At 61.2% G+C, this 57,671-nt stretch carries 50 protein-coding genes, 3 tRNA genes and 1 pseudogene (1 of these 54 cut by a window edge); 20 read left to right on the top strand and 34 right to left on the bottom strand.

What is annotated here, in order from left to right; genetic code table 11:
• Positions 1-1,159 precede the first annotated feature (1,159 nt).
• The 8 genes from CQ020_RS07215 to rpmH all read right to left on the bottom strand — a co-directional run bounded on the left by CQ020_RS07215 (position 1,160) and on the right by rpmH (position 6,837).
• Positions 1,160-2,407: a ParB/RepB/Spo0J family partition protein gene (locus CQ020_RS07215; protein ID WP_105691212.1), complete on the bottom strand. Its 1,248-nt coding sequence runs from the start codon at positions 2,405-2,407 to the stop codon at positions 1,160-1,162.
• A 67-nt stretch (positions 2,408-2,474) separates the two neighbouring features.
• Positions 2,475-3,530, bottom strand: a complete 1,056-nt coding sequence (locus CQ020_RS07210; protein ID WP_258141744.1) for a ParA family protein — start codon at positions 3,528-3,530, stop codon at positions 2,475-2,477.
• A gap of 88 nt (positions 3,531-3,618) precedes the next feature.
• Positions 3,619-4,269 carry a 16S rRNA (guanine(527)-N(7))-methyltransferase RsmG gene (gene rsmG / locus CQ020_RS07205; RefSeq protein ID WP_105691210.1) on the bottom strand — a complete coding sequence of 217 codons (651 nt, stop codon included), beginning with the start codon at positions 4,267-4,269 and terminating at the stop codon, positions 3,619-3,621.
• 6 nt (positions 4,270-4,275) lie between these two features.
• Positions 4,276-4,827, bottom strand: coding sequence for a R3H domain-containing nucleic acid-binding protein (locus CQ020_RS07200; protein WP_105691209.1), 552 nt, complete (start codon positions 4,825-4,827; stop codon positions 4,276-4,278).
• A complete protein-coding gene (gene yidC / locus CQ020_RS07195; RefSeq protein ID WP_024818844.1) occupies positions 4,827-5,816 on the bottom strand; it encodes a membrane protein insertase YidC in 990 nt (329 codons plus the stop codon). Before yidC ends, CQ020_RS07200 begins: the two co-directional genes overlap by 1 nt.
• Before the next feature lie 16 nt (positions 5,817-5,832).
• Entirely contained in the window at positions 5,833-6,318 is a 486-nt protein-coding gene (gene yidD, locus CQ020_RS07190) for a membrane protein insertion efficiency factor YidD (protein ID WP_105691208.1), read from the bottom strand.
• Positions 6,248-6,658, bottom strand: a complete 411-nt coding sequence (rnpA, locus tag CQ020_RS07185; protein WP_105691207.1) for a ribonuclease P protein component — start codon at positions 6,656-6,658, stop codon at positions 6,248-6,250. Before rnpA ends, yidD begins: the two co-directional genes overlap by 71 nt.
• Before the next feature lie 41 nt (positions 6,659-6,699).
• A complete protein-coding gene (rpmH, locus tag CQ020_RS07180; protein WP_011776797.1) occupies positions 6,700-6,837 on the bottom strand; it encodes a 50S ribosomal protein L34 in 138 nt (45 codons plus the stop codon).
• Between the two features lie 466 nt (positions 6,838-7,303).
• Between rpmH and dnaA the strand changes: the two genes are divergently transcribed.
• From dnaA to CQ020_RS07130, 11 genes and pseudogenes are all read left to right on the top strand, one after another.
• Positions 7,304-8,722 carry a chromosomal replication initiator protein DnaA gene (gene dnaA, locus CQ020_RS07175; protein ID WP_024818846.1) on the top strand — a complete coding sequence of 473 codons (1,419 nt, stop codon included), beginning with the start codon at positions 7,304-7,306 and terminating at the stop codon, positions 8,720-8,722.
• 574 nt (positions 8,723-9,296) lie between these two features.
• Complete coding sequence (gene dnaN / locus CQ020_RS07170; RefSeq protein ID WP_105691206.1) at positions 9,297-10,421, top strand: DNA polymerase III subunit beta; 1,125 nt, start codon at positions 9,297-9,299, stop codon at positions 10,419-10,421.
• Between the two features lie 35 nt (positions 10,422-10,456).
• Positions 10,457-11,380 (top strand): annotated as a pseudogene (gene gnd, locus CQ020_RS07165) (phosphogluconate dehydrogenase (NAD(+)-dependent, decarboxylating)); the annotation flags it as partial.
• Positions 11,381-11,403: 23 nt separating this feature from the next.
• A complete protein-coding gene (gene recF / locus CQ020_RS07160; protein WP_105691204.1) occupies positions 11,404-12,597 on the top strand; it encodes a DNA replication/repair protein RecF in 1,194 nt (397 codons plus the stop codon).
• Entirely contained in the window at positions 12,584-13,138 is a 555-nt protein-coding gene (locus CQ020_RS07155) for a DUF721 domain-containing protein (RefSeq protein ID WP_105691203.1), read from the top strand. Before recF ends, CQ020_RS07155 begins: the two co-directional genes overlap by 14 nt.
• 337 nt (positions 13,139-13,475) lie before the next feature.
• On the top strand, positions 13,476-15,554 hold the full coding sequence (gene gyrB / locus CQ020_RS07150; RefSeq protein ID WP_024818851.1) for a DNA topoisomerase (ATP-hydrolyzing) subunit B: 2,079 nt from the start codon (positions 13,476-13,478) through the stop codon (positions 15,552-15,554).
• A 62-nt stretch (positions 15,555-15,616) separates the two neighbouring features.
• Positions 15,617-18,286 carry a DNA gyrase subunit A gene (gene gyrA / locus CQ020_RS07145; RefSeq protein WP_105691202.1) on the top strand — a complete coding sequence of 890 codons (2,670 nt, stop codon included), beginning with the start codon at positions 15,617-15,619 and terminating at the stop codon, positions 18,284-18,286.
• Positions 18,283-19,002, top strand: a complete 720-nt coding sequence (locus CQ020_RS07140) for a DUF3566 domain-containing protein (protein ID WP_105691201.1) — start codon at positions 18,283-18,285, stop codon at positions 19,000-19,002. The genes gyrA and CQ020_RS07140 overlap by 4 nt, the downstream gene beginning before the upstream one ends.
• A gap of 113 nt (positions 19,003-19,115) precedes the next feature.
• Positions 19,116-19,189 (top strand) — tRNA-Ile (locus CQ020_RS07135).
• A 48-nt stretch (positions 19,190-19,237) separates the two neighbouring features.
• Positions 19,238-19,357, top strand: a complete 120-nt coding sequence (locus CQ020_RS24315; RefSeq protein WP_217639245.1) for a DLW-39 family protein — start codon at positions 19,238-19,240, stop codon at positions 19,355-19,357.
• 70 nt (positions 19,358-19,427) lie between these two features.
• Positions 19,428-19,503, top strand: a tRNA-Ala gene (locus CQ020_RS07130).
• A 102-nt stretch (positions 19,504-19,605) separates the two neighbouring features.
• Here the strand turns inward: CQ020_RS07130 and CQ020_RS07125 are convergent.
• A complete protein-coding gene (locus CQ020_RS07125; RefSeq protein WP_105568069.1) occupies positions 19,606-21,606 on the bottom strand; it encodes a beta-N-acetylglucosaminidase domain-containing protein in 2,001 nt (666 codons plus the stop codon).
• Between the two features lie 118 nt (positions 21,607-21,724).
• On the opposite strand from CQ020_RS07125, the gene CQ020_RS07120 reads away from it, so the two are divergent.
• Positions 21,725-22,633: a DMT family transporter gene (locus tag CQ020_RS07120; RefSeq protein ID WP_105691200.1), complete on the top strand. Its 909-nt coding sequence runs from the start codon at positions 21,725-21,727 to the stop codon at positions 22,631-22,633.
• Positions 22,634-22,651: 18 nt separating this feature from the next.
• Here CQ020_RS07120 and CQ020_RS07115 read toward each other — a convergent pair whose 3' ends face one another.
• Both CQ020_RS07115 and CQ020_RS07110 read right to left on the bottom strand, forming a co-directional pair.
• The gene (locus CQ020_RS07115; protein WP_024818856.1) at positions 22,652-23,527 is read right to left on the bottom strand and encodes a glycosyltransferase family 2 protein; all 876 of its coding nucleotides are present in this window, start codon (positions 23,525-23,527) and stop codon (positions 22,652-22,654) included.
• A 144-nt stretch (positions 23,528-23,671) separates the two neighbouring features.
• Positions 23,672-24,643 carry a hypothetical protein gene (locus CQ020_RS07110; protein ID WP_105691199.1) on the bottom strand — a complete coding sequence of 324 codons (972 nt, stop codon included), beginning with the start codon at positions 24,641-24,643 and terminating at the stop codon, positions 23,672-23,674.
• Positions 24,644-24,797: 154 nt separating this feature from the next.
• On the opposite strand from CQ020_RS07110, the gene CQ020_RS07105 reads away from it, so the two are divergent.
• Complete coding sequence (locus CQ020_RS07105; protein WP_024818858.1) at positions 24,798-25,340, top strand: peptidylprolyl isomerase; 543 nt, start codon at positions 24,798-24,800, stop codon at positions 25,338-25,340.
• Positions 25,341-25,361: 21 nt separating this feature from the next.
• The gene (locus CQ020_RS07100) at positions 25,362-26,216 is read left to right on the top strand and encodes a rhomboid family intramembrane serine protease (protein ID WP_105691198.1); all 855 of its coding nucleotides are present in this window, start codon (positions 25,362-25,364) and stop codon (positions 26,214-26,216) included.
• Between the two features lie 109 nt (positions 26,217-26,325).
• Here the strand turns inward: CQ020_RS07100 and CQ020_RS07095 are convergent, their stop codons facing one another.
• The 7 genes from CQ020_RS07095 to CQ020_RS07065 all read right to left on the bottom strand — a co-directional run bounded on the left by CQ020_RS07095 (position 26,326) and on the right by CQ020_RS07065 (position 31,201).
• Complete coding sequence (locus tag CQ020_RS07095; protein WP_105568093.1) at positions 26,326-26,946, bottom strand: GyrI-like domain-containing protein; 621 nt, start codon at positions 26,944-26,946, stop codon at positions 26,326-26,328.
• 786 nt (positions 26,947-27,732) lie between these two features.
• Positions 27,733-28,332, bottom strand: coding sequence for a DNA-3-methyladenine glycosylase I (locus tag CQ020_RS07090; RefSeq protein ID WP_105691197.1), 600 nt, complete (start codon positions 28,330-28,332; stop codon positions 27,733-27,735).
• 190 nt (positions 28,333-28,522) lie between these two features.
• Entirely contained in the window at positions 28,523-29,239 is a 717-nt protein-coding gene (locus CQ020_RS07085; RefSeq protein WP_105691196.1) for an alpha-ketoglutarate-dependent dioxygenase AlkB, read from the bottom strand.
• The gene (locus CQ020_RS07080; protein ID WP_105691195.1) at positions 29,236-29,865 is read right to left on the bottom strand and encodes a methylated-DNA--[protein]-cysteine S-methyltransferase; all 630 of its coding nucleotides are present in this window, start codon (positions 29,863-29,865) and stop codon (positions 29,236-29,238) included. Before CQ020_RS07080 ends, CQ020_RS07085 begins: the two co-directional genes overlap by 4 nt.
• Positions 29,862-30,392, bottom strand: a complete 531-nt coding sequence (locus CQ020_RS07075) for an RNA polymerase sigma factor (RefSeq protein WP_105691194.1) — start codon at positions 30,390-30,392, stop codon at positions 29,862-29,864. Before CQ020_RS07075 ends, CQ020_RS07080 begins: the two co-directional genes overlap by 4 nt.
• The gene (locus CQ020_RS07070; protein ID WP_105691193.1) at positions 30,392-30,901 is read right to left on the bottom strand and encodes a methylated-DNA--[protein]-cysteine S-methyltransferase; all 510 of its coding nucleotides are present in this window, start codon (positions 30,899-30,901) and stop codon (positions 30,392-30,394) included. The genes CQ020_RS07075 and CQ020_RS07070 overlap by 1 nt, the downstream gene beginning before the upstream one ends.
• A gap of 45 nt (positions 30,902-30,946) precedes the next feature.
• A complete protein-coding gene (locus CQ020_RS07065) occupies positions 30,947-31,201 on the bottom strand; it encodes a cell division protein CrgA (protein ID WP_024818866.1) in 255 nt (84 codons plus the stop codon).
• Positions 31,202-31,358: 157 nt separating this feature from the next.
• Between CQ020_RS07065 and CQ020_RS07060 the strand changes: the two genes are divergently transcribed.
• Entirely contained in the window at positions 31,359-32,186 is an 828-nt protein-coding gene (locus tag CQ020_RS07060; protein ID WP_105691192.1) for a class E sortase, read from the top strand.
• Positions 32,187-32,356: 170 nt separating this feature from the next.
• Positions 32,357-32,998 carry an aminodeoxychorismate/anthranilate synthase component II gene (locus CQ020_RS07055; protein WP_105691191.1) on the top strand — a complete coding sequence of 214 codons (642 nt, stop codon included), beginning with the start codon at positions 32,357-32,359 and terminating at the stop codon, positions 32,996-32,998.
• A gap of 97 nt (positions 32,999-33,095) precedes the next feature.
• Here the strand turns inward: CQ020_RS07055 and pknB are convergent, their stop codons facing one another.
• Genes pknB through CQ020_RS07020 form a run of 7 tightly spaced genes read right to left on the bottom strand, consistent with a single transcriptional unit; the run spans position 33,096 to position 42,680 of the window.
• Positions 33,096-35,003, bottom strand: coding sequence for a Stk1 family PASTA domain-containing Ser/Thr kinase (gene pknB, locus CQ020_RS07050; protein ID WP_105691190.1), 1,908 nt, complete (start codon positions 35,001-35,003; stop codon positions 33,096-33,098).
• 10 nt (positions 35,004-35,013) lie between these two features.
• Positions 35,014-36,855, bottom strand: a complete 1,842-nt coding sequence (locus CQ020_RS07045; RefSeq protein WP_105691189.1) for a protein kinase — start codon at positions 36,853-36,855, stop codon at positions 35,014-35,016.
• Positions 36,852-38,309 carry a penicillin-binding transpeptidase domain-containing protein gene (locus CQ020_RS07040; protein WP_105691188.1) on the bottom strand — a complete coding sequence of 486 codons (1,458 nt, stop codon included), beginning with the start codon at positions 38,307-38,309 and terminating at the stop codon, positions 36,852-36,854. The genes CQ020_RS07045 and CQ020_RS07040 overlap by 4 nt, the downstream gene beginning before the upstream one ends.
• Positions 38,306-39,736, bottom strand: coding sequence for an FtsW/RodA/SpoVE family cell cycle protein (locus CQ020_RS07035; protein ID WP_105691187.1), 1,431 nt, complete (start codon positions 39,734-39,736; stop codon positions 38,306-38,308). Before CQ020_RS07035 ends, CQ020_RS07040 begins: the two co-directional genes overlap by 4 nt.
• On the bottom strand, positions 39,733-41,442 hold the full coding sequence (locus CQ020_RS07030; protein WP_105691186.1) for a PP2C family serine/threonine-protein phosphatase: 1,710 nt from the start codon (positions 41,440-41,442) through the stop codon (positions 39,733-39,735). The genes CQ020_RS07035 and CQ020_RS07030 overlap by 4 nt, the downstream gene beginning before the upstream one ends.
• A 3-nt stretch (positions 41,443-41,445) precedes the next feature.
• Positions 41,446-41,925, bottom strand: coding sequence for an FHA domain-containing protein (locus CQ020_RS07025; protein ID WP_024818875.1), 480 nt, complete (start codon positions 41,923-41,925; stop codon positions 41,446-41,448).
• 5 nt (positions 41,926-41,930) lie between these two features.
• Positions 41,931-42,680, bottom strand: coding sequence for a DUF3662 and FHA domain-containing protein (locus tag CQ020_RS07020; protein ID WP_105691185.1), 750 nt, complete (start codon positions 42,678-42,680; stop codon positions 41,931-41,933).
• 375 nt (positions 42,681-43,055) lie between these two features.
• Here CQ020_RS07020 and CQ020_RS07015 point away from each other — a divergent pair.
• Positions 43,056-43,138: transfer RNA gene (locus tag CQ020_RS07015), tRNA-Leu, on the top strand.
• A gap of 123 nt (positions 43,139-43,261) precedes the next feature.
• Here the strand turns inward: CQ020_RS07015 and CQ020_RS07010 are convergent.
• From CQ020_RS07010 to CQ020_RS06975, 8 genes are all read right to left on the bottom strand, one after another.
• Positions 43,262-44,461, bottom strand: a complete 1,200-nt coding sequence (locus CQ020_RS07010) for a PLP-dependent aminotransferase family protein (protein ID WP_105691184.1) — start codon at positions 44,459-44,461, stop codon at positions 43,262-43,264.
• Positions 44,458-46,161, bottom strand: a complete 1,704-nt coding sequence (locus CQ020_RS07005; RefSeq protein ID WP_105691183.1) for an ABC transporter ATP-binding protein — start codon at positions 46,159-46,161, stop codon at positions 44,458-44,460. The genes CQ020_RS07010 and CQ020_RS07005 overlap by 4 nt, the downstream gene beginning before the upstream one ends.
• Position 46,162: 1 nt before the next feature.
• Entirely contained in the window at positions 46,163-47,017 is an 855-nt protein-coding gene (locus CQ020_RS07000) for an ABC transporter permease (protein WP_105691182.1), read from the bottom strand.
• Positions 47,014-47,967: an ABC transporter permease gene (locus CQ020_RS06995; protein WP_105691181.1), complete on the bottom strand. Its 954-nt coding sequence runs from the start codon at positions 47,965-47,967 to the stop codon at positions 47,014-47,016. The genes CQ020_RS07000 and CQ020_RS06995 overlap by 4 nt, the downstream gene beginning before the upstream one ends.
• Complete coding sequence (locus tag CQ020_RS06990) at positions 47,964-49,616, bottom strand: ABC transporter substrate-binding protein (RefSeq protein WP_105691180.1); 1,653 nt, start codon at positions 49,614-49,616, stop codon at positions 47,964-47,966. Before CQ020_RS06990 ends, CQ020_RS06995 begins: the two co-directional genes overlap by 4 nt.
• Positions 49,617-49,673: 57 nt before the next feature.
• A complete protein-coding gene (locus CQ020_RS06985; protein ID WP_105691179.1) occupies positions 49,674-51,086 on the bottom strand; it encodes an FAD-binding oxidoreductase in 1,413 nt (470 codons plus the stop codon).
• 348 nt (positions 51,087-51,434) lie between these two features.
• The gene (locus CQ020_RS06980; RefSeq protein ID WP_105568161.1) at positions 51,435-52,133 is read right to left on the bottom strand and encodes a FadR/GntR family transcriptional regulator; all 699 of its coding nucleotides are present in this window, start codon (positions 52,131-52,133) and stop codon (positions 51,435-51,437) included.
• A 10-nt stretch (positions 52,134-52,143) separates the two neighbouring features.
• A complete protein-coding gene (locus CQ020_RS06975) occupies positions 52,144-53,271 on the bottom strand; it encodes a mandelate racemase/muconate lactonizing enzyme family protein (RefSeq protein WP_105691178.1) in 1,128 nt (375 codons plus the stop codon).
• Between the two features lie 344 nt (positions 53,272-53,615).
• Between CQ020_RS06975 and CQ020_RS06970 the strand changes: the two genes are divergently transcribed.
• On the top strand, positions 53,616-54,110 hold the full coding sequence (locus tag CQ020_RS06970; protein ID WP_146116612.1) for a hypothetical protein: 495 nt from the start codon (positions 53,616-53,618) through the stop codon (positions 54,108-54,110).
• A 334-nt stretch (positions 54,111-54,444) separates the two neighbouring features.
• On the opposite strand, the gene CQ020_RS06965 is transcribed toward CQ020_RS06970, so the two are convergent.
• Positions 54,445-55,176, bottom strand: a complete 732-nt coding sequence (locus tag CQ020_RS06965; RefSeq protein WP_105691176.1) for a TetR/AcrR family transcriptional regulator — start codon at positions 55,174-55,176, stop codon at positions 54,445-54,447.
• A gap of 64 nt (positions 55,177-55,240) precedes the next feature.
• Between CQ020_RS06965 and CQ020_RS06960 the strand changes: the two genes are divergently transcribed.
• Both CQ020_RS06960 and CQ020_RS06955 read left to right on the top strand, forming a co-directional pair.
• Positions 55,241-56,659 (top strand): NAD(P)/FAD-dependent oxidoreductase, encoded by a 1,419-nt coding sequence (locus CQ020_RS06960; RefSeq protein WP_258141765.1) that lies wholly within the window; start codon positions 55,241-55,243, stop codon positions 56,657-56,659.
• Positions 56,660-56,750: 91 nt separating this feature from the next.
• On the top strand, positions 56,751-57,671 hold the 5' portion of the coding sequence (locus tag CQ020_RS06955; RefSeq protein WP_105691174.1) for a universal stress protein. The gene runs 12 nt beyond the window's last position; only the first 921 of its 933 coding nucleotides appear in the window; its start codon is at positions 56,751-56,753; the stop codon falls past the right edge of the window.

Here is a 57,671-nt window from a genome sequence, read left to right as displayed (position 1 = left end):
GCTCTCAGGCAATAGCTGTTGGTGAACCGGTTCATCGACTATGTTTCACGTGAAACACCACCCGCATCCTTCGGCCAACTCCTTCACCCTCGAGGACGTGGGCAATAGCAGCATTGTGATGGACTTCCAGGCCATAAGTAGGTTCCTTGCTGGGCCCTACTACTTTGGAAGCGTCGTACTCGAGCAGCACACCTACAGCACCAGTACCTGGCTGGGGTTATCAACCGTCCCACCACGACCAGCGGGCTGAAACTGACGTCTTTCCGCAGCGTACTATGACAGCCAGTTCTCGTGTTTCGAACTAAAGGGCCCGTTTCTACGGGTCCCACAGACCTCATAGCGAATGAATGTCCGGGAGTCCATCACCTCCACACCGCCCCATGGTAGTCGAGCGCAATTTGCAGGAACCTACCGACGCTGAACTCCAGTCCACCAGTCGCAGGTTCCTTACTCGTCTCACAACAGGATTCCACTAGCCCACAAATCACGTCAGAAAAGGGGCGCACTCCGTATGTTTCACGTGAATCACACCGCCAGATAGGCGAACTTGGTCCCGTGCCGCAGTCAGCCGTTCACTTTCACGACTGTGCCTTTCTGTACAGAGCTGGCAAGTATTGACCGTGGGACTCTATCCACGGCCTCTATACAACGCGGGAAATTGCAAGAGGCAGGGGGTTCGAATGGCCTTTGATCTCCAAGAGATGTTGATGTGAACCGTCCTGGGTCCATCGGATGCTCACCACGAGAGGATACTGTGCACATGGCGGGATGTGAGTCTCCCTTGGCGCATAGGTTCGTGTCGCGGGCGCTTGCTCCCTTGCGTGGCCCACGGGGCCAGGAACCTCATGAAACGGCTTTAGACCGTCAATCCAAGGTCGTAGGCGGCACATGGGATCTCTACCCAACTGCCTCAGCACCATATAGCGGCGAACTGCCTTAGATCACGGAGTCACAGGAACCGAAGAGCCCAAACACTTCAGTGCGCCGAAGCGAGTTCCGCTGCCGCCCAAGAAGACGCCGTCCACGGTTTCACGTGAAACTTGATACCCGCTGCCGCGGTCAGCAGTAGAAGGAGGGGATGGGCCGGTATCGCAGAAGTGAAGTTAACAAGAGGAGGGCCCACACTGTGTGTGAGCCCCCTTTCAACTGCTAAGTGAATCTAGTCCTCGGCGCCGGGACCAAGAACATCCATAATTCGGTTGAGATCCTCAACGCTGGCAAACTCGATGCTCACACGGCCCTTACGTGCACCCAACGTAATCTTCACATTGGTGTCCAGACGGTCCGATAGCGATGACGCCAGGTAATCCAGGCGTTCGTGCCGGGCATTCGGTTTCGGAATGCTGCTCTTAGCGGGCGTGGTGGGATCCTGATAAAGTGCAACCGATTCTTCGGTGGCCCGTACTGACATACCCTCGGCCACGATCTTCTGCGCCATCCGTTCCATAGCGGCAGCATCTGGGAGTGCGAGCAAAGCGCGCGCATGCCCTGCAGACAAGACACCTGCGGCAACACGGCGCTGGACCAACGGCGGAAGCTTGAGTAGACGCAGGGTGTTGGACACCTGAGGACGTGAGCGACCAATACGGTCGGCCAGCTGCTCATGCGTGGTTCCGAAGTCCTCCAGAAGTTGCTGGTAGGCAGCTGCTTCTTCCAGGGGATTCAGTTGACTACGGTGAAGGTTCTCCAGCAAAGCATCGCGGAGAAGGTCATCATCAGTCGTATCACGAACAATTGCGGGGATCGTCTCAAGGCCCGCAGCTTGGACCGCACGCCACCGACGTTCGCCCATAACCAGCTCGTACGGTTCTCCACCCTTTTCGGTTGAAGTACGCACAACAATTGGCTGGAGGACGCCGATTTCGCGCACAGAGTGCACGAGCTCCGCCATGTCGTCCTCATCAAAGACCGAACGAGGCTGTTTGCGGTTCGGATGGATGTCGCCGACGGGGATCTCGGCAAACCGAGCACCGGGGACCTCCACCAGCTCTACCTCGGGAGCTGATTGAGTCGCCGGAACGGAAGGAGCGGCAGACGCCGTCGAGCCTGCCTCGTTGACAGCTGTCTTCGTGGCAGCCGATCGCGAATCGGACGCTTTGGCCGCAGTTTTTGACGGTGCAGCAGTTTTAGCAGGGGAAGACTTACTCGCTGCGGATTTGGACGCTGACTTCGCAGCACGGGCACCACCCGCTTGGGATGCGGCTGAAGGCTCTTCGGCAGCCGGCTTGGAGTCAGCAGCATTCGACTCATCGAGTAAAGTCTCGACGGTTGTCTCCGCTGTCTTCCTCGCCTCTGGAAAGAACAGATCCACAGGACGGGACGGTGCAGCACCATTTCCCTGGGCCGAGGCCGAGCTAGGAATGAGAGCCCCAAGACCCCTGCCGAGGCCCCTTCGCTTTTCGCTCATTGATTCATCCCTCCGATGGAATTGCCGAGCACGGATCGGCCCAAGCTGTTGCAGTGTTTCAAGAATTCTAGCGTTCAGCTATTTCGGCTGCGGCTTCCATGTAGGAAAGCGCGCCGCTCGATGAAGGATCGTATGTCATGACTGTCTGCTGGTAGCTGGGAGCTTCAGAAATACGCACCGAGCGGGGAACTACAGCACCCAGGACCTGATCGGGGAAGTGTTGACGGACCTCAGATGCAACCTGTGCAGCCAAGTTGGTGCGGCCGTCGTACATGGTCAGGAGAATGGTGGAGACCTCCAGATCAGCATTGAGGTGTTTCTGGATCATCTCAATATTCTTCAGGAGTTGACTCAGACCCTCCAGCGCGTAGTACTCGCACTGGATAGGGATAAGTACTTCACTGGCGGCACAGAACGCGTTGACCGTTAGCAGCCCAAGGCTTGGCGGGCAGTCGATGAAGATGTAGTCCAGGCGATCCTCGCCGTCGTTCGCGCGTTCCTTGGCATAAACGTCAATGGCACGGCGGAGCCGCTGCTCGCGGGCAACGAGGGAAACGAGCTCAATCTCGGCCCCGGCCAGGTGAATGGTGGCGGGTGCACAGATGAGATTTGGAATGTCGGGGCACGGAGCCACGACTTCCTTGAGGGGAAGATCGTTGATCAGAACGTCGTAAATACTGTCGACGTCGGCGTGGTGTTCAATACCCAATGCCGTGGAGGCGTTGCCTTGGGGGTCAATGTCGATCACCAAGACGTTGAGGCCGGCGGACGCCAGGGCCGCAGCAATGTTTACCGTAGTGGTGGTCTTGCCAACGCCGCCCTTTTGATTGGACACCGTGAAGATCCGGGTTTTCTCGGGCTTGGGCAGTTCCCTACCGATCAACCGTTCACGCCTGCGGGTCTCGTTAGCGAGTTGGCGGGCAATGGGGCTGGAATCATCGATGGAATCCATGACGTTGCGCACTCCATCTGAGACGGTTTCACGTGAAACAGCAGCATTATCAACCGAATCAGTACGCACGATCGCAGACTGAAGAGATGCGGAGGGTGTAGCCATGGCCCGCGCGGACCCCAAAGACATAAACGGGGGGATTCGCTGCGTGGAGGTTTCACTACTGCCCACTGGTCACACTCTCACTCTCATTCGGCGCTTTGCTGCCGTTCTCTAGCCTAACCGCTCAGCCGCCGACACGCGGGAAACCGAGCGGGACCTACGCCGTCTTTCCGGGCTTGTTGACGATAATCCTCACCACTGTGGTGGGTTCCTCCAAAAGCTCCTGTCCGCAGACCACAACTGACGTCTCCACGCCACCGAGTTTGCGGATGACCTTCTTGGCCTTCTCGATCTCTTCGGCGGCGCTGCGTCCCTTGATGGCTACTACTTCGCCGTGGCCGTTCAGAAGGGGGATGGTGAGACCAGCCAGATTCGAGAGTGCAGAAACTGCCCGTGCGGTCACAACATCCGCGTCCACCATTCCAACTGCGAGCTCAGCCCGCGTCCTCATGATGGTGACGTTTTCCAAGCCAAGGTCATCCACCACCTCCTGGAGCCAGATGACACGTCGTTCCAACGGTTCGATCAAGGTCAGTTCCAGGTCCGGGCGGGCAATTGCCAGGCAAAGGCCAGGAAGGCCAGCACCAGATCCGACGTCGGCAACATGGCTGTCCATGGCGATGGCGGACTCAATGACTGCGCAGTTCAGGACGTGGCGGCTCCACAGACGCGGAATCTCGCGGGGCCCTATGAGCCCGCGTTCCGTACCCGAGGTAGCCAGGTGTTCGACATAGCGCTTGGCAAGATCCAAGCGCTCCCCAAAAATCTTCTCTGCCGCTTCCAGTTCAGCTGCGGTGATTTCAACCATGAGCTGCTAGTCGGCCGAGACGACGATGTGGCGGCCTGCGCCTTCGCCTTCGGACTCTGAGACGTATCCGAGGTCAGCCACTGCGTCATGGACGATCTTGCGCTCGTAAGCACTCATCGGTTCCAAAGCTACTGTGCCGCCATCAGCCTTGACCTTGGCCGCCGCATCCTCAGCGATCTTCTGCAGAACGCCGGCGCGCTCCTTACGGTATCCGTTGATGTCCAGGACCAGCCGTGAACGGCTTTCCGTAGCGGACAAAACCGAGAGGCGGGCCAGTTCCTGCAATGCCTCCAGGACCTCTCCATCGCGCCCTACGAGGCTGTCCAACGCTGCAGACTCTTCATCAGCACCGATGGAGATATACGTGCGCCCGTTGCGGACCTCAATGTCGATGTCACCGTCAATGTCTGCAATATCAAGCAGTTCTTCGAGGTAGTCGGCGGCGATGTCGCCTTCTTCTTCCAAGCGGCTGGCCGTCTTGGACTGCGTCTCTTCCTGGGACTCTTCCTGGTCTTCAGTCACAGGGGCGATAACTTCTTCAGTGCTCTCGGCAGACATTACTTCTTCTTCCTGTTCTTACGTTGTGGCTGGACGCGCTGGGCCCTGATTTCGGCGGCTGCCGCAGCAGCAGCTTCGGCTTCAGCGGCAGCGTCCGCAGCGGCATTCTTCTTTCCACCCAGCAGCGGGGGCAGGCCCTTGGCGGCACGACGCTCTTCAAGCGCCTTGGCTGCAGGGGATCCCGGCGTGGGCATGCGGCGGATAACGAAGAACTGCTGTCCCATGGTCCAGAGGTTGGTGGTGGTCCAGTAAATGAGGACACCGATGGGGAAGTTGATGCCACCGATACCGAAGACGAGAGGCAGGATGTAAAGCATCATCTTCTGCTGGCGCATGAACGGGCTTGCCATGGCCTCTTCGGACATGTTCTTGGCCATGATCTGCTTCTGCGTGATGAACTGCGAGGCCGTCATTGCGACGATCATGATGATGCTCAGAACCCAGACAGCCACGGCACTGTTGCCGCCGCTGGGGTCACCGTGAAGCAGTGAAGCAGAGAGCGGAGCACCAAAAATGCTGGATGAATCGAACTGGACTACCTGTTCGTGACTCATGGCACCGACGCCCTGGCCCTGCTTGGCGTTGGTGGAGATGCCAGACAGTACCTGGAACAGTGCGAAGAAGAACGGCATCTGGATCAGCATTGGCAAACATGCAGAGAAGGGGTTGGTCCCGTGCTTCTTGTACAGCGCCATCTGTTCCTGCGCCATTGCCTGGCGGGACAGCTGGTCTGTCTTGCCCTTGTACTTGGTCTGAAGTTTCTTCAGGTCCGGCTGCAGCAGCTGCATACCGCGCTGGGCTTTGATCTGCTTGACGAAGACAGGAATCAGGGCGGCACGGATCACCAACACGAGGCCGATGATGGACAGAGTCCACGTCCAGCCGTTGGCGGCGGGCAGGCCGATGAAGCTCAGTCCCTCGTGGAAGCCAACCATGATGATTGACACCAGCCACTTGAACGGAAACATGATTGTTTCAAAGAAGTCCATACGATATCCCTATTCGTTAGGCCGCAGAGCGGCCTTCTTCATCAGCCTGAACAGCCAGGAACTGGTCCGGATTGTTCAGTACAACAATTGTGGGCGTCCGGCCTTCAGGCCAATGACGATGGCCGGCGGGGACATGGTCCACTCCACCGGCATTCCAAGGGTGGCATTTGGCGAGCCTTTTGGCTGCGAGCCAGCTCCCCTTCACGGCGCCATGCACCGTTACTGCTTCCAGCGCATACGCGGAGCAAGAGGGAAAGAAACGGCAAACCTGGCCGTACAGGGGCGAGATGACCTTGCGGTACGTCTTCAGCAAAAGAATAAGGATGTTGCGGGGCAGCTCCCAGAGGAACATGCCAACCGCCGCCGGAAGGCTCCGATGCGGAACCTTCCCGGAGGGGTCGCTTGAGGAAGGAACGACGGCGGTGCTTATGTCATGCACGCGGTGTCCCTTCCGTAGTGGTGCCGATGTGTTCAGTCGAAGCGTTGCGTGGACCTGAGCCACTCAATCGCTTCGTCGTCACTGCCAGTGCGGCGTTGTAGTCCGAGAGCAACTGCTCCCAGCTGGCTGTTGCAGCTGCGGGCAGCGCCCGGACTACTACCGCCAGACCCGTTCCATGCGTATGCAAGGACAGGGCACCCGCTTCTCTTAGTCTCCTCTTAACGAGGTTCCTGGTCACGGCGTTCCCGACGGCTTTGGAGACAATGAAGCCGATTCGACTCGGCTCCCCGGCCCCTATAGAGGCCGTATATAACACTAAGTTCCGGCGTCCATTGCGGACGCCGGAACGTACAGTTGTTGAAAAGTCGGTAGACGTCCGCAGACGGTTAGGGGTGGCTAGCACCGTCGAACCCGCAAAAAGACCCTGACCGACAAGTCAGTTATTTACGCCGACAGTTCGACGCGGCCCTTGCCGCGACGGGCAGCCAGGATGGCTCGGCCGGCACGGGTGCGCATACGAAGGCGGAAGCCGTGCTTCTTGGCCCGACGGCGGTTATTCGGCTGAAAAGTCCGCTTGCTCACGTTAGTTACTCCAGTGGATCAAAGGTGCGCCCACCCGATCAAAAAAAGGGGAAGAACTGGCCGACGCTAAGTTTTGTATGTGCCTGCCGCCGTTGCCTCCCGCACGGTGAACGTACGGAGTTACAACTGATCTCAAAAGCGGACACAAAGGACTTCACAACGTTAGGGCAAAAAGGCACCCACAGTCAAACCGGGAGCCTGCCGCAGAGCTATCCACAGCTGTGCCCAACTGCTGTTGGCAGCCTGTGGATGAAGTGGCTCACAGGCCACTTTTACGAACCACAACGGTGTAATTATCCACAGGCAACTTCCCAGCTATCTTCTAGCGATTTCATCCCCTAGAGTGGCTCAGTAGCCCAATGTCCACCCGCTGTGTATAACTCTGTGGATTATCGCCCAGAACAGCGCCGCCGGAGAGACTTCGGCTGCCAGCAACGCCGGCAAGCAAGTATTTAGGAACTGATTGATGACAGTAGACGAAGCCAACCACGCCAACACTGTCGGAAGTTCCTGGCGCAGGGTGCTGAGCCTCATGGAACAGGACGACCGGGTCTCACCCCGTCAGCGCGGTTTCGTCATTCTCGCCCAAGCGCAGGGCCTTATCGGTTCAACCTTGCTGGTGGCCGTCCCCAATGAACTCACCCGCGAAGTCCTTCAGACCCAGGTCAAGGATGCTTTGGACGATGCCCTTCGCAACGTTTTCTCGGACGACATCCGCTGCGCGATCGACGTGGACACCGATCTGGTGCCCGTCCATGCAGAGCCGGAGCCCGTCGTCGAGCTCTCTGCTGTTTCTGACTTCGCCGAACCGAAGCCACAGCCCACACCTCCGAGTACCTCGCATGAATTCGGGCGCCTGAATCCGAAGTACATCTTCGATACCTTCGTGATCGGTTCCTCGAACCGCTTTGCACACGCTGCGGCAGTGGCTGTCGCGGAAGCGCCGGCGAAGGCCTACAACCCGTTGTTCATCTACGGTGATTCGGGTCTGGGCAAGACCCACTTGCTCCACGCGATCGGTCACTACGCCCGCCGGCTCTACAGCGGCATCCGGGTCCGCTACGTGAACTCGGAGGAGTTCACCAACGACTTCATCAACTCCATCCGTGACGATGAAGGCACCAGCTTCAAGACCACGTACCGCAACGTGGACGTGCTCCTGATCGATGACATCCAGTTCCTGGCGGGCAAGGACCGGACCCAGGAAGAGTTCTTCCACACGTTCAACGCCCTGCACAACGCCAACAAGCAGGTTGTCATCACCTCCGATCAACCGCCCAAGATGTTGGCAGGCTTCGAGGACCGTATGACGTCGCGCTTCGAGTGGGGCCTGCTGACGGATATCCAGCCGCCGGAACTTGAGACGCGCATCGCCATCCTCCGCAAGAAGGGCCTCAGCGAAGGTCTTTCCGCACCAGATGACGCACTGGAGTACATAGCTTCCAAGATTTCCAGCAACATCCGGGAACTCGAGGGCGCACTGATCCGCGTCACGGCATTTGCAAGCCTCAACCGTCAGCCGGTGGACGTCGCATTGGCGGAAATGGTTCTGAAGGACCTGATCACCGACGACGGCGCCCAGGAAATCACCGCGAAGCAGATCCTGGACCAGACGGCGGACTACTTCAAGCTCAGCATGGAAGAGCTCTGCAGCAAGTCGCGCACACGAACCTTGGTAACGGCCCGGCAGATCGCCATGTACTTGTGCCGCGAGCTGACGGATATGTCCCTGCCGAAGATCGGACAGGAGCTCGGGGGCCGCGATCACACCACGGTCATCCACGCAGACCGCAAGATCCGCGAGTTGATGGCGGAGCGCCGTGTGATTTACAACCAGGTGACCGAGCTGACAAACAGGATCAAACAGCAGCAGCGCGACTCCTGAAATCCACATCGCACCCGCCACTACATACCTTATTAACAGGTGCATGTGGATAAGCCTGTGGATACTTAAGGGGACAAGCGCGCTTAATGGGCTTAAAACCCTTAAGCCATCTGTGGATCGTTAAAAACCGGCCTGGGAGTTGTCCCCATCCACACCCTGTTTAAAACCCAGTTAACACACAATCCGTGAACAGGGCTTAACCGCGGAACTGCGGGGTGAGATCGAGTTATCCACAGTTTCCACAGCAGTTATTAACACTACGAATCCCAAAAAATTGAAATCCCTCAAATAACAATCTCTTTCTGTCACCCATCCCCACCTGCAAATGGCAGGCCGCAAGCACGGCCAAGGCCGGCCGGGAGCTATCCACATACGAGGGGGCCGGGCCGACGGGGATGGGTTAATCGCGGATCTTCCGGCTAAGCTGTCAGCAGCGCTCCCATCCTTGGGTCTGTTTGTAGTTCGCTCAGCGCGGACCATGCAGGTTCCGGTGCCGGATTGCGAAGATTTAGCGGGTTCCAAGCAGGAATCCGCAGCTCTACATGGCAGCAGCAATGAAAGGCGGCACCCTTCCGTGAAGTTCAGAGTCGACCGCGACGTCCTGGCAGAAGCCGTTACGTGGACCGCGCGGTCGTTGTCTCCGCGGCCGCCCGTACCAGTGCTTTCCGGCCTCCTCCTCAAAGCCGAGGCAGGAACCGTCAGCCTCTCGAGCTTCGACTACGAGACGTCGGCCCGTTTGGAAATCCCGGCAGATATCGCTGTTGAAGGAACCATCCTGGTGTCCGGGCGTTTGTTGGCTGACATTTGCCGCAGCCTTCCCTCCGCTCCCGTCGAAGTTGAAACCGACGGAAGCAAAGTGACGCTCACCTGCCGCCGAAGCAGCTTCCACCTGGCCACCATGCCCGAGTCCGAGTACCCGGCGCTGCCTGCCCTGCCGGCCATCAGTGGAACCTTGCCCGGAGACGCCTTCTCCCAGGCCGTATCCCAGGTGATCATCGCTGCAAGCAAGGACGACACCTTGCCCATCCTTACCGGCGTCCGCATGGAGATTGAGGATGACCTCATCACGCTTCTTGCCACGGACCGCTACCGTTTGGCCATGCGTGAAGTTCCCTGGAAGCCTGTGACGCCGGGGATTTCCACCAGCGCCCTGGTCAAGTCCAAAACCTTGAACGAAGTAGCCAAGACGCTCGGTGGCAGCGGAGATATCAACCTCGCCCTCGCCGACGACGACAGCCGCCTCATTGGCTTCGAAAGTGGCGGACGAACCACCACATCACTGCTGGTGGACGGCGATTATCCGAAGATTCGTTCGCTCTTCCCGGACTCAACTCCGATCCACGCAACTGTCCAGACCCAGGAACTCGTTGAAGCCGTTCGCCGTGTCTCGCTCGTTGCCGAACGAAACACGCCGGTTCGTCTCGCCTTCACCCAGGGACTGCTGAATCTCGACGCCGGTACGGGCGAGGACGCGCAAGCTTCCGAAGAGTTGGAAGCCCAGCTTTCCGGTGAAGACATCACCGTCGCCTTCAACCCGCACTACTTGGTGGAGGGGTTGAGCGTGATCGAAACCAAGTACGTCCGCTTTTCCTTCACCACCGCTCCGAAACCGGCCATGATCACGGCCCAGGCTGAAGCGGACGGCGAAGACCAGGATGACTACCGCTACCTCGTGATGCCGGTCCGTCTCCCCAACTAACCGGCAGCTGTGGTTGTTATTGAGTTTCAGCCCGTTACCGCCTCCCGCCACCTTCGCAGAAAAGAGTTCACACCGTGCACATCGGACTGATCGGCCTTGGAAAAATGGGTTTCAACATGCGGGAACGCATGCGGAACGGCGGCATTGAGGTCACTGGTTTTGACCGCAACCCCGATGTCTCGGACGTGGCGTCCGTGGATGAACTCATCGCTGCGCTTCCGGCTCCGCGGCTGGTATGGGTGATGGTGCCCTCCGGTGCCATCACTGATGCTGTGGTGACCGAACTTGGCGAGAAGCTCAGCCCCGGTGACCTGGTGATCGACGGCGGCAACTCCCGTTTCACGGAAGACCAGAAGCACGCCGCAGCACTGTCCGAAAAGAGCATTCGCTTCGCCGATTGCGGTGTATCCGGTGGGGTGTGGGGCCTCCAGAACGGTTACGGCCTCATGGCAGGCGGTGCGGCGGAAGACATCGAACTCGCAATGCCCGTTTTTGATGCTCTCCGCCCTGAGGGTGAACGCGCCGACAGCTTCGTCCACGTAGGCGGTGTCGGTGCGGGTCACTACGCCAAGATGGTTCACAACGGCATTGAGTACGGCCTCATGCAGGCATACGCCGAGGGCTACGAACTGCTGGCGGCCAAGGATATTGTCACTGACCTTCCGGGGACGTTCCGTGCCTGGCAGAAGGGAACAGTTGTCCGGTCCTGGCTTCTGGACCTCATGGTCAAGGCACTGGACGAAGATCCGGGCCTGGCCTCGATCGATGACTATGTTGAAGATTCCGGCGAAGGCCGTTGGACCGTGGAAGAAGCAATTGCCAACGCAGTGCCCGCGCCCGCAATAACGGCTGCTCTCTTTGCCCGTTTTGCCTCCCGCGAAGACAATTCTCCGGCGATGAAGATGGTTTCGGCCCTGCGCCATCAGTTCGGTGGACACGCCACCCGTCCGGCCAACTAGGCCGCAGTAGTCCTGCAAACGGCGTGTACCTCGAACATCTTTCGCTGACGGATTTCCGAAGCTACGCACAAGTGGACCTGAAGCTGGGTCCCGGTGTGACGGTCCTGGTGGGTTCCAACGGAATCGGCAAGACCAACCTTATGGAGGCCATTGGGTATCTTGCCACCCTGAGTTCCCACCGCGTCAGCACAGATGCTCCGCTGCTTCGATTCGGCACGGAGCGCGCGCTGGTCCGGGCCAAACTGGTCCGTGGAGAGCAGTCCACAGTCATCGAGCTTGAGATCAATTCCGGCCGGGCAAACCGGGGACGCATCAACCGCAGTAATCCGGTCAGGGCCAGGGATATCCTCGGAATCTGCCAAACGGTGCTGTTCGCCCCCGAAGACCTGGCACTGGTCAAGGGCGATCCTTCGAATCGCCGGCGCTTCCTGGACGAATTGCTGGTGAGCCTCGTTCCGAGGCATGCTGCCACCCGCAGCGACTATGACCGCGTGTTGAAACAACGCAATGCCCTGCTCAAGTCGGCCCGGGCAGGCAAGTTCACCGCCGGACATGAGGCAACGTTGGATGTCTGGGATCAGCACATGGCCCGTGCCGGTGCAGAACTACTCCATGCCCGCCTTGAACTTGTGGAGCGACTACGTCCCCACCTGAACAACGCCTATGCGCAGCTCACCGACGGTTCCAAGGACGCCGGGGCCGTGTACCGCTCAAGCATTCAAGGCGTACTCGACGACGACGGCGGGCCGGCCGACCAGGGAACGGAACCTTCGGCGTCGGTTGATGATCTCCGGCTGCTGTCCGTCGATGAACTCACGGAACGCTACATCCAGGCGTTCGCAGCGTCGAGGAAAAAGGAACTCGAACGGGGCATCTCATTGGTGGGTCCACACCGGGATGAACTGGAACTCGTTCTGGGACAGGCGCCGGCAAAGGGCTACGCGTCCCACGGTGAAACGTGGTCCATGTGCCTCTCGCTGCGTCTGGCTTCCTACTACGTGATGTTGGATGACGCCCGCACCGGTGGCACCGCTCCGATCCTTATCCTGGACGATGTTTTCGCTGAATTGGATGTCCAGCGGCGGCGTAAACTGGCTGCAATAGTCGCCGGTGCCGAGCAAGTACTGGTGACCGCCGCCGTCGATGCCGATATCCCCGAGGAGCTGGCCGGACGGCGCGTAACCGTTGTTCCGGGAGGCATCGATGGCGAAGGATAGCCGCGAGGGACTTCAACCTGGCCGTGAACCGGATGAAATTGATGCTGCCCAAGCGGCGCTGAACCGCATGCGAGAGGCTGCGGCTGCCCGGGGAGAAGTACGGCAGCGCGCGCCGAGGCCAGGATCTGCCCCCAAACGTAAGGGACTCCGGGATACCAGGGGCTTCGCTCAATTCCATGGCAGCGGCAGGGATCCTTTGGGCTTGGGAAAAGTGGTGGGCCGCTTGGTGGCCGAACGCGGGTGGACGTCGCCTGTGGCCGTTGGTTCCGTCATGGCGGAGTGGGAGACGCTGGTAGGACCGGATATTTCCTCCCACTGCACGCCAGAGAGCTTCACGGACACGACGCTTCATGTTCGTTGCGATTCCACGGCCTGGGCCACCCAGCTGCGGTTGTTGAGTACCAGCCTTCTGGAGATGTTCCGCAATGAACTGGGCGAAGGGGTGGTCACCAGCATTCAGGTGTTGGGACCTTCGGCTCCAAGTTGGCGAAAAGGCGGACGCAGCGTCAACGGTCGAGGACCCAGGGACACGTACGGCTAAACGGCGTGCAGGGCGTTTAAACCTCCCCGAGTCGTATAGGCCCCCGTCGGGACCACCGCAGGGCCATTGAAGATAGGGCCAGCGGCCTCTCATGGCCATATTCAGCTCTCGGCTGCCCCTGTATTTGCAAGGATTTGCGGGTTTCCACGATAGAATTGGCGTAGATCACTGAGCGCCGGTGAAACGTCGACGGGTCCTGTATCCACTCCTGTGGCATTGGGGACCCCGGTCGTCGGAGTAGCCGGCGCAATCAGTCACGTGCCCGTTGGCGGCCGCGGTTAGCCGTGGGCAACTCCGGGAACGGCCGACATCGAGTACAGAGGAGTCGAAAGCGCCTGTGGCTAACGACAATGCAGAGACCTTGGCAGTAGAGCCCGAAGAGGAGACTGTACCCAAGCCTGACACGCCCGCGGAGGCGCCCAGGGAGTACGGTGCCAGCGACATTACCGTGCTGGAGGGCCTCGAAGCCGTGCGCAAACGCCCCGGCATGTACATCGGCTCAACCGGTCCCCGCGGCCTGCACCACTTGGTTTATGAAGTGGTGGACAACTCTGTTGATGAGGCTCTGGCTGGCTACTGCAGCCACATCGAAATCACGCTGCGCGCTGACGGTGGAGTGCGCGTGGTGGACGATGGCCGCGGCATCCCGGTGGATATTCACCCGACCGAGGGCAAGCCCACTGTTGAAGTAGTGATGACCATCCTGCACGCCGGCGGTAAGTTCGGCGGCGGCGGTTACGCCGTTTCCGGTGGCCTTCACGGCGTGGGTATTTCCGTAGTGAACGCTCTGTCGCGCCGGGTTGACACTGAAGTCCGCCGCCAAGGCCACGTCTGGCGCATGACGTTCGTCGACGGCGGCAAGCCGCAGGGCGAACTCGTCAAGGGTGAGGCCACGGACGTTACGGGGACGTCCCAGACGTTCTACCCCGACGGAACCATCTTTGAATCCACCGAGTTCGACTTTGAGACGCTTCGTGCGCGATTCCAGCAGATGGCCTTCCTCAACAAGGGCCTGCGGATCACGCTGACTGATGAGCGTCCGGTTAACCGTGACGGCGATGACGACCTCGACCTGGATGCCGTGGCAACCGAAGGTGAGGTAGCCGCTGAGCACCGCACCGTTGTGTACCAGTACCCGGACGGTCTGCTGGACTACGTTAAGCACTTGAACTCGAACAAGAAGGTTGAAATCGTCCACGAGGACGTCATCGCTTTCGAAACCGAAGACACCGAGCGGCACATCGCCGTCGAGGTTGCCATGCAGTGGACCACCGCTTACTCGGAAAGCGTCCACACGTATGCCAATACCATCAACACTCATGAGGGCGGAACGCACGAAGAAGGTTTCCGTGCCGCCATGACCTCGCTGATCAACCGTTATGCGCGCGAGAAAAGCATCATCAAGGAAAAGGAAGACAACCTTACCGGTGATGACATCCGTGAAGGTTTGACAGCCGTCATTTCGGTGAAGCTTTCCGAACCGCAGTTCGAAGGCCAGACCAAGACCAAGTTGGGTAACTCCGAGGTCAAGGGCTTCGTCCAGCGCGTTGTTACGGATCAGTTGGGTGACTGGCTGGAACGAAACCCCGGCCCGGCCCGCGACGTAATCCGCAAAGCTATTTCTGCTGCCCAAGCACGCATGGCCGCTCGTAAAGCCCGCGACAATGCCCGGCGGAAGAGCCCCTTGGAATCGTTCGGCATGCCCGGCAAGTTGTCTGACTGCTCGTCCAAGGATCCTTCGCGCTGCGAGGTTTACCTGGTGGAGGGTGACTCGGCAGGTGGCTCCGCCAAACGTGGCCGTAACCCGGAGACCCAGGCCATCCTGCCGCTGCGTGGCAAGATCCTGAACGTGGAGCGTGCACGTCTGGACAAGGCTCTGGGTAACGCCGAAGTCCAGTCCATGATCACCGCTTTCGGCACAGGCATTGGCGAGGACTTTGATATCAGCAAGCTTCGCTATCACAAGATCGTCCTGATGGCCGATGCTGACGTCGATGGCCAGCACATCACCACTCTGTTGATGACGCTGTTGTTCCGCTACATGCGGCCGCTGATAGAGAACGGCTATGTGTACCTGGCCCAGCCGCCGCTGTACAGGATCAAGTGGTCCAACGCTGCCCACGATTACGTGTACAGCGACCGCGAACGCGACGAAACCATCCGTAAGGGTGCTGCCATGAACAAGCGCCTGCCTAAAGACAACGGCATCCAGCGCTACAAGGGCCTTGGCGAGATGGATTACACCGAGCTTTGGGACACCACCATGGACCCGGATCATCGCACGCTGTTGCAGGTGACCATGGATGACGCACTGGCCGCCGATCAGACCTTCTCCGTCCTGATGGGCGAGGACGTCGAATCGCGTCGTAACTTCATTCAGCAGAACGCCAAGGACGTCAGGTTCCTCGATATCTAAGGCCCGCAAGGGCACTTGGATATTCCAGAACTGACATATACCTGAAACGGAAACCTTAGATTATGAGTGACGAAACTCCCGAAGTCCCGGAGCCGAACGACGTCGAGGATGTTGTTCTCGAAGGTGATGTGCTGACCGACCGCGTGGAGCAGGTGGACCTGCAGACTGAGATGCAGCGGTCCTACCTGGACTACGCCATGGCCGTCATCGTTGGCCGCGCCCTCCCGGATGTCCGTGACGGCCTCAAGCCGGTGCACCGCCGCGTTCTGTACGCAATGTTCGACGGCGGATACCGCCCCGACCGCTCCTTCAACAAGTGCGCCCGCGTTGTTGGCGACGTCATGGGTACCTATCACCCGCACGGTGACATGGCGATCTACGATGCCTTGGTCCGCCTGATCCAGGACTGGACCATGCGGTACCCGTTGGCGCTGGGCCAGGGTAACTTCGGTTCCCCTGGCAACGATGGCGCCGCTGCACCGCGTTACACCGAAACCAAGATGGCCCAGCTCGCCATGGAAATGGTCCGCGATATCGACGAGGAAACCGTCGACTTCCAGGACAACTACGACGGCAAGAACCAGGAACCCACTATCCTGCCGGCGCGTTTCCCCAACCTGCTGGTCAATGGCTCCTCGGGCATCGCCGTCGGCATGGCCACCAACATTCCGCCGCACAACCTTCGCGAAGTTGCCCAAGGCGTGCAGTGGGCGCTTGAGAACCCGACTGCCACGCGGGAAGAGCTTCTTGAGGCGCTGTTGTTGCGTATCAAGGGACCTGACTTCCCCACAGGTGCCAACATCCTGGGGCACAAAGGCATCGAAGACGCCTACCGCACCGGCCGCGGCTCCATCACCATGCGCGCCGTGGTCAACGTGGAGGAACTCCAGGGCCGTACGTGCCTTGTGGTGACCGAGCTGCCCTACCAGGCCAACCCGGACAACCTGGCCATCAAGATTGCCGAGCTGGTCAAGGACGGCAAGATCTCGGGTATTGCGGATCTCCGCGATGAAACCTCCGGCCGCACCGGTCAGCGCCTGGTGATCGTGCTCAAGCGCGACGCCGTGGCCAAGGTGGTCTTGAACAACCTTTACAAGCACACGCAGTTGCAGGACAACTTCTCGGCGAACATGCTGGCAATTGTCGACGGCGTTCCGCGCACCTTGAGCCTTGATGCCTTCATCAGGCACTGGGTTGCGCACCAGATGGACGTCATTGCACGCAGGACCCGTTACCGCTTGCGCAAGGCTGAGGAAGAAGCGCACATTCTGCGTGCACTCCTGAAGGCACTGGACATGTTGGACGAGGTCATTGCCCTCATTCGCGCATCCAACACCACGGAAGCGGCCCGCGAAGGGCTCATGGAGCTCCTGGAGATCGACGAACTCCAGGCCCGCGCCATTTTGGACATGCAGCTCCGCCGTTTGGCCGCCTTGGAACGCCAGAAGATCCAGGACCGCCACTCGGAACTCGAAGCGATGATCCAGGAGTACAACTCGATCCTGGCTTCGGAGGAACGGCAGCGCCAGATCATCAGCGAAGAACTCGCGGAGATTGTGGCCAAGCACGGCGACGACCGCCGCACGCACATCCTGATGGGCTTCGATGGCGATATGTCCATGGAAGACCTGATTCCCGAAGAGGAAATGGTTGTCACCATTACCCGTGGCGGCTATGTGAAGCGAACCCGTAGTGACAACTACCGTTCGCAACAGCGGGGCGGCAAGGGAATCAAGGGTGCACAGTTGCGCGGCGACGACGTCGTGGAGCACTTCTTCGTGACCACCACCCACCACTGGTTGCTGTTCTTCACCAACCTTGGACGCGTGTACCGGGCAAAGGCGTACGAACTTGCCGAAGCCGGACGCGATGCCAAGGGCCAGCACGTTGCCAACCTGCTGGCTTTCCAGCCGGATGAGCACATCGCCCAGGTCCTTGACCTGCGGGACTACCAGCAGGCCCCGTACCTGGTGCTTGCCACCAAGAACGGTCTGGTGAAGAAGACCCGGTTGGAGGACTACGACACCAACCGCACAGCTGGTGTCATTGCCATCAACCTGCGTGATGAGGACGAGTTGGTATCGGCCCAGTTGGTCAGCGAAACCGATGACCTGCTTCTGGTGTCCCGTAAGGGCCAGTCCATCCGTTTCACGGCCACCGATGATGCTTTGCGTCCCATGGGCCGCGCCACATCCGGTGTGACGGGTATGAAGTTCCGTGAAGACGACGAGCTTCTTGCCGCGGACGTGGTCCAGGACGGCTCGTTCGTGTTCATCGTGACCGAGGGTGGTTACGCCAAGCGGACCGCCGTTGACGAGTACCGGCTCCAAGGCCGCGGTGGCCTGGGCATCAAGGTAGCCAAGCTTGCTGAAGACCGTGGTGACCTTGTTGGCGCCTTGATCGTGCAGGAAGAGGATGAAGTCCTGGTGGTCATGGAGGGCGGCAAGGTTGTGCGCTCGGCCGTGACCGGCGTTCCCGCCAAGGGCCGCGACACCATGGGTGTCATCTTCGCGAAGCCGGACAAGAACGACCGCATTATTGAGGTTGCGCGCAACAGCGAACGCGGTTTGGAAGGCGAAGAGTCCGAGGACGGGCCCGACGATGACGTAACGTTGGCTGCAAACGACGGCGCCTCCGAGGCGACCGTGACGGCCGATACGGAAAACGACGCAGTCCCGGAAATCGAAACGGGCGCGGAGCTGAACGAAGACAACACCGGAGGTAACGAGTGAGTAATTCCGACTCATATCCCAAGCCGAGCACAGGTGTCCCCGGCGGACTCCGGCAGCCCTCAGGCACCACGCCCTCAGGCAACACACAGTCAGGAACGCCTGCACGTCCCCAGCAGCGCCCTGGAACCGGGTCCGCAGGATCCGGCTCCGCGGGAGCGCGGCCCGCGAGTGGAACTAATTCCGCACCGCGTCCGGCCGGCGCACCCGGACAACGCCCGGCGCAGGCCGGTCAGCGACCCGCTGGCGCTCCCGGACAGCGGCCGGCACAGCCCGGCCAACGTCCAGCCGGTACCCCTGCCCAGCGTCCCGCGCAGGGCGGACCCGGCCTGGTGAAGCCGGCCCCCAAGGCAAAGGTTCGCCGCGCGCGCCTCCTTGTCAGCAAGGTGGACCCGTGGTCAGTCCTGAAGATGGCATTCCTGCTGTCCGTTGCCTTGGGCATCGTCACCGTGGTTGCAGCGATCGTTTTGTGGACCGTGTTGGATCTCACAGGAATCTTTGATCAGGTGGACAGCCTTCTTGGCACCCTGGCAGGCTCCGAGGGCAGTGGGTTCGAGCTCAAGAAGATTGCTTCGCTCGGGCAGGTGGCATCCTTCGCCACCATCATTGCTGTAGTGAACGTGGTTCTGTTGACCGCACTGTCCATGCTCTCGGCCGTGCTGTATAACATTTCCGCAACGTTGGTGGGCGGCGTCGGCGTCACCCTGACTGACGACTAGCAAAAACTCCCGGAAATACGCCGAAATCGGCGGAATTGCACCGGGGAAATGCCTCGATTTGAGATCGGGCCGGGATGTGCTGTACAGTCATATCTCGGCCCGATGAGGCATCGGGGCGTATAGCTCAGGCGGTTAGAGCGCTTCGCTGATAACGAAGAGGTCCCAGGTTCAAGTCCTGGTACGCCCACGGAACCACAAAGAGGTTCAGGTAAAACTGAACCGGAATGAGGTGCTTGTGAAGAAGTTGCTGGTAGTTGTGGCAGCTGCAATCGCAGGCGTCCTGGTCTATAAAAAGGCGCAGGAATCCGAAGCCCGGAAGGATGTCTGGAGCAAGTCAACCGATACGGTGGACTAGCCGAAGAGCCCGGTACGGATTGGTAATTACCAGTCCTGACATGGGGTATGATTGATGGGTTGCTTCTTATGGGGGCATGGCGCAATTGGTAGCGCACCTGCTTTGCAAGCAGGGGGTTCGGGGTTCGAGTCCCCGTGCCTCCACCATAAGAAAAGTCCCGGTCAGAAATGACCGGGACTTTTGCATTTAAGCCGAAGTAGGTCACAGATCAGGGCCCGATGATTGCTCACTAGGCCCTGATCTGTGACCTAGTTGGGTGGTGCCTCCTGCAGCGCTCGTTCGAGGAACATTGTTAATTCGCTGTCCCCAAGCACAGGTGAGACGACGCCGAGCTCCAAGGTTGGTTGAGTCTTGGCAGCAGCTGCCGTCAGCGCACCCTGCACGTTCCCCCGGGCCTGCATGGCAGACTGGGTGTCCCCACGCTTGGCGGCTTCGAGCATGGACACAGCCTCCTCCACGCCACGTCCGTACTCAGCAGCCGCTGCAATCCACGTGCTGCCGTCCTGGGCGAAGCCCGGCACCTTCATTCGGGGAAGGAGTTCGGGCAGGCGCTGAAGTAGTTCCGCGCGGGCCTTCAAACCGCCGGAAGGCGACCTCCCGGCGTCGTAATCGGCCCAAAACTGGTCAATATCGCGCCGTAGCTCCGGTGCGGACGGCGTCAGTGCATCGTCCTGCCAGTCCTGGTTGAGGTCTACGAACGCCCTCACCGCGGCCTGTACTTCCGGGTCGGAACCAGCAATCAGGGACAACGCCGCATTCATGGATTTGGAGGGATCATATGCTGGACCGTTCCACGAGAGGTCGGCGTAATTGAAGATGGCCGGCAAGGAAAGGTAGGGCTGGATCATCGGGTTGGTGACGATGCCGCGGACTGTCTTATGGAGGTTGGCGTCCCTCCCGATGACTGGGGCCAGAAAAAGGTGGTCCTGCGAAAAGTCGTTGACTGGGTAGTTGTCCCAGACGACCAAACTCCGTGGAGAACCCGGAGTCCCATATGTGAGGCCCGCGGCTTCTGCTGAATCCTCTGTGATCCGGTGCGACACCACGTCTTCACCGGTCCACTGCACCACGATCCCGGGATTTAGCGCCTTGCCGAGTTCCCGCTTATAGGCATTGCTTGCCGAACCGTTGTAAAAAGTGGGGACGGTTTCGAGTGGAAGGACTCCCTCTTTCGCTGAGATGAACCTTTCATTCACGTCATTCAGGAAGGAGGCTTGCGCCTTTGCCAGGTTGGCTTGTCCGGACCCGAACTCCTGAAGATCTTCGTCGCACTGGACCTTCGTCGCGATGTCGTCGAGCGGAATGACAAAGGAGCGCACACCCAGCGAATACAACGAATCAAGCTTGGACACGGCATCGTCGAGGTCCGCGAGGCGCGAATAGCATATGTCGATCCCTGGTGACAGCGCGTAGGAGAACCGGACGTGGTTGTCCGACGCGGCGTCAATCAGCTCCCGCAAATCCCTGAGTTCCTGGTCCGAATAGAGGTCCCGCCATTTATCCCTGAGAAGGGGATCGTCCTTGGGCGAATAGATATAGGTGTTCATCTTCTGCTGGCCCGCGAATTCGATCACGTCCAATCGGGCCTGATGGGACCAAGGCGTCCCGTAAAAGCCCTCGATGACGCCCCTGGTCTCCATCAGCGGCCAATCGCTGACCCTTACCGCAGCTACTGATCCGTTCCTGAGCAGTTGGCGGAGGGTCTGCACAGCGTGGAAGACGCCGTCGCTATCCCGCCCGGCGAGCACCGCCGTCGGACGTCCTGTAATGATGCCCGTGGCAACCGCGTAACCCTCGGCTCGTCCAAGAGCATCTCTGACTTCCGGATCAGTATCCAACTGCAGTTCCTTGAGGACCGGCCGCACCGCCGAATCTGCCTCGAGGCCCAGATAGACGGCGGAAGATCCTTCTCGCCGGTTGGCCATGGCCGTCACCAACTCAGTGGTTCCGCCGGCCCCCACCACAAGGTCCTGAACGGCGTCGATAGACGCTTGGTCGGTTCCGGAACCAGCCACGATGTAAACGTGGCCAGTGAGGGGAACAGGGGCCCCCGTGCCAACACGTGCATGCTGTGGCACCGGGAAGATGCTTGGAACGCCGGCCACGCTTCCCTCAGGTGCGTCTGGGCGGTCCCGCGAAATAACAAACCAGCCGGTCGCTACGAGAGCCGCCGCAAGCGCCGCGGCTGCGACCAGCAGCAGAACCTGCCGTCTCCGTTTGGAGCCACCGCCGACGGGTGCTCTGTTCAATCAGGTATCCCCCTGGGTACGCCGTCACCGGCTCATTGGAATGTTGAGTCAAGACAATCACACTGTCAGCACATCAGATAGGGCGGACGGGCTCATTCGCCCCACTAGGGTTGGATCCGTGACTCTTCTCATTGCTGCGCTCGGTGTCCTGGGAGTGGCCGCCTCCGGACCGCTCATGGCCGGCACGCTCGGTGCCACCTCGGTAACCGCCTTGGCTATAGCGTTCTGGCGCAACGCTATTGGTGCCGTGGTAATGGCGGGCCCCGTCATCATTCGGGAGCCCAAAGCGTTCGGGCGGATCACGCGGCGCGAGTTTGGCTGGTCCGCGGTGGCCGCCGTGGCACTGGCCTTCCACTTCGCTTGTTTCATTACTGCCCTTCAGCTGACGTCAGTGGCTGCGGCTACTGCCTTGGTGTGCCTTCAATCGGGGTGGATTGCCGTGTTCCAGCTGTTGCGGGGTACCCGGCACAGGTGGCCGGTCCTGGTGGGGCTGGGGATCGCTTTCGGCGGCGTTGTGGCCATCACCGGGTTCGACATGGGTTCATCCCCGGAAGCGCTCCTGGGTGACCTCCTGGCAGTTGCAGGCGGCGCCTTGGCCGGGCTGTACACGCTGGCCGGTGGCAAAGCGAGGCAATCCATGGGGACGGGAACGTACACGACGCTCTGCTACGGCATGTGTGCGGCGATTGTGGCAGGGCTGGCTTTGTTCACTGCCCAGCCACTCTCAGGGTTCGACGCCGGTGGTTGGCTTGGCATTATCGCCATCACCGTGTGTGCGCAGCTGGTGGGTCACACGGCCTTTAACCATCTACTGGCTACGATGAGTCCGCTGCTGGTGTCCATGATCATCCTGCTGGAGATTCCAGGTGCTGCTCTTCTGGCGGCCATCTTCCTGAATGAGACCTTGCCCGCCGGTACCTATGCGGGGTTGGCGCTGATTCTTGTGGGGCTGGCCGTGGTTGTGGCCGGTCAGCGGCGTGGCCGGCCGGAAGCAGACCGACGCGAAGCCGAACTGGGCACGGACTAGGGTGCCGCCGTCGGGCGCTTACATACCGCCGCGGCGGGCGCCCTGCGTCGAGTTGGCCGTGTGGATGGCGCGCAGCAACTTTGCGGGGAAGTACACCGAGAAGAACACCACCATGGGTGCCTTCAACGCCATTTTCTTAACGTTGTGGGCCTTGTATGTCCGATCGAAACGCTGGACGTAGTAACGGTAGTCCCTGGGTGAGTCCTCAAGCCGCCGTGCAGACATGCCGGACACCATTTGGGGAAGGTACTGCACTTTGAGGTCGTGTTCGAACAGGTGCAGCGAAAGATCGATGTCCTCGTGCATCTCGTCCTTGGGGTCCAGGCACGCTTCGTCACGGATGGTTTCCCATGCCGAGCGGCGGAGCGCCATGTTGGAGCCGAAGAGGAAATGGTACTGATGCTTGGCCAGACGGAGCATGAGCTGGCGCATCTTGTCGTCCGCTTTGAGCCCGAAGCGGCGCATTGGCATGTCGTAGTAGACCACGGGACCGGTGGCAGCCGCTACGGACGGGTCCATGAAGGCCTTTTGGACCTGTTCCACCCAATCCGGTTCAAGGACTGAGTCAGCGTCGATGCGGCCCACCACATCTCCCGTGGCGTTGTTCAACCCGTGGTTGCGTGTGGGGATAAGACCCTGCGCGGCTTCCTGCCGCATGAGGATGATGGGGCTCTCAGGATATTCCTGCTGCATCTGGCGCACGATCCTGGCCGTGCGGTCCGTGGACAGGTTATCCACCACGATGATCTCTTCGGCGGGAACCGACTGGTAGATGGCCGCGATGAGGCACTGGCGAATGACGCTTTCCTCGTTATACGCCGGGATGACGATGGATACGCCGGGGGGTTCCGGAGCATCCTGGAGGGAACCCGCAAGGGGTCTATCGGCTGACATCACCTCAAATCTAACACCCGGGCCGCGGCATGCGATGGAGGCTTTGGTTACAAGCCGGCAAACACTGAAGGGACCCCGGCCTTCGCCGGGATCCCTTCAGATGGTTGACTTTGCCTGCCCCTCTTCGAGGCCGTGAGTCAGTGGTTAGTTCTGTGCACCTTTGGCATCGGAGTCCTTGCCATCGGCGTCCTTGTGCAAGCTGGCCGCGATGTTCTTGACGGCAGTCTTGGCGTCGGTTGCCACCTTCTCCGTGGAGGCCTCAACGTTCTTGAAGGCATCCTTCGTTGCCTGCTCAGCTTCAGCCGCGGCTTCCTCCGGAGTGATATCCGTTGCCTTGGACTCAACGTCTGCTGCCGGAGCGGGCGCGGAGGCCGCCGTCGGAGAAGGAGTTGAAGCCGTTGCCGGAACAGGAGCGGGAGTCGGCGTGACCGGAGAAGGCGTCTTCCACGGATCTTCCACCGGCTTGGAGGCTTTCCAGGCAGCAACACCGGCAGCAGCCGCGGCAGCAATGACCGTGACGATCAACCATCCGCGCTTCTTGGGCTTCGGCTCCTTGACCAGCTTGGTGGAAACAGCCTTGCCAGCTTGATCGGCAACTGCCTTGATCTGCTTCCCCGTGGCCTGGGCCTGCTCCTGGACGCTGTGCACAACGCCCGAATCAACCAGCTTCTGCGCTACGGCGTCCACCTGTGCAGGAGCGTTCTCCAGGGCGTGATGGACGGCAACCGAGGCCTGCCCCAACTGCTCGGAGAGCTTGGGGAGGTACTCGTCCACCACTTTGTCCCGTGCATGGCCGAGCGCCGGAGTGGCCCTGTTGAGGGTCTCCTGGATCTTGGGTGTCGCGTCTTCCACTACGTCATGGATCTTCGGCGCAAGGTGCGCCAAGCCATCCTGAATCCGCGGGGTGACAACTGCAACGCCGTCGGCGAGGTTGTGCGCAGCGGACTTAAGACCCTCTTGGATCTTGGGGGAAGCGCTGTCAATGCCGTGCTGGATACGCGGAACAGCCCAATTAACGGCCGCTTCCACACGCGGTGCAGCCCAGTCGCGGGCGTTATCCACACCGGCCGTGACTGATTGTTCGAGTTCGCGGGCAATACGGTCTGATTTCTTCACAACTACCTCCCGATACACATGCTCGTTTGTTGCTAGCCTACGTCGCTTGTGGAACACCGGCTATTCATCCGTCCGAGTTGGTCCCGGATTTCACCGAGCGCGGAACCGGCTTTACAGCCGTCCTGGCGTTGACCCTGCATGGAAGAATGGGGCCATGACCATCGCAACCGCAAAAGCAACGATCCACACAAGCCTCGGCGACATCAAGGTTGACCTCTTCGGCAACCACGCCCCCAAGACGGTCGCCAACTTTGTTGGCCTGGCTACGGGCGAAAAGTCCTGGAACCACCCGGAAACCGGCGAAGACAAGACCGGCACCCCCCTTTACGACGGCACCATCTTCCACCGGATCATCAAAGACTTCATGATCCAGGCAGGCGATCCGCTGGGACGCGGCGTGGGTGGCCCCGGCTACCAGTTCGACGACGAAATCCACCCGGAACTGACCTTCAACGCTCCGTACAAGCTTGCTATGGCCAACGCCGGCATCCAGATGGGCAAGGGCACCAACGGGTCACAGTTCTTCATCACCACCGTGAACACCGACTGGCTGTTCGGCAAGCACAGCATCTTCGGCGAGGTAACGGATGAGGAATCCCGCAAGGTTGTGGACGCGATCGAGTCTGTCCGCACCGGCATGGGCGACCGCCCGGTTGAAGACGTTGTCATCAACAGCATCGACATCGAACAGCTCTAGCCACAGGCTGAACCAGAGCTCATGAGTTACGGAATTCCGTCGGCCGAGCCGTCCGCTGATATTCCGGTGTGCCCCAGGCACCCGGACAGGCCCTCCTATGTGCGGTGCCAGCGCTGCGGGCGCCCTGCGTGCCCCGAATGCCAGCGGACGGCCGCCGTCGGATTCCAATGCGTTGACTGTGTCAACGAACAAAAACGTACGACGCCGGTGTACCGGTCGCCGTACGGCGGCGCCTTGGCAGTGGGCCGGCCTTTGGTGACTTTTACGATCATCGGGTTGTGCGTGCTGGTTTACATCCTTCAGTGGATCGTGCCGGGCGACGCCGTTTTCCAGAACTTTGCCTTCGCGAACTATGCTGCCGCCAGCGAGCCTTGGCGCATGCTCACGGCAGCCTTCCTTCACTCGCAGGGTTTCCTGCTTCACATCGTCCTGAACATGTACACGCTGTGGATCTTCGGACAAGCCCTTGAGCCTTTGCTCGGGCGGATCCGATTCCTGGCGGTTTATTTGCTGTCCGCTATTGGTGGTTCGGCCGCTTATCTCCTGCTGACTCCAACGTTCCCTGTCATTGGCGTGGTGGGAGCCTCCGGGGCCATCTTCGGTTTGTTCGGCGCCATGCTGGTGGTCCAACGTCACCGCGGCGGCGAAACCAAACAACTCTGGGTCCTGATCGCCATCAATGGCGCAATCGGCTTCTTTGTCCCCAGCATTGCCTGGCAGGCACACTTGGGCGGCCTGATCACCGGCGGACTCGCTGCTGCCGCGATCGCCTACGCTCCCAAAGGCAAGAACCAGGCCCTTCTCCAAGCCGGAGGACTCGTTCTGGTGGCAGGTCTGCTGGCAGTGGTGACCTGGTTCCGCGTCACCGCTGGATGATGGGCGACGCCCCCTAGTTACGGCGAAGCCTCCTAGCCACGGCGACGCCTCCTAGCTACAAGGCTGTCCGCTGTCCCCCTTAGCCCGTGACGTTGGGCTAGCCGTTGCTCTAGCCGGCGTCCGGAGTGACCGGCTGCCTCAGGATGGTCTTGAGCCTTTCCGGTGCCGTGCGGCGAGGATCCCCGAGATAGATCTCATGGTGCCTGCCGGTCATGGTCAATGACTGCGACGGAATGAAGGCGTTGTGCATCTCCTCCAGCACGGGCCCTTCGTCGTCGTAGGGACCTACGTGGAGTGTCTGCACGCTCAGCCCCTCCTCCAGCGACTCGAGGCGGATTGCTTCCAATGCCGGGGCCTCGCCCTTTTTGGCGACGGCCTGACGTGCGGCTTCAAAGTGCTCGCGGGTGATCCAATCAGGAACCATGTTCATGAGCGTCCAGTCCCAGCGTGACTTGTCCCTGGCACTGGTGAAGGACTCCATGTCATCCGACCACCACAGCGCTTCCAAGGGCATGACACCGTAATCCTGCCCCAGTTCCGTTTTGCTGAAGAACTTCAGCTTGTAGGCAACGGGGTAAAGCGTGGTCAACGCGTCCTTGTACGCCTGCGCGGTGTTGGGGTCCCCGTGCCCGTCGATCATCAAAAACTTGAGCCGGGGAACGGTCACCACAGAAAATACGCCGCGCTTGGCGCCGTAGGTCTGGATCTGCTTCTTGAAGTCGCTCTTCATGGCACCACGGTACGCCCTGAAGACATAGTGGACCGGAGGGGGCATTTAACTGGTTATCCACAAGCGTTATCCACACTGTGCGTAACTTACATCAGTGTAGTTAGACCCACATCCCCTCGTTGGAAGCGTCAGAGCGGTAGATATCCCCCGAAAGGCATGAATTTCTCCACAACTGTGGATAACTTTGTCCCCGAGACAGTCGAATATGTGGACAACAGGGGTCCTGGAGGTGCTTCTGTGGATAACCATGTTAATTACGCCCTGGAGGGCCGTCTATCAACAGGCTTATCAACAATGTTAATAACTTACAGCCGTGTAGTTCACCGTCATGGATGGCCAATGCAGCCCAGCACGGCGGCGATTCCGGGATTGAAACCCACAAGTTTTCCCCACCTGTGGATAACTTGTGGGTAGGGGGCTGTTGTTAAGTGGGTAACTGTCTCTGCTCTCCACCCGACGCCAGTCAAGGCGTGAACCGTGCTGGAGTGCTCGTCGAGGATCACCGAAGGGGCCTTTAGCAAATCCGGCAATCCCAGGATGTTGAACATACGGTGAAGCTTGGGGCACTATCCACAGCGCTGTACACAGTGGGTATAAGTCTTCACTGGGCATGTACGTGTCAAAACCGGCGGCAACTCGGCGATTCCGTGGGAAATACGTTGATGTCCACAGACTTTATCCACGCCTGTGGATAAAGTTCCCCACTTCTGTGGACAAGATCGTGAGGTATTCGCGAACAACTACGGGTTCGTCGCGGAAGGCTTACGCCCGGAGCCAGGGGCTCGCTCAGATCCACACGCCGGATGTTCCACGGCGATGGCTATCCACCAGATGTGTGTCAATGATTCCGATTGCTTCCATCAAGGCGTACATGGTGGTGGGCCCGACGAACGCGAAACCTTTCTTGCGGAGCGCCTTGGAGAGGGCGATCGACTCAGGAGAGCTTGTGGGGATATCGGCAAACGTTCGGGGCTCCGGGGTGCTTTCGGGCTGGAAGGACCAGACGAAATCCACCAAGCCACCCTCATCACGGAGCGCGATGGTTGCCTTGGCATTAGTGATGGCCGCTCGGATCTTGAGGCGGTTGCGCACGATCCCGGCGTCCAACATGAGCCGTTCGACGTCGGCTTCCGTAAAGGCGGCAACGCTTTCCGGATGGAAATCCAGGAAGGCCTTCCGGAACGAGTCCCGCTTCCGCAGGATGGTGGCCCAGGAAAGACCGGCTTGGAATGCTTCAAGACTGATGCGTTCGTACATGCCCTGCTCGTCGCGGACGGGCATGCCCCACTCGTGATCGTAGTAGGCCTGCATGAGGGGGTCCGAGGCTGCCCACAGGGGACGGGCAAGGCCATCGTCGCCAATAATGATGCCGTTATCCGGGCTCATGAACGCTCCTCTGCGGCCGAAACTCCAGGAGCATCGGCAAATTATTTGCTTCTGGGGATATTCTGCCCGGTGCCTCTGACATTCGGACTACCGGGCCGTTGAAAGCTTCTGCGAGGTTCATGGCTCCTGCTACGTTCAGGGACCCGGCGCCGTTCTGGCACCTTCTAGGCTCGGGGTCCGGGAGTCCGCGTCAAGATAGTCCTGTGACCCGCATGGTGATGTTGATCCGCCCGTGTGACAGGCCGCAATCCCCAGGAGCCGTTCCAGGGAGGACCTTGGGAATGCCGTGATAGGCGAACCGGGACGCCCCACCAAAGACGAAGAGGTCTCCGGAGCGGAGTTCGACGTCCGTGTACGGCTTGGTACGGGTCTTGGTGTTGCCGAAGCGGAAGATGCACGTCTCACCGATGCTGAGGGACACCACGGGGTCACTGGAGCGCTCATCTTTGTCCTGATGCATCCCCATTGCAGCGCCATCGCCGTAGAAGTTCACCAGTGCGGCGTCGGGAGTGTACCCATCGGCAGAGGCGCTCAACGACTCATCAATGTCGTCACCGGACGTATAGGCAGCCGCAACCGCCTTCCTTCCCAAGCGGACCATCCAGTCAGGGAAGTCCAGCACGGGCCGGCCGTTGACGTCGGTGGCTTCCCGTGAGTAACGGTAGGGCTGCCAGTGCCAGCCGAGGCACACGGTACGTACGGACATCTGGTGCCCACCAGGAAGCGTGGCGGCCCGCAGAGGAACAGGTCCGTGCGTCCACTCACCAAAGCGGTTCACTATCCACCGCTGCTGCTCCAGAGTCAGCCAGCCAGGAACATGAACGGCACCTGGGGCAATCTGGCGGGGACCGGCGTCGTGGTTTTCCGGCTGTACCAGCTCCAGCGGAAAGAGGGCGTCCTCGTTCACGCCGCTGCCTCGAGTGTAAGCAGTGCTCGTTTGGCTTCACTTCCGCCAAGGTAGCCGCCGAAGCTGCCGTCCGACTTCACTACGCGGTGGCAGGGCACGATCACGGGCAGTGGGTTGGTTGCACAGGCGGTCCCGACGGCACGTACCGCATTGGGACTGCCGGCCGCCAAGGCGACTTCCGCGTAGCTTTCCGTGCGGCCGTAAGCGATGCGGGGCAGGTGCTGCAGGACGTTCAAGCGGAACCCGCGGGACAGGCGGAAATCGAGGGTCAGATCAAACTCCCTCCTGGTGCCGGCGAAGTATTCGTCGAGTTGCCGCGCAGCATCATCCAGGCGTGCCGGGGCCTGAAGGATCCGTGGACTGATGGTGTTGGCCAGAAGCTGCAGGACATCCCCGTGGTTCTCCAGTTCGAAGGCAACACGGATGATTCCACGGTCCGTGGCGGCGAGGAGGAGTTTTCCTACCGGTGAGTCCACTATCCGGTACGCGATGTCCAAGGTGTGGATAAGTTGTGCGTCCAGAGCCAGCCGGGCATGGAGGCTGGCAAGTGCGGGTTCGAGACCAACATCGAGGGGCTCAAGGAGCGATGCGACCTCTGCGTGATCAGGGCTTGCTTCAAGTGTCATCGGAGCTCTCCTTTCGAAAGTGAATGCGCCAGTGCAGGAAGATCAGCAAGGGCATTGCGGAGTGATTTCACGCCGTCGGCACCCGCGCGTCGGGCGGCGTCGGGCGTGCCTCCCAGCAGCGCTGCGACATCCTTATAAGGAAGACCCGCAAGGTAGTGATAAGCGACGGCCTGGCGTTGCTTGGGTGGAAGGCCCGTGACGGCGTCCAGCAGTTCCGCGTGTCCATCACCGGGAATGCCAAGGCGTGAAGGCTGCTCAGGCGGAGAGTCCACAGGGAGGGCACGACGACTCCCGGCACGCAGATGGTCGATGCACTTGTGATGTGCAATGGTGACCAACCAAGCCTGCACGTTCGCCTCCGGTGGAAGGTCCGGATACGACTGTAGGGCCGCCAGGAAGGTATCGGACCAGGCGTCGTCGGCATCGTGTACGCCGAGGACAGCACGGCAAACCCGGAGCACCGTGGCCCCCTGTTCCTGGACTACGGCCTCGAAAGGCTTCTTGATTGCCGCCTGCTCTGGCTCCATCAGAAAAGCTTGCCTTCCCGCACAGTGGCCGGTTCTTCCAGTTCCAGAAGGAGGCGTTTGTTGGGGAGACCACCCGCGTACCCGGTCAGCTGGCCCTTGCGACCCACTACACGGTGGCACGGGATGATGATGCTGATGGGGTTCCTTCCGACGGCTGAGCCAACGGCTTGAGCAAGATGGGGATCCCCCAGCTCTGCGGCCAGCTCGCCGTAGCTGACAGTCTCCCCAAAAGGGATGGTTTGGAGCCGCGACCAGACCTTCTCCTGGAAGGGGTTCCCGCGTGCCTCTAAAGGGACATCGAAATCAGTGCGGTGGCCATCGAGATACTCCTCGAGTTCAACCCTGGTCACATTAAAGACTGGATCCTGGAGTCCCACGGGAACTCCGAAGTAGTCCGGTGGAGGCATATGCCAGTGACCTTCGTAGAAGATGCCCGTCAAAAATTCCCCGCGGGCAGTCAGCGTCAACTGCCCCAACGGGGAATCCATGGTGGTGTGCCGGATGCTCATATCTTGTAGACGTTCACGGGCACGGAAATGTGAGGTGGGGTTTCCCTAGGAGCGCCAGCGGGTGGTCATGAGGAAGCCGACGATCGCGATACCAAAGCCTGCCACGATGTTCCACGAGGCCCACTCGCGGACGGGGAACTGGCCCTCAGTGATGTAGAAAGTGATGATCCAGATCAGGCCGAGGATCATCAAGCCGAACATGACAGCCTTGTACCAGACCGGATTGGGCCTGTACTGCTGTGCTGCGGAAGTCTGCTGGGCCTGACGGGCAGGCCGCTTGCGGGGCTTGGACTCGGGCACGGATCCTCCTGGCTGTTCGGTTAATACCCGTTCGCGCCAGCCTTGATATCCTGCAGGAAGGAAATTTCCAGCGGTTAACGGCCACACGGCGTTCCGGGTTGGTTCTAGCTGTCAAGTCTAGCCGCAACCGGGGGTCCGCCTGTGCCGCCCGCGCCCTATGCAAGGAGACCTTGTGGCGCATCAGCAGCAGACGGCGGCTTCAGCCATGCCGTCCGCCCGCCAGGGGCAGGAACTGCGCCCGCGCAAGCGACTTCGGGCTTCTGACGTCATCCGCAAAATCAGCCAGATCCTGGGCGAACTGCTCATTACAGCAGGGATCGTCCTGCTCCTCTTTGTTGGCTGGGAGCTGTGGTGGACCAACGTGGAAGCAGACGCCAAGCAGACCGAGGCCGTCAAGAGCTTCGCGCAGGAATTCTCCGGCCCGGTAACCCCTGCTGCACCTGCCGCCCCTGTGGATTATGGGCCTCCCGTGGTGACGCCGGCTCCCGCCTACGCGGGGATGATCGGGATCATGTACATTCCCCGCTTCGGCCCGGACTACACACGGCCCATCATCGAAGGCACCGGCTCGGACGTTCTGGACACGCTGGGACTGGGCCACTACGGAAGCACCAGCATGCCTGGCGCCCCGGGCAACTTCGCCGTGGCCGGCCACCGTCAAACCCACGGCGCTGTACTGGACAACATCCACACCCTGGTTCCCGGGGACAAGATCTACATCCAGACTGCAGACGGTTATTACACCTACGTCTTCCGAAATAACCAGATCGTGCTCCCTGACCGAACAGACGTCCTGATGCCCGTTCCCACCGAAGCGGGAGTCCAGCCCACGGAAAGTATCCTCACCATGACGAGTTGCAACCCGCGGTTCGGGGCACAGGAACGCATCATCGCGTACTCAATGCTGGATAGTTGGCAACCTGCCTCAGCGGGACCGCCATCGGAAATTGCCGCCCAAGTAGCCCGGGCACACGGAAAGGGGTAACGAATGTACGCGTGGATCTTCCGTCATCTTCCGGGACCCTTGTGGGTGCGGATCCTGACAACCCTGGTACTGGTGGGTATAGCCCTGGTGCTGATGGTCGAGTTCCTTTTCCCGTGGTTTTCCCAATTCACCACTCTGACCGACTCAACGATTGGTTTAGTGCAACAGCCATGAGCACAACAAAAATTCTTGTAGTGGATAACTACGACAGCTTTGTCTACACGCTGGTGGGGTACCTCCAGGAACTTGGCGCCGAGACGACGGTTGTCCGCAACGACGACGTGACACTTGCCGAGGCCATAGAGCTGGCAGCAAGCCGCGACGGCGTCCTGGTATCCCCCGGCCCCGGCACCCCAGCCGAAGCCGGCGTCTGCATCGAGCTCATCAAATGGTGTGGCGAGGCCGCCAAGCCCATGTTTGGTGTCTGCCTGGGACATCAGGCCCTGGCCGAGGCCTATGGCGGAGTGGTGACCCACGCGCCGGAACTCATGCACGGCAAGACGTCGCCCGTCCAGCACGAAGGCAAGAGTGTCTTTGCCGGTCTCCCCTCACCCGTCACGGCAACGCGCTACCACTCCCTGGCAGCGGTTCGGGACTCCATCCCGGACGTTCTGGAGATCACCGCCGAGACCACCAACGGAGTGGTGATGGGCCTGCAGCATAAGACCGCACCCCTCTGCGGCGTCCAATTCCACCCGGAATCGGTGCTCACTGAAGGCGGATATCAGATGCTGGGCAACTGGCTGGAGTCCCTCGGCATGACCGGTGCCGCCGAACGCGCCTCAAAGCTGAGCCCCCTGATCAAACAGTAGGTGAGGCGCGGCTGGCGCCGCTGACACCCTCCGCGGGCTCGCTCGTTCCTCGCTTAGACGCCCGCTTCCGGGTGCCCGCAGCGACAGCCCAAGCCCCCTACTTTTTGGTTGCCGTAGGCTTCGGCGACGGCTTCTCGGTTTCCGTGGGAGTCGGCGTCGGGGTAGGTGTGGGCGGTGGAGCCGGGGCCTTGGCCACCGTGACAGTGACGACCTTGCCCTGGGCCACCTCAGTGTTGAAGGCGTCGCTTTGAGCAGTGACTGTCCCAGCTGCAACCTGCGAGTTTTCCTGCTCCACGATCGCGATGGTGAGGCCGTTGGCCTTGAGCGCGGCTTCCGCTTCGGTCACCGGCAATGCGATCAGCTGCGGCATGAGGACCTTGCCGGTGGAAACCTGCAGTTCCACCTTGCTTTCCACAGCGATTGCGCCGCCCGGTGCGGGAGCAGTACCGATCACCACTCCCGCGGGGACAGTGGGGCTGTGGGTCAGGGCGGTCACCACTTCCCCGGTGATGCCAAGCCTGCGCAACGCCTCGCGTGCGTCCGGTTCAGTGCGCCCCACGATGTCCGCCGGGATGGTCACCGAGCTTGGGCCACTAGAGATCTTCAGGATGACTTCAGCATCTTGTTCCAACAGAGCGCCGGCAATCGGCGATGTCCCGATTGTCATGTCCTTGGCCACGGTGTCGCTGGGCTCACGAACTGATTTGGGCTTCAGTTTGGCTGAATACAGTTCCTGGATGGCCTGCGATTCAGACATGTTGGTAACTACCGGCACGGCAATTTTCGCCGGGGGCGGCGGTTGCATGTTCATGAGGCTGTAGAGCCAGAAACCGCCGCCGGCCAGTACCAGGATTGTGAAGATCACCAAAGTGGCAACCCAGGCACGACGGCGGGACTTCTGGCTCGCCGGCAGCTCACGTTCCGGTGGGAGACCCAAAGGAAGAGGTTCTTCCTGGGGCGGATCAACAGGTTCGTCTTTGAACTGGTCGGCATTGAGGAAGCCCACGGCCGTAGTGCTCAAAAGCTCCGTTGCCGGGTCTTCAGGATCCACGAGGTCGTTGGGGTCTGTGGGAGCCTCGCTGGCTGCCACCGCAGCCACGGGGATGCCGTTGCTGGCTGCACGCAGGGCACGGCGGAAGGCTGCCGCGTCCTGGAAGCGATCCGTGCGGCTCTTCTGCAGGGCTTTAACCAAGACGGAATCCAGTGCTTCGGATACCTCCGGGTTGTGGGCGCTGGGAAGGTCCGGGATCTCACGGACGTGCTGATAGGCCACCGATACGGGGCTATCGCCAATGAACGGAGGCCTGCTGGTCAGTAGCTCGAACAGCAGGCAACCGGCAGAGTAGAGGTCACTGCGCGCATCCACCGTTTCGCCACGGGCCTGCTCCGGCGAAAGGTACTGGGCGGTGCCCACCACGGCCTGCGTTTGGGTCATGGTGGCGGCAGAATCGGCCATGGCACGCGCGATGCCGAAGTCCATGACCTTCACATCGCCGGTGTCGGCACAGACCATCACATTTGCGGGTTTGATGTCGCGGTGGACGATGCCCGCACGGTGGCTGTACTCGAGAGCGCCGAGGACACCCAAGGTGAAGCCGACGGAGTCCTCAACGCCAAGCTCGTTGGCTTTGATCATGTCGCGCAGGGTGCGGCCTGCCACGTACTCCATGACGATGTACGGGACACGCACGTCTTCGCCGGGGCCTCCAGGAACCGAGTATTCCCCGGTATCAAAGATGGCCACGATGGACGGGTGGTTCAACGCCGCGACAGCCTGGGCCTCACGTTTGAACCGTGCCTGGAACTGGGGATCCCGGGCGAGGTCGGCGCGAAGCACCTTCACGGCGATGGTCCGCCCCAGCAGGGTGTCCGTTCCTCGGTAAACGTCCGCCATGCCGCCACGACCGATCAACTCGCCAAGTTCATAGCGGGAATTGAGGATGCGCTGGGAGGACACGGGTGTGCTCTCCTCTCGGTGCGCAGGACCTGGACGTGACGTTGACATGGCGGCTTACTTAGTTTCTCGGGCTGCCGGAGCCGCTGGGCGTGGAAGTCGGTGTTCCGGGATCCACCGGCACCAGAGCCTTGGACAGGAAGTAAGTGACCGTTGAACCTGCGGCAACCTGGGTGCCGGCTGCAGGTGAGGACCGGACGAACGTTCCGGGCTGCTGGCCAATTGCACCGTTGACGGGTTCTCCGGCCACCCACTGCAGTCCGGCTCCTTCAATGGCTTGCCGGACCTGGGCTTCGTCCACTCCAGGCGCGATGGCGGGTACAGCCACCAGTTCCGGACCCTTGGAGTAGGTCACGGTGATGGTTTGCCCCGGGTCCACGGGCCCTGTGGGGTTCAGGCTGATGACGATTCCCGCAGGAGCCGTTGCATCGAAGACTTCCTTACCGTCCACGCCGAGACCCAAAGCGCGAAGCTGCCCACTGACCGTCTGGAAAGGCTGGCCCTGGTACTGCTCCGGGATGACGTTGATCTTCTGGGGCTCCGACTGAGCGGGCTGCGGCGCTTCGCTTGTCTCCGTAGGCCTGGGCGTCGGAGTAGCCGAGGTAGAGGTAGGGCTGGCACTCCGGCTGGTGCTGGTGGTGGTGGACTCACTGGGTGCGGGGGTCGGCGAGAAGAACCCCGACTGGGAAATCAGGAAACCAACCAAGGCAAACAAGACCAGAAGGATCAGGGCAACCAAGGGCCACGTCCACGGGCTGCGCTTCTTGCGCTCCGGCTCAGCGTCATCGAAGTTCTCGTCGTCCGTGTAGACCACTTCGTCGTCGTTGAGCTGCCGCTCAGCCTCCAGCGCATTCGCACGCGTCAAGGGGTTATCAGAAGACGCGGCAGCGGCTCCCAGAGCAGCTCCTGCAGCGCCGGCGCCCAGCACCGGAAGTGCGGACGTCGCCGTCGTCGACTGCTCCTTGCCATAAGGCGAGGAGACGACGCCGGTGGGTGCCGTTGCGGTGTCTACCGGCGCAGTGATGGGGCCGGTAGTGGATTCGAACAACAGCATGCCGGGTACGGCGGCGTGCGCCGTGGCGATGTCGCCATTGCGGATGGCCTCGGCAGCTTCGGCCAGCTTGATGGCGTTGGCCGGACGGTTCTTGGGATCCTTCGCCAGCATGGACATCAACAAGGCGCGCACAGGGGTGGGCAGCGTCTCCGGAAGGGGCGGCGGTGCGTCGTTGACCTGGGCGAGGGCAATGGCGATCTGCGATTCGCCGGTAAACGGACGGTGCCCGGTGAGGCACTCGTAACCGATGACACCCAGGGAATAGATATCCGAGGAACCCGTGGCCGTCTGTCCGGTGGCCTGCTCTGGTGCCAAGTACTGGGCGGTACCCATCACCTGGCCGGTCTGCGTGAGCGGAACCTGATCTGCCAGCCGGGCGATGCCGAAGTCCGTCACCTTGACGCGGTTGTCTGGCGTGATCAGCAGGTTTCCCGGCTTGATGTCGCGGTGGACCAGGCCTTGCGCGTGAGCAACGGCCAAGGCGCGTGCTGTCTGCGAAATGATGGAGAGTGTCATGTCCGGGGACAGCACCTGCTCGCGCTCAAGGATGCCGCTCAGCGGGTGTCCGGGCACGAGTTCCATGACCAAGTAGGCCGAACCGGCTTCCTCGCCGTAATCGAAGACGTTGGCGATGCCCACGTGGTTGAGAAGGGCGGTGTGGCGCGCCTCGGCACGGAAGCGCTGGAGAAAGCCGGGGTCACCCGTGTATTCCTCCTTGAGCACCTTGATGGCAACGATCCGGCCAAGGATCTGGTCCTTGGCCTTCCAGACCTCGCCCATGCCGCCAATCGCAATGCGACTGGTCAGCTGGAACCTGCCGCCGAGTGTGATTCCTGAAGTAGGCCTCACTTATTCAACACCGCCTCAAAAATCTTCTTTGCGTTCGGACTGGTTAGCTGGGCCCCGGTTAGCACGTCAACACTCTCCATGACGATGGTGACGGCTACTTGCGGGTCGTTTGCCGGGGCGAACCCGGTAAACCATGAGTTGTTCAAACCTGAATCGCCGAGCTCGGCCGTACCGGTCTTGCCGGCAACTTTGACGCCGGGAACGGCTGCACCCTTGGCAATGCCATTGTCCACGGCACTGGTCATCCACTCAGTGATCTGACTGGCGATGGGCTGCGTGGTGCTGGTGCGGAGCGCCTCGGGCTTGGGTTCGTTGATGACGCGCAGATCGGGCGCGCGGACGGCCTCAATCAGGTTCGGCTTCATCTGCACCCCGCCGTTTGCGATGGCAGCCGTCATCATGTTGATCTGGAGCGGTGTGGCCTTGACGTCGCGCTGACCCACAGACGACTGGGCCAACTGAGCCTGGTCCAGGTCCTCCGGGAAGACGCTGACGGCCTGCTGCAGCTTGAGCCGGTCACCGAAGTCCTGGCCGAAGCCGAACTTCTGCGCCTGTTCCCGGATGGCATCCTGGCCGAGGTCAAGCGCGATGCTGGCAAACGGGGTATTACACGACTGCTCAAGGGCGAAGGCGAAGGACGCAGTTTCGCGGACGTTGCAGTTGCCGCCGGCGTAGTTGGGCAGGCTGGCACTGCTTCCGGGCAAGGGAAGGCTGCTGGGGTTCGGCAGCTCGCTGTCCTTGTTGTACTTGCCGGAGTTCAGGGCTGCGGCGGTATCAATGAGTTTGAAGACCGAGCCAGGGGACAGCAGGTTGCCGGTGGGGCCGCTGACGTTTTGGTTCAGGTTGATGCCCGGAACCTGGTTCAGCTGTGCGTAGTTGGCTTCCGCAGTGGTTCGGTCATGCGTGGCAATCAGGTTGGGATCGTACGTCGGCTTGGAAGCCATTGCGAGAATGGCGCCGGTCTTGGGGTTGGTGACCACAATGGAACCGCGCTGGCCTTCAGGAATCAGATCCATGGCCAACTGCTGGATGGCAGGATCCAAGGTCAACTCCACTGACGCTCCCTTGGGTTCTTTGCCGAGGAACATCTGGCTCATGCGATCCAGGAACAACTGATCGGAGTTTCCGGCCAGAGTTTCTCCCATGGACTGTTCCAAGCCGGTGGAACCAAAGAACTTGGAGAAGTATCCCGTGATGCCGGCATAAAGCTCCGGCTGGTTGTATTTCCGCTGGAAGGCGCAAGATTCAGTGCCGGGAACCGACTCCGCCACCGGCTTTCCACCCACAATGATCGAGCCGCGCTCGTTGCAGAAGGACGCCAAAACAGCGCGCTGGTTCCAGGGGTTGGCATTGAGGTCGTCAGCACCAATCACCTGGACGTAGCTGATGGCGCCGAAGATCAACGCGAACATGGCGACGGCAGCCATCCAACTACTGCGAATAGCCTGGTTCATTGTTGCTTCACCGCCTCTGTTGGTGCACTGGGTGTCTGTCCTGTGGTCGGTTTACGTGTGCCCGGGGTGCTGCTGCTTGCCGGAGGTTTGTTGACCATGGGGGTGGTATCCACTGGACCGCGGGCCGTATTGGAGATCATGAGCAGCAGGCCGACGATTATCCAGTTGGCCAGAAGCGAAGAACCACCGGCCGCAAGGAACGGCGTGGTGAGCCCGGTCAACGGGATGAGTCGGGTAACTCCACCGATCACTACGAAGCACTGGAGGGCAATGGCAAAGGACAGGCCACATGCCAGGAGCTTCCCGAACGCATCGCGGGTGCCCAGCGCTGCGCGGAAGCCGCGGGTAAAGAGCAGCAGGTAAAGCATCACCACTGCGAAGAGGCCGATCAGGCCGAGCTCTTCACCGATGAGGGCCACAATCATGTCGCTGTTGGCGAAGGGCACCAGGTCCGGTCGGCCCTGACCAAGGCCAGTACCCACCAGGCCACCGTCGGCCATTCCGAACAAGCCTTCTACGATCTGCCCGCTGCCTCCGGGAGACCTGCCGAACACTTCAGGGGTGAATGCGTTGATCCAGCTGTCGATGCGGAACGCCACATGCGAGAAGATTTGTGCCGCAACGAAGCCGCCGCCCAGAATCAGCAGCAGGCCGATCACTACCCACGAGATCCGGCTCGTGGCCACGTAGATCATGACGATGAACAAGCCGAAGAAGAGAATGGAGGATCCCAGGTCCCGCTGGAAGACGAGCACACCAATGCTCACCAGCCAGGCGGTGATCATGGGGCCAAGGTCTTTGAACCGCGGGAACTGCATGGGGCCGATCTTCCGGCCTGCCAACAATATGAGATCGCGGTTGGAGGACAGATACCCGGCAAAAAATATGGCAAGCGTGATCTTGGCGATTTCACCAGGCTGGAACGTCATGGGTCCAACGCGGATCCAAACGCGCGCACCAAGGATTTCACCTGCCGAGATCCCGGGAATCAACGGGAGAAGCAGCAGGAAAGCACTGGCCGCCAGGGAGATGTACGTGAAGCGGCGAAGGATCCGGTGATCCTTGAGGAACCAGATCACGGCAATGGAGACCGCCATGGCAATGAGGGTCCACCGGAGCTGGTTGTTGCCCGTATCGTCTCCGGGTCCATCCATACGGTGAATCAACGCCAGGCCGAGACCATTGAGCGCAACGACAATGGGAAGTATTACCGGATCTGCATACTTTGCCCGAAGCCTGAGAACAACGTGGAAGGCGAAAGCAGCCACAGCCAGGAGGCTGGACTGGAACCAGAAGTCACTGTCCAACCCGACTTCCGAGTTGATACTCACCAATGCGCTGGCGCCGATGCCCACAGCGAGGGCAAGAACAATGAGCACCAGCTCAACGTTCCGGCGGGGCTTGGGGGCTATCTCAGTCTGCATCATTTGGCCGCCTCACAGGGAGTCGGGACGGGCGAAGGAGTCGGGCTGGCAACGGCAGCCGTGCTGGGAATGGCCACAGTAGCGGTAGGCGCAGGTGTGGGGGATGCCGAGCCTGTTGCAGTGGCCGAGGGTGCGGGACTCGGGCAGTTTGCGGAGGCGCTGCCGGTGTTCCGCAGGTTCTCCACGATGCCTTGGGCACTGTCGAGATCGCCCGCCGGTACCGTCTGGCGTACGCTCTGTTGGCCGTATTCCGGCAATGAATCCACCCTGATGTCGGTTACGGCTTCGAGCCGGGAAAGCTGAATGGGGCCGAGTCTCTGCGAGATCCCGTTGAAAATGGCGACCCGCTGATCGTATTCGCCCACGTAGTAGCGCGTCTGAGTCCAGGCGTAGCCAAGCCACAGGCCCACCACCACGCCTAAGACAACAACGGCGGCGACGGCAGGCATCAACCACCGCACGCGACGACGTGGCGGCTCTTCGGCCTCAACACGGTCCTGCTCAGCTTTATGCGTCAGGACAGTAGCTGCCCTCCGTGCGACAGTGCGGCCGGCGACGGTAGGAATGGAGCCCGTCTCGGCAGCAGTCGCGGCGGCACCAACTAGCTCATGTGGCCGGCTGGCCAACTCCTCGCGCAGCACTTCCGCGGACAAATGCTCGCCCAGATGGGGGTCAGTGGTGGCAGGAGGTTCTGAGGAATCGCCGTTGGATGCCCCTTCAGCGCCGTCTTGTTTATCGTCCGGATCGCCCGCGCTGAACGAGGATCCAGCATCTGCTTCCAGAGCCGCCCTCGCACTGGACTCGGACTTGCTGTCCTCTGCTGCCTTCGTGGCGGAAGGGCCATCGGGGGACTTGGTGGCCGTGACTGCTTCTGGCTCGTCAAGCGCGGCCAGCGCCGCTGCCGGAACGACGTCGACGGCGGCCGTGTTGACGTCGTCGTCGGTCTCCTCCGCAATCTCCAACATCACCACGGTGACGTTGTCCGGGGCGCCAGCTTCCAGCGTCAGGTCAATAAGGATTTCGGCACATTCGCGCAGGTCCTTGGTCTCACGGACCATGCGCTCCACGACGTGGCCGGCTACGTAGTTGAGTCCATCGGAGCAGAGCAGCCAGCGTTCGCCGGGTTCAACATCCAGAACGTCCAGATCCAACTCAGGGCTGGCATCGACGTCGCCGAGGACCCGCATCAAGACGTTCTTGTGCGGATGCGTTTCGGCTTCTTCCGGACGGAGCCGGCCCTCGTCAATGAGCCGCTGCACGAACGTGTGGTCAATGCTGACCTGCTCAAACTTCTTGTTGCGCAGCCGGTAAGCGCGGGAATCGCCAATGTGGGCGAAGTGGAGCTTGCGACCCTCCAAAAGCAGGGCTGTGACGGTGGTGCCCATGCCGGAAAGCTTGGGATTTTGGTGCACAAGCTCGGATAGCAGGGAGTTCGCGGTCTGGATCTCGTCAGCCAGAACGGTGTCCGCGCCCTCCGGATAGTCGTCATGATCGAGATGGATCATGTCCAGAACAGTTGACGCGGAAGCGACATCGCCGCCGGCGTGACCGCCCATGCCGTCGGCCACCACGGCAAGATGACGGCCCACGTATGCGGAGTCGTCATTCTTGGAGCGGATCCGTCCGACGTCGGAACGCGCGGCGTAGCGCATGATGAGCGGGCGCTCCGCGGGCTTTTCCTGGCCTTTGGGGGTCTCGGGGGAGGCCATGGACTACGGCCTCAATTCAATGACCGTCTTGCCGATTCTCACGGGGACGCCAAGCTCCACCGGCAGTGCGCGGGTGAGCTGTTGATCGGCCAGGTAGGTGCCGTTGGTGGAGCCCAGGTCCTCGATGAACCAGCGGCTGCCCTGCGGGAACAGACGTGCGTGCCGGCCGGAAGCGTAGTCGTCCTCCAGGACAAGCGTGGCTTCCTGCGCGCGGCCCAGCAGGATGGGGCTGGCAGCCAAGGGAACAGTGGTGCCCTTGAGAGGGCCCTCAGTGACCACCAAGGTGCGAGCATGCTGGATTGCAGGCGGCGGCGAGGCCGCGAGTTCCGGATGTTTGCGGACTTCGCGTGCCGTGGGAACGCCGGTGACAGCCTTGCGGCCTATCTGGAAGTCGCGGCGCATAGTGGTCACGATGCTGAAAATCAGGACCCACAACAAAAGAAGGAATCCGAAGCGAAGCGCTGTAATGGTCAGTTCGCTGATGTCGTTCACGCGTGGCCACCCGGGGTTTGGGGGAGGAGGCGGAAAATGATCTTGGTACGTCCCATCGTGATGGTTGAGCCGTCTGTGAGCTCCACGCTGCCGTTCACTTTATGTCCGTTAACGTAACTGCCGTTGGTGGAGCCCATATCAACGGCCCACGTGCTGCCATTCTCGGTGCGGACCTCAAGGTGCTTCCGTGAAACTCCGGTGTCGTCCACCAGGATGTCAGCTTCGGACGAGCGGCCCAGCACCACGGACCGGGCATTGAGGGAATACCGCTGGCCGCCGATATCCAACACAGGCTGGAGGCGGGTGGGTTGGCGGGCCGGTGCTGCCGGAACATTGGACCGGGGTGCCTGAGGGGCAGCAGCAGCGTCATCGGACGATTTCTCTGTCCGGGAAGTGATCTCGAAATGTCCGGCACGCTCTTCGTCGTTGCGACGGAACGAAATGCGGACAGCGCCTTGGAGCGTATAACCCTGGCTGCGGACATGTTGGATAACAACGTCACACAGTTCCTCGGCCAGCGGTGTTCCCCATTCCTGGGCCCGGGCAAAGTCTTCGTCACTCAGCAGGACATCAAAAACATTCGGAGCCAGCGTGCGTCCGGCAGCGATGGTGATGGACTTATTGTCCAACTCGCGCCTCAGCTTGCTGGCAATCTCCACTGGCTCAACACGTGCCCGCGACCCCGTGGAGAAGACGTTGCGTACTGCCTTTTCAATGCCGCGCTCGACTTTGTCCAGCAAACCCATGGTCCTTCTCCTTTCCTTGCCGCGGCACCCGTTGTGCCTGGTCCGATAGTCAGTGCATTGCTCCGTCCGCGAACACAGCGAAGTACGCGCCCGACGGCCCTTCCACTTCCCGATACTACTGGGACTGACTGGGAATGGCCTTAATCCACAACGCCTTGCGACCCGGAAAAGTTCGTTTCCGGCCCATGGTGGCGCGGGAGGCGGGGGATGAAATTTCCGTGAGGTTCAGCTGTTGTTGAGGCAGTCCTGGTGTGTTCGGCGGCCCTTCGCACTGGTCGATTGGTGTTTTGCTCCGGATGTCCGTTATGCTTGATCTCGCTGCTTTTGAAGGAAACGAAGCTGGGAAACCCGCGGAAGTCCAGAAAAAGAAGTTGCGCGCGAGTGGCGGAACGGCAGACGCGCTGGCTTCAGGTGCCAGTATCCGAAAGGGTGTGGGGGTTCAAATCCCCCCTCGCGCACGCAATTGAAAGAGCCCCGATCTTAGGATCGGGGCTCTTTTGTTTTCCCGCGCCCAAGTAAGTCGCAGTTGAGGCCGTTCTGAGCGCTGGGAACGACCTGAACTGCTACCTAGTTGGGTGGGGCTACGGAACTTGGCGCTTCAGCGCACGTCCCAGGCGCGCAGCCGCCTCCTCCAGCTTTGATGCCTCTACGTCGCCGTACGCCAGGCGCAGGTGTCGGTGAGCGTCCGTTCCGGGCCCCGATGGGAAGAACGAACCCCGCTGGTACTCGACGCCTTCTGCGCTGGCATCGGCGGCCAATTGCTCCGGGTCTACGGTGTCGTCTGACAGTTTGGGCCAGAGGAACAGCCCGCCGTCCGGGAGGACAGTTTCAAAAGCTCCCGGAGCTTCCCGGTGCAGTGCGGCGACCAGCGTTTCAGCGCGGTTCCGGTACAGGGCTCGGGCCCGGTTCAGGGTTGCGTCGAAAATTCCGGGATCGGACGTGACCAGTTCCCCGATGATGGCTTGGACCAGCGTGGAGCTGTGGGAATCCTGGCGGCTGCGCAATGCCACCAGATCACGCGCCAGCCGCACCGGCGCCACGGTCCAACCAAGGCGCAACCCCGGCCCTAGTGTTTTGGTGAAGGTGTTGATGTGGAGGACGTGGTCTGAGTTGTTGAATTCCTCCACACTCTCCTGCTCGCCGGCAAAGCGAAGCTCACGGTACGGGTTGTCCGCCAGCACCACGAATCCGTAGTGTTCCGCCAGCCGTACGAGCTCTTTCCGGGCCTCTCCGGACAGTGTGCCTTGGGATGGGTTGTGGAAGTCCGGCACTGTATATAAGGCGGATGGGCGGGCGCCGCCCCTGAGCTGGTCCGCGAGATGATCGACGTCGAGACCCTGCGGGCCTACCAATACCGGCAAGGTCCGCGCGTCAGAGAGCTGGAGACCCCGAAGGAACAGCGGGAAGATCGGATTGTCCACGGCCACCAGGTCGCCGCGTTCCACCACGGACTGGATGGCCAAGGAAAGTCCATGGAAGCCGCCGTTCGTGATGAGGATCCGGTCAACGGAGACGCCTTCGCGTTCTGCGATCCACTCCCGCAGCGGCGAAATACCCTCTGTCCGTGAGTATTGGAGCGCAGGGACGCCGGGCTTGGCCAGCACACGTGCTGTGGCGGCAGCCAATTCCTCGGTGGGGAGGACGCTGGGATCCGGAATGCCACCAAGAAGCTCGATGGCATCTGCCCGACGATCACGCAGCGTCTGGTCCCCAAAGCCCTTGGGGGCGGTAAAGGCCTCGATGAGTGCGGGCCGACGGGTGGATATCAGATTCACGGTCATGCTGTTGCCTTCGCTAGTTGTTTGCCGGCTGTCGGCTCGGCAGGCACGGATGCCAGTGGAATCGCCTCGAGGAGGGCACGGGTATAGGGATGCTGCGGTCGGTGAAAGATCTCCTCCACAGGACCGTCCTCCACCACTAGGCCGCGCCGCAGGACGGATACGGAGTCAGCTACCTGCCGCACCAGGGCAAGATCGTGCGAGACGAACAAATACGTCAGGCCCAGCTCGCGTTGCAGTTTGGACAGCAGCTCAAGGATCCCCGCTTGAACGCTCACGTCCAGGGCTGAGGTGGGTTCATCCAAAACCACGACGTCGGGCCTCACCACCAGTGCCCTGGCGATCGCCACCCGTTGGCGCTGGCCGCCGGAGAGGTGCGCAGGCCGTCTCGAGGCCACCTCGGATGGCAGGCCTACAGCTTCCAAAGCCTCGCGAACCCGCTGGGCACGCTCTGCCTTGGTGCCCACGCCGAATTGGTCCAGTGGTTCGCGGACAATCCTGCCCACCCGCCAAGTGGGGTCGAGGGACGTGAACGGGTTCTGGTAAACCAGTTGGAGGTGGCGGCGGATCTCGCGGACGTCGGCCCTGGAACGGCCCGACGTCGATTGGCCGGCTACCTTAATGTCCCCACCGTCCGGCTGTTCAAGACCCAACAGCAGCCGGACCGCGGTGGTCTTGCCGGATCCGGACTCGCCAACGAGCGCGTGCGTCCGCCCACGGTCCACAGAGAAGGACACGCCGTCGCATGCAAGGACGTCCTTTCCGCCGGCCGAGAAGCGCTTGGTCACACCCTGGACATCGATCTGGGGTCCCGGTGACGGTGAGGAAACAGCCTCAGTGCGGGAGCCGCCGTCGTGCGCTTCCCTAAGGGTGCTGCGCTGGTTCCTGTACCGGTCCGGGTGCAGCGCCGGGACGTCGGCCTGAAGGCTCCGCGCGTAGTCGGTGGTAGGCGAAGCGAACACTTCGAAGGACGGTCCACTCTCCTGCACCGAGCCGTCCTTCAACACAACCAGGGAATCTGCGCGCTCGGCGGCGATCGCGAGGTCGTGCGTGATGAGGAGCAGGCTGATGTCCAGCTCGCGGCGGAGCTCGGTCAGCATGTCCAGGATGAGCTTCTGAACCGTCACGTCCAACGCAGAGGTGGGTTCGTCAGCCACGATCAGTGCCGGACGAGGCAACACCGTAAGCGCAATCAGCACTCGCTGGAGCATTCCGCCGGAGAGTTGGTGCGGGTAGGAATCGTAAACCCGGGCAGGGTCCGGAAGGCCCACTTGCTCCAGTACGTCCAGGATTTTCGCGCGGCGAACCGTTGGGTCTGTTTCGCCGAGCAAGGCGGCAGCCTCATGAGCTTGCGCGCCGATGGTCCGTACGGGGTTCAACGCCGAGGCAGGGTCCTGGGGGATGAAGCCCAATTCCCGGCCTCGGAGGGGACGGAAATGCTTCTCGGGCAACGCCAGGACATCCTGTCCGTTGAGCGCGACACGCCCCGTGGCCGTCGCTTCTCCGTGGGGAAGCAACCGGAGAATGGCCTTGGCGATGGTGGACTTGCCCGATCCCGACTCTCCGATGAGCGCCAGGCTCTCGCCCTTGGCTACCGAAAAGGAGACGTCATGGACCACGGCGGTGGGACCGTAGGCGATGGACAAGCCTTGCACTGTTAATAGGTCTGCGGACATGTTGCGGTCCTTGGTGTTCAGGGTCATGTCATTTCGCCTTTCGCAGCCAGCGGCTGATGCGGTTGACGGACAGTACGGTGACCACGATGACCAGCGCCGGCGCGTACACGAGCCACGGCGCAGTCACGTAGGTTTTGCCCGAGGCCACCAGGAGTCCCCAGTCGGAGGCCGGGGGCGGATCTCCGTAGCCAAGGAAGGCCAGCGAGGCGATGATCAGGATGGACGTGCCGAACTGGAGCACTGCCAGTACCAGTACGGATCTGTAGGCGTTGGGAAGGATGTGGCCGATCAACGCGTGGAGCCGGTTCCCGCCCTCCAGATAGGACGCCTCCACGTAGGTGGCGCTGCGGACGCGCATCACCTCCGCGCGCATCAACCGGGCAAAGACTGCGACAGCGGACACTCCGGTGGCGATGGCGGCGTTGATGGTTTGGAAACCCAGCGAACTGACGATGACCACGGCCAGCAGGAATCCGGGGATGGCGAGGAGAACGTCAACGAACCGGCCAAGGACTGAGTCCAGCCAGCCGCCGCGGAATCCACTGGCGAGCCCGATGATGCTGCCCACCACCAACCCGATGAGCACTGCCACCAAGGCGCTGGTGACCGAGGATGCGGTGCCGTACACCACGCGTGCGTACTGGTCGCGTCCGAGGTAGTCCGTGCCGAACCAATGTGCGGCACTCGGCGCGGCCAGCTTGCTCGCGGTGTCGCCCGTGACCGGGCTGAACGATGTAAAGAAACCCGGGACAAGTGACCACAGGATGACCAGCAGCACCACGGCGAAGGACAGGATCACGGTGACCGGAGGCAGTCCCGCGGTGAGCTTTTTGGATGCTGTTCCAACATTGCGCAGTTGGGTGTAGCCAAGTGTGGCAGTCATGCGCCCACCTTCTCCCTGAGTTTGACGCGCGGATCGAGCAACGGCGACGCGAGGTCGGCCACGAGGTTGACGGCCACGAAGACCACGGCTGAGAGGGACACCACGGCTTGTAGCACCGGTTGGTCTTCTCCCGTCACTGCTTTCTGGACAACGGTGCCGATGCCGTCACGGCCGAAGATCGTCTCGGTAATAACGGACCCGCCCAGAAGCTCACCCACAATGAGAGCCACCATGGCCACGGAAGGAAGGGCTGACGGCTTCACCAAGTGCTTGGCGAAGAGCTTGGCCTCGGAGAGACCCCGGGACCTGGCCACCAAGGCGTACTCCTGCCGGGATTCATGGTCCAAGCTCGCAATCAATACCTCGGCCAGCGGCGCGGAGACCGGAATGGCCAAAGTGATGGCCGCGAACAGCGTTGCCACCGGGCTGTTGGGATCTGTTGTGGTGAAGGAATGAAGCCGGAAGGCAAAGAACTCGATCAGCACCAGGCCGATCACGAAGTTGGGGACCGACAGGAAGAACGAAGGAATGGAGCGGACGATAGCTGCCCACTTGCCCGGCAAATACTGGGCGCCGTACGCGATGACCACTGCGAAAACAATGGCGATAAGCAGCGCGCTGGTGGCAAGAGTGAGCGTGGAAGGCAACGCGTCTCCCACGATCTGGGAGACCGGAAGGTTGGACTGAAGCGAGAATCCCAGCTCTCCCGTGAGGAACCGTCCGAGGGAGAGCAGCAGCTGCACGATCACGGGCTGGTCCAAGCCGTAGAACGCCACGATCCGCTGGATGTCTTCCTCGCTCAGTCCGTGCTGCGGGTCCCGGAGGGTGTTGGTGATGGCGTCACCGGGGAGGACGCTGATCACCAGGAACGTGAGGACATAGGCCAGAAGAACGACGACGACCGCCTGACCCGCGCGGGTCAACGCAAAGCGCTTGTAATCGCTGGTCACTGCGAGATCCAAGCGGTGTAGAAGTTGGCGTAGGCCAGGCCGTTGTACTGGACATCCTTGATCTTCGGGCTGATCAGGTAGAGGCGCTGGACGAGCTGGTTAAGAGGGATAAAGTAGCCCTGCTCCAGGACGTACTGCTGGAGCTCGTCGGCGACCTTCTCGCGGGATGCCCGGTCCGAAGCCGTGGCGATCGCAGTGGAGAGGTCGTTGAGCTTCTGATCGCTGGTTCCAAGCCCGAACCAGTCCTCGCCCTTGTTCTGGCTTGTCAGGACTCCGGCCACCGTACCGACGTCGACGAAGCTGCGTGAAGTCTGGAACAGCGGCGGCTTGCTGGCCTGGACAGCCGCGTAGCCGGCTACATCCACAACCTTGAGGTTGACCTTGATGCCCACCTTCTTGAGCTGCTGGGCGATGAGCTCGTCTTCGGCCTTGGTGGACGGGACATAGGGGTTGGGTGTGAGGGTGAACTCGAGGGTCTTGCCGTCCTTGGTGCGGTAGCCATCCGATCCGGAAGCCCAGCCGGCGTCGTCCAGAAGCTTGTTGGCTTTGTCGGCGTCGAACGTGAAGGAGTCGCTGAACTCGCCTGCTTCCGGGACGTTGCCTTGGATGAACGTGGTGGCCGCGTTCCAGTCGCTGGTGTAGACGGTCTTAAGGATCTCGTCGCGGTCAATGCCGTGCTGGATAGCCTTGCGTACGGCGGGATCGTTGGTGGGGAAGGCCTGCGTGTTGACCTGGAATCCGTCCACGAAGCCCAGGTAACGCGGCGTACCCACCGTGAAGCCCTGTGCCTTGAGCGATTCGATTTCCTGCGGCTCAACGTTGAACGCAACATCGGCCTGGCCGGAAACCACTGTGGAGGTCCGGACCGAGGTGTCCTTGATGACCTTGTACGTGATGGTGTCCAGGCGGGCGGGACCGGTGTGGCCGAGCGCTGCGGGACCCCAGTTGTAGTCTTTGCGCTTCTCCAGGACGTAGCTGTCGCCTTGCTTCCAGGACTTGACCACAAATGGGCCGCTGCCGATTTCCTGGCTGAGGTCGGCCTGGGCTTCCACCGGCAGGGCCAGGGTCTTCGGGGAGAGCAGGATGCAGCCGTGGTAGGCCAGCGTGGCGATGAAGCCCAATGCGGGAGAGGAGAAGGACACCTTCACGGTTTCCGCATCGGAGGCCTCAGCTGACACGAAGTTGCTGGACGGGAAGAGGCCCACCTTGCTGACGCCACGCGTGGAATCGCCCTTGGCCCAGGCGGTGAGGTTGGCGACCACGGCCGCTGCATCCAGCGGTGTTCCGTCAGAGAAGGTCACGCCCTTCTTCACGTGGATCACGAAGTCCTTGGCGCCGTTGAGTTCTTCCCAGCTCTCAGCAACCCACGGGCTCAACTCACCCTTTTCATTGACGTACACCAGCTTGTCCGTGATCTGGCCCCAGAGGTTGCCCTCGTAGCTGGAGATGGACGTCTTGCTGGACACCCAGCCCGTGTCGTAGCCCTGGATCAGGAAAGTGATGCTGCCGCCGTCCACCGGAGTTGTGGAACCCGCGCCGGTGCTGGCTGTTGTGCCGCCGCACGCGGTGACCAAGGCGGAGGTGGACAGTGCGCCGAGGCCTGCAAGGAAGGCCCGCCTGCGGAATTCGGAGGTATTAAAGGTGTTCACTGAGTTTGCTCCTGATGCGTTGGGGGATTGCGTTGGGGGTTGCTGCTGGCAGGGCGCTTAGATGGCCTTGCCGGGATTGAGGGTCTGCTGGGGGTCGATTGCCGCTTTGATGGCGTGCTGCACCTCGCGGCTGCGCTCCGAGAGTTCCAATGCGGCCCATTCGCGCTTGATGGTTCCCACACCGTGCTCGCCGGTAACCGTGCCGCCGAGCGAAAGCGCCACCTTCACCAGTTCAGTGGCAGCTTCCAGGAGGGAGGCAGGCGGGTTCGCGCCGTCGTCGGGCGTTTTGTCCTTGGTGATGAGCGGGTGAAGGTTCCCGTCGCCCGCGTGCGATAGCGCCGAGATGTCCACACCGAAGCGCGCTTCCAGGGCAGGGAAAGCGGCGTAGACCTTGGGCAGTTGGGACTTGGGAACGGCGATGTCCTCGCCGATGTACCACTTGTCCTGCGGGAGGCCGCGGCCACTGCGGCGCAGTTCCCACAGCCGCACGGCGTCGTCGTCGGACTCCACGGTGACGCGGCCGCCAACCGCGCTGAGCGCTGTGGCGAGGTCCGCTGCCTGGTCGCCGATGCCGTAACCGTCGATCTCGATGAGAATCAGTGCGGCACCCCTTTCCCGCAGGCTGGTCCCGGAGTGTGCGTCGATGTTGGCGAGGCTGGGGGTGTCGAAGAACTCGATCGCGGCCGGGCGGACCGGTGACAAGGTGATGGCTGCCAGCCCGTCCGTGCCCTCCGCGGTGCTATTGAAGAACGCGCTGACAGTCTTGCGGGCCACGGGGATGGGGCGGAGACGGACCGTTGCCCTGGTGACGATGCCGAGGATGCCTTCCGAACCTACAAACAGCGAGGTCAGATCCAGTCCCGTGACGCCCTTGATGGAGCGGTGGCCCACAGTGATGAGGCTGCCGTCCGGGAGAACGACGTCCAGTGAAAGGATGGACTCGCGGGTCACACCATATTTGGCGCAACGAAGACCGCCCGCATTCGTGGCGATGTTTCCGCCAATTGAGGAGATATCGAAGCTCGCCGGGTCAGGTGCATAGAAAAGACCAAATGACTCAAGATGATTATTCAAGTCGGCATTGATGACGCCTGGTTCCACAACCGCCACTTCATCCAGGGGCGACACTTCGATGACGTTGGTCAGCTTTTCGGTGGAAATGACCACTTGGTCTTGTTGCGCGGTGGCGCCGCCCGACAAGCCCGTCCCGGCTCCGCGGGGGACAACGGTAAGACCGAGTTCCGCTGCGAGTCTTACCGCCGTCTGAACTTCCGTTGCTGAGAGGGGAAGCACGACGGCGGGGCCCGGGTTTCCGCTTGCGGCTGCGGTTTTGGCGGTGGCTGCGTCGTGGCTGTAGCGGGTGGTCCCGGTGCCGGGTTCAAGAACCTCGATGCCATCAACCTGGTGCCGGAGTTCCTGGACATATGTCTGGATTGAGGTGTGGTCTTCGGTGAGTTGCTGTGTTGTCATGCCGGCGTCTCTCTGTCCGGGTGCATGACAAGGCATTCCTGCGTGAAGCACCCAAAGGCTTTTGATGGATTTCCCGGTCACAAAATGACGGGTTCTTCAAAAGTTAGCGGGACTCGGAATTTACTCGCCAGTTTCTTGAAATGTCGATCAATAGTTCTCAATGGGACGTCGCGGGGATTCCCATTTCGTTAAATTGGGTCGCTGAAAGACGAATTGTGTCCCAGTAAAAAGCGCCGCGACGTCACATGTCGCTGCCCGCTCGGCCGGCCCAAGTAGGTCGCAGTTGAGGCCGTTCTGAGCGCTGGGAACGACCCCAACTGCTACCTAGTTGGGTGGGCGTGCGGGGGATTAGCTGCGCGCAGAACCCGTGAACCGGCGTCGTGAATTGCTTAGGTGCAGACGCATGGCGGCTGCGGCAGCCAAGGGGTCGCCCTCCGAAATTGCTCCGTATATAGAGGAGTGCTCGTGGACGACTTGTTCGAAGCGGCGGCGGGAATCCTGCTCATCACCTGACACGAGGCGTGGGCGGGGCATGGTGATCATGGTTTGGCCCAGGGCGGAGATGCAGTCCATATAAAAGGGATTGCCGGTGGCGGCTGCAATGGCCCGGTGGAATTCGAAGTCAGCCTTCATGGAGTGGGCCGGGTGCCCGGAGCTCGCAATGAACTGCTCCAAGGCGCCGTGCGCGGCTTTAAGTTGGCGCTCCGTATGGTTCCGCGCGGCCAACGCTGCAGCTTCGGTCTCGACGCCGATGCGGAAGTCGAGCATCTGCAGGCGGTCTTCCATGCTGGACACAGCCCGCGATCCGGGCGTGGGAGAGGGGCCGTCCGCGGGCGGAGTCAGCGCGAAGCTGCCCCGCCCGCGTTCGGTTTCAACCAGTCCCTCGGCCTGCAAGTGCGTCAGGGCAGAACGGACCACGGTCCGGCTCACCCCGAACTCACTGATGAGGGTGTTTTCGCTGGGGAGCTTCTCACCTGGCTGGATGACGCCGTCCACGATTCGGGTGCGAAGATCGGCGGCGAGATCCGCGGTCAGGTTTCGGCTCATGGGTTCAAGATTACGCGCCGAACTCCACGGATTCGGTGGTCCAGGCGCGGGCCTGCCCGCTGAGGGTGACGCCCAGTCCGGGACGGTCTGGAACGATCATGCGGCCGTTTTTGGTTTCGAGGCGCTCCTCGAACAGCGGGTCCAGCCAGTCGAAGTGCTCCACCCACGGCTCGCGCGGGTACGCTGCGGCCAAGTGGAGGTGGATTTCCATGGCGAAGTGGGGTGCCAGCCCGAGTCCGCGTTCATCCGCCAACGCCGCGAGGCGCAGGAACTGGGTGATGCCGCCAACGCGGGGTGCGTCGGGCTGGATGATGTCGCAGCTGTTGGCGTTGATGAGGCCCTTGTGTTCTGCAACGGATGCGAGCATTTCACCTGTGGCGATGGGTGTGTCCAGGACCTGGGCCAGATGGGCGTGACCCTCGAAGTCGTAGGCGTCCAGCGGCTCTTCGATCCAGATGAGGTTGAATTCCTCCAGCTGGCGGCCCATGCGCAGCGCGGTGGCCCGGTCCCATTGCTGGTTGGCGTCCACCATGAGCGGGACGTCCCAGCCGATGTGCTCGCGGACTCCGGCCACGCGGCGCAGGTCCTCCTTGGAGTCGGGCAGGCCAACCTTGATCTTGATGCCACCGATGCCATCGTTGATGGATTGCGTGGCGCGTTCCTTGACCTCGTCCAGCGTGGCGTTGAGGAAGCCGCCGGAGGTGTTGTAGGTCTGCACCGAATCGCGGTAGGAGCCCAGCAACTTGGCCAGGGGGAGTCCGGCGCGCTTGGCTTTGAGGTCGTAGAGCGCAATGTCGATGGCCGCCAGAGCCTGCGTGGCCACCCCTGAACGGCCCACAGAGGCGCCCGCCCAGAGGAGCTTGGTGTAGATCTTGCCGATGTCGTTGGGGTCCTCGCCGATGATGCCCTCTGCGACCTCTTTGGCGTGGGCATACTGTGCGGGGCCGCCGGCGCGCTTGGAGTAGCTGAAGCCGAGGCCGCTGTGGCCCTGTTCCGTGGTGATCTCCGCGAACAGGAACACCACTTCGGTCATGGGCTTCTGCCGGCCGGTGAAGACCTTCGCGTCGCTGATGGGTACGGTGAGGGGCAAACGTGCCGTGGACAGCTTGACGTGGCGAATCAGATCTACGGTGCTCATGGTTCTCCTAGTGGGTGCGGCATCCTTGCCTGCCACGTAGGATACAAGTTTTGAACTTGTACTACAAGAGTTGAGAGTTGTGAGACGACCGCCGACATCTGGTGCGCGAGCCTCTTCCCTGGCGAAGCATTGGGCATAACCCCCTGCCAAGGCTGTTGGCGTTGTGTTTTGACTGTGCGGTGGTACTCATCTGGATTGGATCTCGATCTCGACCTAAATTTTAGTCGCTTGGGGGCCCCGTGGTGGGGGTACAGGCTACTCAGGGTTACGGTAGGACAAAATTGGCAAGGTTGAAAAACCTGATTGACCGTCGTATAGTTTCAAACTTCTATTAGCGTGATGACTTGGGGGTAATTATCATGACAAAAATGTCAAAATGGAGCTATCGAACTATATTACTGGCCATGGTTTCGACGCTCCTGCTTGCTGTTGGAGCCATGCCAGCCAACGCGGCGGCAGCTACAAGCGTCAGCGTGGGTTCTAGTCCATCGGTATTGGCGTACACAACTATCAACGATCCCGTGGTCGGGAAGAATATCGCGATTAGTTACAGTCCCGAGTTCAATAATCATCAGCAAAATTCCGTCAATGTCACCACATTTCGAGTCTGCTACAGCATGACCGGGGAGGGGTGGACCTACTTCAAGCCCCAGATCGCCATCCAAGGAACTGTACTTCTCGAATATGACTATGAGGTCATGGCTTCGGGTACATGTAAGACCTATAGCCTGAATAGGACATTTCAGGCTTCGCCAGGGTCGGAGCTTTTCCGCATCATCGGGGTTCTTGGCGGAATGGGCGGCCCGTCAGGGGTAACTGTTGGCGGATTCAATCGCTAGCTTAGAAGCTCTTTGGGCATAATGCGTTCCAAACTGCGCTGGATTGGTTACCTTTTTCGGTAGCCAATCCAGTGAGCTCTTAAGTTCGGTTAAGTAGCGATAGCCATGGCAAGCTATGTGCGGGCACCCAGTCCCCGGCAAGTGAAGTTTGGCTCAAGCAAACTGTGATCTGCGAATAGCCATTTGTCGTTAAAGACTCTTGCCGACGAAACCATGGCGGAGAAGCGAGCAAATATTCGGAACACCGCAGCGCCCTGAGGCTGTTGGACGGCTTTGCCTTCCTATCCAAGGCAACTGTGCGTCACGCTGAGCTCAACTCTTCGTCACGCTCAACCTAGCCCCGCAGCGCCCCGAACCCCGTAATCAGCGCCTCAAGCCCCAAGCTGAAAGCAACGTCCGTCGGCCGCGGATGATTCTCAAGAGCCAACCTGTCCACAGCGGCGGTGAAGTTGGGGACCTGCTCGGCGAGGCTGCCGGCGTCGAAGATGTCCTCAGGCGCGGTGACGTCGTAAGCGGCCCCGAAGACAAAAGCCTCCAGTGCCACGATCGCGGAGATGATTTTCTCTTCCGGGAACCCGGCGTCGCGGAAGCCTGCCGTCACGGCCTCATACATCGCCAAAGTCTTGGGCGCATTTGCCACCGGAAGTACTGCAATGACGGGGATGAGCGGCGTATGCTCCGAGAAAACGTCGCGGTAGGACCAGGCCCAGCGGCGCACAGCGGCATCCCACGGCTCCACCCCGAATGCAGTTACATCCACCATCGCTGCCAAGTGGTCCTCCACCAACAGCAGGACGTCATCTTTGGAGGCCACATGGTTGTAAAGAGCTGAAGGCGCGACGCCGAGGGAGCGTGCCAGGGCGGCCATGGTGAGTCCGTCGTAACCCTTGCTGCTGATCAACTCAAGCGCCGCCGTCGTAATGCCGTCCTGATCCAGGATCGCAGCCGTCGGTCGACCGGCGCGGCGCCTGGCCCCAGCTGCGGCGGGCGGGCCGGTCGGGAGGGCGGAAGGAGCGGGCGTTGGTGCGGGCATCGGAGGCCTTTCTGCTGCCTGTGTCCCCAGCATTATTCCATCGGGCCTTCACAGGGGCCGACTCCAACGCTAGTATAGACATAAATGAACGCCATTCATTTACTGGTCAGCCACCACGGACGGCCACGGAGAGGACATCATGCAGAATCTTGATCGCGACGTTGTGATCGTCGGTGCCGGGCCGTCAGGGTTGACGGCGGCACGCGAATTGAAGAAGGCCGGACTCAGCGTTGCAGTGCTCGAGGCACGCGACCGCGTGGGTGGCCGCACCTGGACCGACACCATCGACGGCGCCATGCTGGAGATCGGCGGCCAATGGGTTTCCCCGGACCAGACAGTCCTCATGGAGCTGCTGGACGAGCTCGGACTGAAAATGTACTCGCGCTACCGCGACGGCGAATCCGTGTACATCGGCGCTGACGGCACCCGCACCCAGTACACCGGCGACACGTTCCCGGTGAACGAAACCACCAAGGTCGAGATGGACAAGCTCGTAGCCATCCTGGATGAGCTTGCCGCCGAAATCGGCCCCACCGAACCCTGGGCACACCCCAAGGCGCGCGAGCTGGACACCATCTCCTTCCACCACTGGCTCCGCCAGAACTCCAGCGACGAGGAAGCCTGCAACAACATTGGCCTCTTCATCGCCGGTGGCATGCTGACCAAGCCCGCACACGCGTTCTCCGCACTGCAGGCCGTCCTCATGGCCGCTTCCGCTGGATCCTTCAGCCACCTGACGGACGAAGACTTCATCCTGGACAAGCGCGTCATCGGCGGCATGCAGCAGGTTTCGCTGCTGCAGGCAGCAGAGCTGGGCGACGACGTCGTACTCAACAGTCCGGTGCGCACCATCAAGTGGGACGAGAACGGCGTGACCGTCGTGTCCGAGCAGGCAACTGTCAACGCCCGCTTCGTGATCATGGCCGTGCCGCCCAACCTGTACTCCCGCGTCTCGTTCGACCCCCCGCTGCCGCGCCGCCAGCACCAGATGCACCAGCACCAGTCCCTGGGCCTGGTCATCAAGGTTCACGCCGTCTACGAAACGCCGTTCTGGCGCGAAGAAGGACTCTCCGGCACGGGCTTCAGCGCCGGCGCGCTGGTCCAGGAGGTCTACGACAACACCAACCACGGTGATTCCCGCGGCACCCTGGTGGGCTTCGTGTCCGACGAAAAGGCCGACGCCGTCTTCGAGCTCAGCGCCGAAGACCGCAAGAAGGCCATCCTGGAGTCGATCGCCGGATTCCTGGGCGACAAGGCGCTCACGCCCGAGGTCTACTACGAGTCCGACTGGGGCTCCGAGGAATGGACCCGCGGCGCGTACGCTTCCAGCTACGACCTCGGCGGCCTGCACCGCTACGGCAAGGATCAGCACGCGAATGTTGGACCGATCTACTGGTCCTCGTCCGACCTCGCCGCCGAGGGATACCAGCACGTGGATGGCGCGGTCCGCATGGGCCAGGCAACCGCCGCCCGCATTGTTGAGGCCAACAAGCTGACTGCTGTACCCGTCGCCTAACGCGATCAGCACCAAACCGGCAGGCTGGGGGGAGCATCATTCCCGGCCTGCCGGCTCCACTGTTTAAGCAGCACCACAGGAAGGGACCGCCATGCGTTACGTAGTGGGCTACACCGCCAACGCGAGGGGGCACGACGCCGTTCACCTTGCCGTCGCGCTGGCCCGGAACCACGATGTCAGCCTGGACCTGGTCCTGGTGATCCCGGAGGACTCCCCGTTCAACGCCGTCTACCCGCCCGAGGCCGGCTACAACGACATCCTCAACGAGCAGGCACAGCGTTGGCTGGACGAGGGCCTGGATTTGGTTCCGGACGACGTCAGCGCCCGCGCGCACATCCGCCGCGGCGATTCAGAGGCGCAGACCCTGATCGATGCTGCCGTTGAATTCGACGCTGCAGCACTGGTGATCGGTGCCACCAACAGCGGCCTTCTCAAGCGGTTCACCATCGGGTCCGTTGCGAGTTCGCTGCTCCACTCCTCGCCCGTTCCGGTCGCTTTGGCGCCCCACGGCTACCACCGCACCGAGCCGATCACGCGCTTGAGCTGCGGTTTCGGGACGCGCCCGGGAGCTGATGAACTGCTCGACGTCGCCGTTGAGTCTGCGCGCGACCGTGGCCTTCCTCTGCGGCTCGTCTCCCTGTTGGCGCTCGACGGCGGTAACTCGCCTGGCTTGGCCGACGCCGCTTGGGTGCATGCCGCCGACCGGCTTGCCGCCGTCGGGAGTTCCGCTCGGGTGGATAGTCCCGCTGCCTCCGCCGACTCCGGCTACGCCGCCGGTTCCGACGCCGCCGGTTCTGACGCCGCCGACGTGCCGGAACCGGAGATCGTGGTCGCGCAGGGCCGCACCATCGAAGAAGCTGTTGACCGACTCGACTGGGAAGACGGCGAAATCCTGCTGATCGGCTCCAGCCGCCTGGCCCAGCATCGGGCCACCTTCCTGGGCAGCACCGCCAACCGGATCCTGCGTGCCCTGCCTGTTCCCATGATCGTGGTACCCCGCGACTACACGCGC

It is taken from the genome of Arthrobacter sp. MYb23, assembly GCF_002979775.1.
Lineage (GTDB): Bacteria > Actinomycetota > Actinomycetes > Actinomycetales > Micrococcaceae > Arthrobacter.
The sequence above is the reverse complement of the archived record's forward strand: the minus strand, read 5'-3'. Positions and strand labels throughout refer to the sequence as shown.

What these genes read in the sequence shown, in the direction of transcription:
- CQ020_RS07055 (WP_105691191.1), top strand. Translation starts at nt 32,357, where the DNA reads ATGAGCACAACAAAAATTCTTGTAGTGGATAACTACGACAGCTTTGTC.
- CQ020_RS07010 (WP_105691184.1), bottom strand. Translation starts at nt 44,461, where the DNA reads ATGACCGTGAATCTGATATCCACCCGTCGGCCCGCACTCATCGAGGCC.
- CQ020_RS07095 (WP_105568093.1), bottom strand. Translation starts at nt 26,946, where the DNA reads ATGAAGAGCGACTTCAAGAAGCAGATCCAGACCTACGGCGCCAAGCGC.
- CQ020_RS06975 (WP_105691178.1), bottom strand. Translation starts at nt 53,271, where the DNA reads ATGAGCACCGTAGATCTGATTCGCCACGTCAAGCTGTCCACGGCACGT.
- CQ020_RS07070 (WP_105691193.1), bottom strand. Translation starts at nt 30,901, where the DNA reads ATGAGCATCCGGCACACCACCATGGATTCCCCGTTGGGGCAGTTGACG.
- dnaA (WP_024818846.1), top strand. Translation starts at nt 7,304, where the DNA reads ATGACAGTAGACGAAGCCAACCACGCCAACACTGTCGGAAGTTCCTGG.
- CQ020_RS07020 (WP_105691185.1), bottom strand. Translation starts at nt 42,680, where the DNA reads ATGGGTTTGCTGGACAAAGTCGAGCGCGGCATTGAAAAGGCAGTACGC.
- CQ020_RS07035 (WP_105691187.1), bottom strand. Translation starts at nt 39,736, where the DNA reads ATGATGCAGACTGAGATAGCCCCCAAGCCCCGCCGGAACGTTGAGCTG.
- rsmG (WP_105691210.1), bottom strand. Translation starts at nt 4,269, where the DNA reads ATGGTTGAAATCACCGCAGCTGAACTGGAAGCGGCAGAGAAGATTTTT.
- CQ020_RS07075 (WP_105691194.1), bottom strand. Translation starts at nt 30,392, where the DNA reads ATGGAGCCAGAGCAGGCGGCAATCAAGAAGCCTTTCGAGGCCGTAGTC.
- CQ020_RS07200 (WP_105691209.1), bottom strand. Translation starts at nt 4,827, where the DNA reads ATGTCTGCCGAGAGCACTGAAGAAGTTATCGCCCCTGTGACTGAAGAC.
- gyrA (WP_105691202.1), top strand. Translation starts at nt 15,617, where the DNA reads ATGAGTGACGAAACTCCCGAAGTCCCGGAGCCGAACGACGTCGAGGAT.
- CQ020_RS07080 (WP_105691195.1), bottom strand. Translation starts at nt 29,865, where the DNA reads ATGACACTTGAAGCAAGCCCTGATCACGCAGAGGTCGCATCGCTCCTT.
- pknB (WP_105691190.1), bottom strand. Translation starts at nt 35,003, where the DNA reads ATGTCAACGTCACGTCCAGGTCCTGCGCACCGAGAGGAGAGCACACCC.
- CQ020_RS07115 (WP_024818856.1), bottom strand. Translation starts at nt 23,527, where the DNA reads ATGTCAGCCGATAGACCCCTTGCGGGTTCCCTCCAGGATGCTCCGGAA.
- CQ020_RS07105 (WP_024818858.1), top strand. Translation starts at nt 24,798, where the DNA reads ATGACCATCGCAACCGCAAAAGCAACGATCCACACAAGCCTCGGCGAC.
- CQ020_RS06985 (WP_105691179.1), bottom strand. Translation starts at nt 51,086, where the DNA reads ATGACAACACAGCAACTCACCGAAGACCACACCTCAATCCAGACATAT.
- CQ020_RS07060 (WP_105691192.1), top strand. Translation starts at nt 31,359, where the DNA reads ATGCAAGGAGACCTTGTGGCGCATCAGCAGCAGACGGCGGCTTCAGCC.
- CQ020_RS07155 (WP_105691203.1), top strand. Translation starts at nt 12,584, where the DNA reads ATGGCGAAGGATAGCCGCGAGGGACTTCAACCTGGCCGTGAACCGGAT.
- CQ020_RS06965 (WP_105691176.1), bottom strand. Translation starts at nt 55,176, where the DNA reads ATGCTGGGGACACAGGCAGCAGAAAGGCCTCCGATGCCCGCACCAACG.
- yidC (WP_024818844.1), bottom strand. Translation starts at nt 5,816, where the DNA reads ATGGACTTCTTTGAAACAATCATGTTTCCGTTCAAGTGGCTGGTGTCA.
- CQ020_RS07030 (WP_105691186.1), bottom strand. Translation starts at nt 41,442, where the DNA reads ATGGCCTCCCCCGAGACCCCCAAAGGCCAGGAAAAGCCCGCGGAGCGC.
- CQ020_RS07215 (WP_105691212.1), bottom strand. Translation starts at nt 2,407, where the DNA reads ATGAGCGAAAAGCGAAGGGGCCTCGGCAGGGGTCTTGGGGCTCTCATT.
- CQ020_RS07000 (WP_105691182.1), bottom strand. Translation starts at nt 47,017, where the DNA reads ATGACTGCCACACTTGGCTACACCCAACTGCGCAATGTTGGAACAGCA.
- CQ020_RS07040 (WP_105691188.1), bottom strand. Translation starts at nt 38,309, where the DNA reads ATGAACCAGGCTATTCGCAGTAGTTGGATGGCTGCCGTCGCCATGTTC.
- CQ020_RS07005 (WP_105691183.1), bottom strand. Translation starts at nt 46,161, where the DNA reads ATGACCCTGAACACCAAGGACCGCAACATGTCCGCAGACCTATTAACA.
- CQ020_RS07100 (WP_105691198.1), top strand. Translation starts at nt 25,362, where the DNA reads ATGAGTTACGGAATTCCGTCGGCCGAGCCGTCCGCTGATATTCCGGTG.
- CQ020_RS07090 (WP_105691197.1), bottom strand. Translation starts at nt 28,332, where the DNA reads ATGAGCCCGGATAACGGCATCATTATTGGCGACGATGGCCTTGCCCGT.
- CQ020_RS06980 (WP_105568161.1), bottom strand. Translation starts at nt 52,133, where the DNA reads ATGAGCCGAAACCTGACCGCGGATCTCGCCGCCGATCTTCGCACCCGA.